At 39.9% G+C, this 57,671-nt stretch carries 48 protein-coding genes, 1 tRNA gene and 2 pseudogenes (1 of these 51 running past the window's edge); 20 read left to right on the plus strand and 31 right to left on the minus strand.

From position 1 onward, the window contains the following. Nucleotides 1–368: 368 nt before the first annotated feature. The 8 genes from EAL44_RS02015 to valS all read right to left on the minus strand — a co-directional run bounded on the left by EAL44_RS02015 (nt 369) and on the right by valS (nt 8,003). Nucleotides 369–1,160, minus strand: coding sequence for an NYN domain-containing protein (locus tag EAL44_RS02015; RefSeq protein ID WP_121074175.1), 792 nt, complete (start codon nt 1,158–1,160; stop codon nt 369–371). Nucleotides 1,161–1,756: 596 nt separating this feature from the next. Beyond that, nucleotides 1,757–2,113: a 50S ribosomal protein L19 gene (rplS, locus tag EAL44_RS02020; protein ID WP_000797719.1), complete on the minus strand. Its 357-nt coding sequence runs from the start codon at nt 2,111–2,113 to the stop codon at nt 1,757–1,759. A gap of 21 nt (nt 2,114–2,134) precedes the next feature. Next, complete coding sequence (gene trmD / locus EAL44_RS02025) at nt 2,135–2,824, minus strand: tRNA (guanosine(37)-N1)-methyltransferase TrmD (protein WP_000672899.1); 690 nt, start codon at nt 2,822–2,824, stop codon at nt 2,135–2,137. Then, nucleotides 2,825–3,379, minus strand: coding sequence for a ribosome maturation factor RimM (gene rimM, locus EAL44_RS02030; RefSeq protein WP_121074178.1), 555 nt, complete (start codon nt 3,377–3,379; stop codon nt 2,825–2,827). Then, a complete protein-coding gene (locus tag EAL44_RS02035) occupies nt 3,380–3,703 on the minus strand; it encodes a KH domain-containing protein (protein ID WP_101005606.1) in 324 nt (107 codons plus the stop codon). Nucleotides 3,704–3,719: 16 nt separating this feature from the next. Continuing rightward, complete coding sequence (rpsP, locus tag EAL44_RS02040; protein ID WP_000216132.1) at nt 3,720–3,950, minus strand: 30S ribosomal protein S16; 231 nt, start codon at nt 3,948–3,950, stop codon at nt 3,720–3,722. 73 nt (nt 3,951–4,023) lie between these two features. Further along, nucleotides 4,024–5,370, minus strand: a complete 1,347-nt coding sequence (ffh, locus tag EAL44_RS02045) for a signal recognition particle protein (protein WP_000484780.1) — start codon at nt 5,368–5,370, stop codon at nt 4,024–4,026. A 14-nt stretch (nt 5,371–5,384) separates the two neighbouring features. After that, nucleotides 5,385–8,003 (minus strand): valine--tRNA ligase, encoded by a 2,619-nt coding sequence (gene valS / locus EAL44_RS02050; protein WP_121074181.1) that lies wholly within the window; start codon nt 8,001–8,003, stop codon nt 5,385–5,387. A gap of 137 nt (nt 8,004–8,140) precedes the next feature. Between valS and fliW the strand changes: the two genes are divergently transcribed. The 6 genes and pseudogenes from fliW to fic all read left to right on the plus strand — a co-directional run bounded on the left by fliW (nt 8,141) and on the right by fic (nt 16,834). Next, nucleotides 8,141–8,548 carry a flagellar assembly protein FliW gene (gene fliW, locus EAL44_RS02055; protein WP_001105859.1) on the plus strand — a complete coding sequence of 136 codons (408 nt, stop codon included), beginning with the start codon at nt 8,141–8,143 and terminating at the stop codon, nt 8,546–8,548. Between the two features lie 11 nt (nt 8,549–8,559). Next, nucleotides 8,560–9,621: an undecaprenyldiphospho-muramoylpentapeptide beta-N-acetylglucosaminyltransferase gene (gene murG, locus EAL44_RS02060; protein WP_121074184.1), complete on the plus strand. Its 1,062-nt coding sequence runs from the start codon at nt 8,560–8,562 to the stop codon at nt 9,619–9,621. A gap of 108 nt (nt 9,622–9,729) precedes the next feature. Next, nucleotides 9,730–11,823, plus strand: a complete 2,094-nt coding sequence (hopI, locus tag EAL44_RS02065; RefSeq protein ID WP_121074187.1) for a Hop family outer membrane protein HopI — start codon at nt 9,730–9,732, stop codon at nt 11,821–11,823. A gap of 22 nt (nt 11,824–11,845) precedes the next feature. Next, on the plus strand, nt 11,846–15,484 hold the full coding sequence (gene hopL, locus EAL44_RS02070) for a Hop family outer membrane protein HopL (protein WP_121074190.1): 3,639 nt from the start codon (nt 11,846–11,848) through the stop codon (nt 15,482–15,484). Between the two features lie 12 nt (nt 15,485–15,496). Continuing rightward, nucleotides 15,497–16,295: pseudogene (gene proC, locus EAL44_RS02075) on the plus strand (pyrroline-5-carboxylate reductase). A gap of 5 nt (nt 16,296–16,300) precedes the next feature. After that, nucleotides 16,301–16,834 carry a protein adenylyltransferase Fic gene (gene fic, locus EAL44_RS02080; RefSeq protein WP_003016818.1) on the plus strand — a complete coding sequence of 178 codons (534 nt, stop codon included), beginning with the start codon at nt 16,301–16,303 and terminating at the stop codon, nt 16,832–16,834. An 89-nt stretch (nt 16,835–16,923) separates the two neighbouring features. Here the strand turns inward: fic and ybeY are convergent, their stop codons facing one another. The 3 genes from ybeY to EAL44_RS02095 all read right to left on the minus strand — a co-directional run bounded on the left by ybeY (nt 16,924) and on the right by EAL44_RS02095 (nt 18,565). After that, nucleotides 16,924–17,346: an rRNA maturation RNase YbeY gene (ybeY, locus tag EAL44_RS02085; RefSeq protein WP_121074196.1), complete on the minus strand. Its 423-nt coding sequence runs from the start codon at nt 17,344–17,346 to the stop codon at nt 16,924–16,926. A gap of 53 nt (nt 17,347–17,399) precedes the next feature. Beyond that, nucleotides 17,400–17,894: a flavodoxin gene (locus EAL44_RS02090; protein WP_120913241.1), complete on the minus strand. Its 495-nt coding sequence runs from the start codon at nt 17,892–17,894 to the stop codon at nt 17,400–17,402. Nucleotides 17,895–17,983: 89 nt separating this feature from the next. After that, nucleotides 17,984–18,565: a DedA family protein gene (locus EAL44_RS02095; protein WP_121074199.1), complete on the minus strand. Its 582-nt coding sequence runs from the start codon at nt 18,563–18,565 to the stop codon at nt 17,984–17,986. 121 nt (nt 18,566–18,686) lie between these two features. Here EAL44_RS02095 and ccoS point away from each other — a divergent pair, with 121 nt between their 5' ends. Next, nucleotides 18,687–18,878: a cbb3-type cytochrome oxidase assembly protein CcoS gene (gene ccoS / locus EAL44_RS02100; protein WP_001090949.1), complete on the plus strand. Its 192-nt coding sequence runs from the start codon at nt 18,687–18,689 to the stop codon at nt 18,876–18,878. Between the two features lie 25 nt (nt 18,879–18,903). After that, nucleotides 18,904–19,878 carry an NAD(P)-binding domain-containing protein gene (locus tag EAL44_RS02105; RefSeq protein WP_121074202.1) on the plus strand — a complete coding sequence of 325 codons (975 nt, stop codon included), beginning with the start codon at nt 18,904–18,906 and terminating at the stop codon, nt 19,876–19,878. A gap of 6 nt (nt 19,879–19,884) precedes the next feature. On the opposite strand, the gene EAL44_RS02110 is transcribed toward EAL44_RS02105, so the two are convergent. Beyond that, nucleotides 19,885–21,045: an HP1165 family MFS efflux transporter gene (locus tag EAL44_RS02110; protein WP_121074205.1), complete on the minus strand. Its 1,161-nt coding sequence runs from the start codon at nt 21,043–21,045 to the stop codon at nt 19,885–19,887. Between the two features lie 63 nt (nt 21,046–21,108). Here EAL44_RS02110 and pgi point away from each other — a divergent pair, with 63 nt between their 5' ends. Both pgi and hofH read left to right on the plus strand, forming a co-directional pair. Beyond that, nucleotides 21,109–22,746: a glucose-6-phosphate isomerase gene (gene pgi / locus EAL44_RS02115; RefSeq protein ID WP_120860211.1), complete on the plus strand. Its 1,638-nt coding sequence runs from the start codon at nt 21,109–21,111 to the stop codon at nt 22,744–22,746. A gap of 307 nt (nt 22,747–23,053) precedes the next feature. Continuing rightward, nucleotides 23,054–24,469, plus strand: coding sequence for an outer membrane beta-barrel protein HofH (gene hofH, locus EAL44_RS02120; RefSeq protein ID WP_121074208.1), 1,416 nt, complete (start codon nt 23,054–23,056; stop codon nt 24,467–24,469). Between the two features lie 311 nt (nt 24,470–24,780). Here the strand turns inward: hofH and EAL44_RS02125 are convergent, their stop codons facing one another. After that, nucleotides 24,781–26,844, minus strand: coding sequence for a carbon starvation CstA family protein (locus EAL44_RS02125; protein ID WP_121074211.1), 2,064 nt, complete (start codon nt 26,842–26,844; stop codon nt 24,781–24,783). A gap of 208 nt (nt 26,845–27,052) precedes the next feature. On the opposite strand from EAL44_RS02125, the gene EAL44_RS02130 reads away from it, so the two are divergent. The 5 genes from EAL44_RS02130 (at nt 27,053) to EAL44_RS02150 (ending at nt 30,654) form a co-directional block, all read left to right on the plus strand. Next, nucleotides 27,053–27,706: an amino acid ABC transporter permease gene (locus EAL44_RS02130; protein ID WP_121074214.1), complete on the plus strand. Its 654-nt coding sequence runs from the start codon at nt 27,053–27,055 to the stop codon at nt 27,704–27,706. Between the two features lies 1 nt (nt 27,707). Next, nucleotides 27,708–28,379: an amino acid ABC transporter permease gene (locus tag EAL44_RS02135; protein ID WP_121074217.1), complete on the plus strand. Its 672-nt coding sequence runs from the start codon at nt 27,708–27,710 to the stop codon at nt 28,377–28,379. Between the two features lies 1 nt (nt 28,380). Continuing rightward, on the plus strand, nt 28,381–29,127 hold the full coding sequence (locus EAL44_RS02140; protein WP_121074220.1) for an amino acid ABC transporter ATP-binding protein: 747 nt from the start codon (nt 28,381–28,383) through the stop codon (nt 29,125–29,127). Nucleotides 29,128–29,175: 48 nt separating this feature from the next. Next, nucleotides 29,176–30,009, plus strand: a complete 834-nt coding sequence (locus tag EAL44_RS02145) for a transporter substrate-binding domain-containing protein (RefSeq protein WP_078250885.1) — start codon at nt 29,176–29,178, stop codon at nt 30,007–30,009. 93 nt (nt 30,010–30,102) lie between these two features. After that, on the plus strand, nt 30,103–30,654 hold the full coding sequence (locus tag EAL44_RS02150) for a hypothetical protein (protein ID WP_121074223.1): 552 nt from the start codon (nt 30,103–30,105) through the stop codon (nt 30,652–30,654). Nucleotides 30,655–30,927: 273 nt separating this feature from the next. Here the strand turns inward: EAL44_RS02150 and EAL44_RS02155 are convergent, their stop codons facing one another. The 8 genes and pseudogenes from EAL44_RS02155 to EAL44_RS02190 form a co-directional block, all read right to left on the minus strand. Continuing rightward, entirely contained in the window at nt 30,928–32,151 is a 1,224-nt protein-coding gene (locus EAL44_RS02155) for a sugar MFS transporter (RefSeq protein ID WP_121074226.1), read from the minus strand. 128 nt (nt 32,152–32,279) lie between these two features. Beyond that, a complete protein-coding gene (locus tag EAL44_RS02160) occupies nt 32,280–33,587 on the minus strand; it encodes an NCS2 family permease (RefSeq protein ID WP_121074228.1) in 1,308 nt (435 codons plus the stop codon). A gap of 469 nt (nt 33,588–34,056) precedes the next feature. Further along, the gene (sabA, locus tag EAL44_RS02165; RefSeq protein WP_121074231.1) at nt 34,057–35,961 is read right to left on the minus strand and encodes a Hop family adhesin SabA/HopD; all 1,905 of its coding nucleotides are present in this window, start codon (nt 35,959–35,961) and stop codon (nt 34,057–34,059) included. 168 nt (nt 35,962–36,129) lie between these two features. After that, nucleotides 36,130–36,312, minus strand: a pseudogene (locus EAL44_RS07945) (hypothetical protein); the annotation flags it as partial. Nucleotides 36,313–36,431: 119 nt separating this feature from the next. Beyond that, nucleotides 36,432–37,133, minus strand: coding sequence for a purine-nucleoside phosphorylase (gene deoD, locus EAL44_RS02175; protein ID WP_121074237.1), 702 nt, complete (start codon nt 37,131–37,133; stop codon nt 36,432–36,434). Continuing rightward, a complete protein-coding gene (locus EAL44_RS02180) occupies nt 37,130–38,371 on the minus strand; it encodes a phosphopentomutase (protein ID WP_121074240.1) in 1,242 nt (413 codons plus the stop codon). The genes deoD and EAL44_RS02180 overlap by 4 nt, the downstream gene beginning before the upstream one ends. Nucleotides 38,372–38,382: 11 nt before the next feature. Next, a complete protein-coding gene (locus tag EAL44_RS02185) occupies nt 38,383–39,639 on the minus strand; it encodes a NupC/NupG family nucleoside CNT transporter (RefSeq protein WP_121074534.1) in 1,257 nt (418 codons plus the stop codon). A 101-nt stretch (nt 39,640–39,740) separates the two neighbouring features. Continuing rightward, nucleotides 39,741–39,818: transfer RNA gene (locus tag EAL44_RS02190), tRNA-Met, on the minus strand. Between the two features lie 222 nt (nt 39,819–40,040). Between EAL44_RS02190 and EAL44_RS02195 the strand changes: the two genes are divergently transcribed. Beyond that, a complete protein-coding gene (locus tag EAL44_RS02195; RefSeq protein ID WP_340137413.1) occupies nt 40,041–41,291 on the plus strand; it encodes an MFS transporter in 1,251 nt (416 codons plus the stop codon). Nucleotides 41,292–41,310: 19 nt separating this feature from the next. Then, the gene (locus tag EAL44_RS02200) at nt 41,311–42,072 is read left to right on the plus strand and encodes a tRNA 2-thiocytidine(32) synthetase TtcA (protein ID WP_000312855.1); all 762 of its coding nucleotides are present in this window, start codon (nt 41,311–41,313) and stop codon (nt 42,070–42,072) included. Between the two features lie 8 nt (nt 42,073–42,080). On the opposite strand, the gene EAL44_RS02205 is transcribed toward EAL44_RS02200, so the two are convergent. The 3 genes from EAL44_RS02205 to EAL44_RS02215 all read right to left on the minus strand — a co-directional run bounded on the left by EAL44_RS02205 (nt 42,081) and on the right by EAL44_RS02215 (nt 45,981). Next, entirely contained in the window at nt 42,081–43,232 is a 1,152-nt protein-coding gene (locus EAL44_RS02205) for a cation:proton antiporter (protein ID WP_121074246.1), read from the minus strand. A 25-nt stretch (nt 43,233–43,257) separates the two neighbouring features. Beyond that, nucleotides 43,258–44,637, minus strand: coding sequence for an HP1184 family multidrug efflux MATE transporter (locus tag EAL44_RS02210; protein ID WP_121074249.1), 1,380 nt, complete (start codon nt 44,635–44,637; stop codon nt 43,258–43,260). A gap of 168 nt (nt 44,638–44,805) precedes the next feature. Further along, nucleotides 44,806–45,981: a sugar transporter gene (locus EAL44_RS02215; RefSeq protein ID WP_121074252.1), complete on the minus strand. Its 1,176-nt coding sequence runs from the start codon at nt 45,979–45,981 to the stop codon at nt 44,806–44,808. Between the two features lie 271 nt (nt 45,982–46,252). On the opposite strand from EAL44_RS02215, the gene EAL44_RS02220 reads away from it, so the two are divergent. Together EAL44_RS02220 and EAL44_RS02225 are read left to right on the plus strand one after the other, a co-directional pair. After that, a complete protein-coding gene (locus tag EAL44_RS02220) occupies nt 46,253–46,996 on the plus strand; it encodes a carbonic anhydrase (protein WP_121074255.1) in 744 nt (247 codons plus the stop codon). 278 nt (nt 46,997–47,274) lie between these two features. Then, on the plus strand, nt 47,275–49,032 hold the full coding sequence (locus tag EAL44_RS02225; RefSeq protein ID WP_121074258.1) for a hypothetical protein: 1,758 nt from the start codon (nt 47,275–47,277) through the stop codon (nt 49,030–49,032). A gap of 188 nt (nt 49,033–49,220) precedes the next feature. Here EAL44_RS02225 and asd read toward each other — a convergent pair whose 3' ends face one another. Together asd and hisS are read right to left on the minus strand one after the other, a co-directional pair. Further along, a complete protein-coding gene (asd, locus tag EAL44_RS02230) occupies nt 49,221–50,261 on the minus strand; it encodes an aspartate-semialdehyde dehydrogenase (protein WP_121074261.1) in 1,041 nt (346 codons plus the stop codon). Then, nucleotides 50,248–51,576, minus strand: coding sequence for a histidine--tRNA ligase (gene hisS, locus EAL44_RS02235; RefSeq protein WP_121074264.1), 1,329 nt, complete (start codon nt 51,574–51,576; stop codon nt 50,248–50,250). Before hisS ends, asd begins: the two co-directional genes overlap by 14 nt. Nucleotides 51,577–51,637: 61 nt before the next feature. Here hisS and waaF point away from each other — a divergent pair, with 61 nt between their 5' ends. Continuing rightward, on the plus strand, nt 51,638–52,687 hold the full coding sequence (waaF, locus tag EAL44_RS02240) for a lipopolysaccharide heptosyltransferase II (protein WP_121074267.1): 1,050 nt from the start codon (nt 51,638–51,640) through the stop codon (nt 52,685–52,687). A 189-nt stretch (nt 52,688–52,876) separates the two neighbouring features. Here waaF and EAL44_RS07830 read toward each other — a convergent pair whose 3' ends face one another. From EAL44_RS07830 to EAL44_RS02260, 5 genes are all read right to left on the minus strand, one after another. Then, a complete protein-coding gene (locus tag EAL44_RS07830) occupies nt 52,877–53,041 on the minus strand; it encodes a hypothetical protein (RefSeq protein WP_000744175.1) in 165 nt (54 codons plus the stop codon). Between the two features lie 547 nt (nt 53,042–53,588). Then, a complete protein-coding gene (gene fusA / locus EAL44_RS02245; protein ID WP_121074270.1) occupies nt 53,589–55,667 on the minus strand; it encodes an elongation factor G in 2,079 nt (692 codons plus the stop codon). An 11-nt stretch (nt 55,668–55,678) separates the two neighbouring features. After that, nucleotides 55,679–56,146: a 30S ribosomal protein S7 gene (gene rpsG, locus EAL44_RS02250; protein ID WP_001254357.1), complete on the minus strand. Its 468-nt coding sequence runs from the start codon at nt 56,144–56,146 to the stop codon at nt 55,679–55,681. A gap of 15 nt (nt 56,147–56,161) precedes the next feature. After that, the gene (gene rpsL, locus EAL44_RS02255; RefSeq protein ID WP_001142321.1) at nt 56,162–56,569 is read right to left on the minus strand and encodes a 30S ribosomal protein S12; all 408 of its coding nucleotides are present in this window, start codon (nt 56,567–56,569) and stop codon (nt 56,162–56,164) included. Between the two features lie 88 nt (nt 56,570–56,657). After that, on the minus strand, nt 56,658–57,671 hold the 3' portion of the coding sequence (locus EAL44_RS02260; protein ID WP_121074273.1) for a DNA-directed RNA polymerase subunit beta/beta'. 7,659 nt of this gene lie beyond the right edge of the window; the window shows 1,014 of its 8,673 coding nt (coding positions 7,660–8,673); its start codon lies beyond the right edge, outside the window; the stop codon is at nt 56,658–56,660.

Here is a 57,671-nt window from a genome sequence, read left to right on the forward strand (position 1 = left end):
TTGCTTAGTTTTCAAAGATCGTTTGCTTAATCAGCTATCCTTGCAGATTGCAAAGCGGCTTTTTAAAAGCCCTTGCTGAAACAAGGAAATGAAAGTATAGTCATAGAAAGCTTAAGGTTTGCTTAAACTATAAAAATTTTTGACAAAGTAGGTTAAAATTTTAAAACGATTGGGTTTTGAGAAATCTAAATACCGCCAAAAACACGCACGCATTCCCCATAAAACCACTATTAAGCGCTAATTTATCTCCGTTTTCAAAAATCACTCCATAATAGAGAGCAAAAAATGAAATCATGGATTAGAAAAATCCGCTTAAGCTAACCCTTTTAAAATGGGTGCTTTTTTGTCCCCTTGGTGGGGGAAATGCGTTAGTTCTTCTTAAAGAGTTGGTCTTTAAATGGGTTGTTAAAAGGCTCGTTGGGGGAAAAGTTCTTTTTCTTGGGGGTGTACTGATTTTTTGGCAAGTTATCTACAATTTCAGCGACACTGCGTTCTCTCACATTGCAAGACTTCTTCAAGTCTGAAGGGACAGAATTGGGGCTTTCTTGAATGTTGGCGATGAAGACTTCAAAGCCTTTCTCCCAAGCGGCTTCTAACACAGGCACAAAATCAGTATCCCTGCTGAACAGCAAAATACACCCTCCTTGTTTGGTGCAATACAGCTTGGTAATATCGTGCGCCAACAGCGCATCAACTTGTTTTTGACGCAACTTTAAGTAAGGTATGAAAATCTTGGCTTCTAGACCATTATAGACTTCTTTGTCTTCGAACTTATATACGAATTTGAACTTTACCCGCCCGACTCGTAATTTCACTTGATTTTGTTGGGCGATCGCATGGTTGAAAGATTGGATAATCCCTGATTTATTCACTCTTTCCTCATAATCTTTGGGATTCTTCTCTTTATACTCCTCAAGTTCTTCGTTTTTATTGCCCTTGATTCTAGGTTCAACTTCTGTGAAAGGCTCAGATACATAAAAATAGATCCGCTTCAATTCTTCTTCAGGCTCCAAAAACGAACAGATTAGCGCTAAGAGTTGATCGGGATTGTTGAAATTAAAATTAGGCTCTTTTAAACGCTCATCCGTTTCTTGGATTGCTTTCAAATCGGCGAGAAGATTTTCCCAATCCACAAAAATCGTGGTTTCAATTTTTTCCATGTATTCTCCCAAAATACGAACTTTGCCATAAGTTTTGAGTATAGCATGGGGATTTAAACATGCCTTGTTTTTTAAAGGAAATAAAGGTTCTGTTCTCATCAAACAGACATTCAAAGCCTTAATTAATTTCTTTCATTTTTTAAAAACTTTATAGTGAAACTTTCTTGAGAATATAGGGGGATATTTCGCACTTTAATATTCTTTCAAACCCTTTAAATCCCCCTTAACCTGATCGCTTTTTTAAGGAGTTATCGTTCAATTTGTGTCAAGTTTTTTGTATTTTGATGGTAAAAAACGCTTTTTAACCTTTTTTAAAATTTGACAACCAACGCCTCATTAAAAAACAGAGCTAAAAATTCAGTTTAACAGATAGCAAGCCAAAAAAGAAGCGATAAAGCCCTACCTTGATCTCAATTTAAAGAAAGCTTTAAAAAGTTGGTAGTAAAACCAATAAGGGATTAAAAAAAACTCTTTTTCAAGCCAATCCAATCCATTTAAAAAGTTTTACGCTAATTTTAAGAGAAGCGGTTAAAAAACGGATTTTAAACCTTAAAGAGCGTTTTACCAACCGGCATGATTGATAAAAAGCCTTAAAGTTAATGGCGGACTTCTTTAATCCTTGCTGCCTTACCTCTCCTATCGCGCAAATAGTAGAGCTTCGCGCGGCGTACCCTACCCACGCGCAACACCTCAACGCTCGCCAAACTTTCGCTATAAAAAGGGAAAATTTTCTCCACGCCGATATTGTTAGCCCCTATTTTACGCACGCAAAAAGTCTTATCCACGCCATTGCCTCTAATCGCAATGCACACGCCTTCAAAATACTGAGTTCGTGTTTTTTCGCCTTCTTTAATGGTAATACCCAATCTCAAAGTATCGCCGGCCTTAAATACTGGCATGGTCTTGTCTTTTAATTGAGCGTCTTCAAACTGCTGAATGTAGCGGTTTTTCATGTGTTTTCCTTAATGTCAATTTCATGATTTGTGCTGTTTGAATAAATCAAGGCGGTAGAATTTTGTCCTTAATTTTGACAAATCAAGTTTTAGTTGCTTGATTTTAGCATGATTTCCTTTAGAATATTCTAAAGGTGCAGGGATTTTATTGATTTCTTTAGATTTAAAAACAGCGTTAGCGAAATTAGGGGCTTCCAAATAATGGTTTTCAAAGCTCTCATTTTCTAAAGATTGGGCGTTACCCAAAACCCCTTGAATGTGGCGAGCGATACTATCTATCAAGCACAACGCCCCAAGCTCGCCCCCTGTTAAAATAAAATCGCCTATACAAAAAACCTCATCAGCGCTCAATTCAATAGATCGTTCATCAAAGCCCTCATAACGCCCGCACACCAAAACGACATGCTTTTTTTGAGCCAAACGCATCGCGTCTATTTGCTTGAAAGGCTTGCCCACCGCGCTTAAAAAAATCGTGTGTTTAGGGTTTTTAACAGAATGGAGCGCGTTTTCTATCATCTCAGGGTCTAAAATTTGCCCCGCACCCCCACCAATGAGCGTGTGATCCGCTTTTTGATATTTATTAGCGCTAAAATCTCTAAGGTTTAACACTTCCAATTCAAAAAGGTTTTTTTCTAACGCTCTTTTTAAAATAGAATCTTCAAAATAAGGCAAGATGAGTTGCGGGAAAAGGGTTAAAACGCTGAATTTCACTCAACTATTCTCTAAAAGCGTTTTAGCGTTATGGGTGGTTATTTTTTTGTCTTGCAAAAGGATTTCTTGGATATAAAAATCCCTATAAGGGATTAAAAAAATCTTAGCCAAACCTTTTTCAACCAAGTTCAGCGTGGTTTCAACCATGAAATAATCTATTTGAGAAATCCTTTGGATTTCTATGACTTTTCCTAAAATCTCGTTTCCTTCCACCACGCTAAGCCCTACTAAATCGCAATAAAAAAACTCGCCCTCTTTTAAAACGCAGAGCTTCTTGCTCTCTTCTTCACTCATAAAAAGCCCTAAATTAGTCAGCTCTTTAGCCTTTTCGGGCGTGTGGATAGTTTCTAAAAATAACAGGTTTTTGGCATACTCATAAGAATGGATTGTATATTCTTTAAAAGAAGAAGCGCAAGAGAAAGCATTCAAGGGAGCGACGCTCACCTTAACGCCTTTTTTTAAACACTCTGGAAAATCGCTCTCTAAATGAAGCTTTAACCCCCCATTAAGCCCCACGCTTTTACCAATTCTGCCCACTAAAAGCATAGAAACCATTCAAGGCGTTTGATCGCTATTTTTACTGGCAAAAACAACGATTTTATAAGAAAACCCGTCTTTGGCTTTCACACCAGAAACAAACGCCTTAATCGCGCTCACCATTTTGCCCTCTTTACCAATCACATGCCCCATGTCTGATGGGTGGGTATAAATAGTGATTTGTTTGATTTTATCTTCTAAAAGCGTGTGCTCTACGCTCAAAGCTTGCGGGAAAGAAACAACCTTTTTTAAATATTTCTCTAAAAAAGTTGCCACGCAATACGAATAGTCCTTACAATCAGCTTGAGAAAAAGGCGTGTTCAAAGGATCTAATTCGCGCATTTAGTCTCACAAAACCTTAGGCTTTTTGAGAAAGTTTTTCCACCCTCTCGCTCATTTTAGCCCCCACGCCTTTCCAGTAATTCAAGCGTTCCTTATCAATTTTAACATCTTTAGGCTCGCTTAAAGGGTTGTAATACCCAATGGATTCAATCCAGCCTCCATCTCTTCTTTTCCTAGAATCGGTTACCACCACTCTGTAAAAAGGCTTTTTCTTTCTCCCGATGCGAGTGAGTCTAATGACTGTCATTACAAAAATCTCCTAAAATATTCGTATTAAATTTGAGATTATACAACAAAAGCGCCTAAAACATGCTTAAAAGTTAGCGCATTTTAGGGGGCGTTTGATTTTTAGCCTGACTCATTAGATTCATCAAATCGCTAATACCCTTTTTATTGGTTAAGCGTTTCGCCATTTTGCTCGCTTGATCAAAGCGTTTGATGATGCGATTGATTTCAGACACTTCTAAGCCGCTCCCTAAAGCGATCCTTTTTCTTCGGCTACCGTTTAAAATCTCGGGGTTTTCTCGCTCTTTTTTGGTCATGGAATTGACCATGGCCTTGATTTTTTTCACTTCTAAAGAACTTTCTAAATCCGTGTCTTTTAGCGCGCTTGCCATATTCCCTAAACCTGGAATCATAGAGATCAGAGAACTCATAGAGCCTAATTTTTTCACTTTTTCAATTTGGTTTAAAAAATCGTTGAAAGTGAATTGCCCTTTTTTGAGCTTTTTGCTTAAGTCTTTGGCTTCATTAGGGTTTAAAACGCTGGCGGTTTTTTCAGCGAGCGAGATAATATCTCCAGCCCCCATCAAACGCCCCACAATCCTTTCAGGCACAAACACGTCTAAATCAGGGATTTTTTCCCCGCTCCCAATAAAACGCAAGGGTAAGCCCAATTGGTAAGTGATACCTAAGGCGATACCCCCTTTAGAATCGCTATCAAATTTGCTTAACACCACCCCGCTCACGCCTATTTCTTCATTAAAGGTGTTTGCGCTTTTGACCCCATCTTGCCCGCTCAACGCGTCTGCGACATACAGCACTTCATGGGGGTTTAAGACTTCTTTAACTTCCTTTAATTCTTGCATAAGCTCTTTATCAATAGCTAAACGCCCCGCGCTATCCACGAGTAAAACATCAAATTGCGCTTCTTTAGCCCTTTTTAAAGCGTTGTTGGCGATTTCTTTCACGCTTTTATTTTCTTCATGAAAAACTTCCACGCCCACCTGTTCACCCAAAACCTTTAATTGCTCCACCGCTGCTAAGCGTTGCAAATCGCATGCGCATAAAAGCACTTTTTTATTTTTGGTTTTTAAATAATGAGCGAGTTTAGCGGTGGTGGTTGTCTTACCGCTCCCTTGCAAACCTGCCATTAAAACCACGGTGGGGGGCGTTTGAGCGAAAGTAAAACCACTGCTCCCTTTAGCGCTTAAGATTTCTAACAAACTCTTTTCTAAAGCGTCTAAAAATTGCTGCTTACCGATGCCGCTGAGTTTAGTCTGGCTTTCCACTTTTTTGAGCAATTCTCTAGCCACTTTATGATGCACATCATTTTTTAAAAGCGTTTTTTTCAATTCGTCTAACGCTCTGTCTAGCGCTTTTTCATCATCTTGAAAGCGGATTTTATTGAGCGCGTTTTTAAACCCATCGCTTAATGCTTGAAACATTTTCTATCCTTTGATTATGGTTGTTCTAACAAATCCAATTCTTGCTTGATCTTACCCTCTTTTTCTAAAAGCGTTTTTAAACTCTCTTTGGCTTTTTCTAGCACGCTTTTAGGGGCGTTTTTGACAAAATTTTCATTGTGCAAATTGAGTTTTAATTTTTCTTTTTCCAGTTTTTCCAACTGCTTTTTTAAACGAGCAATGAGCGGGCTTAGATCAAGATTTTCTAAATTTGCATAAGTTTGGCAAAATTCCCCCACATCGCTCACGCTTTTTAAAGGCTTATAAGTTATCACGCTGACTTTTTCCAACCTTGCTAATTTTTGGGCGTAAGTTTGCAAACGCTCTGTGTTTTCTATTTTCTCCCTTAATCCCACGCTCGCTTCTTTTAAAACAATCGGTGGGGTTTCTAGCATGATTTTTAAACGCCTTAAAGACACGATGCAATCTTTAATCACTTCAAATTCATGCTCTAATGGCTCATCTCGCGCCAAATCTTTAGGGTAAGGCATGACCATAATGGAGCATGTATTTTCTAGCTCCGTGTTACTGAGCTTGTGGTATAAAGACTCGCTGATAAAGGGCATGAAAGGGTGCAAGAGTTTTAAAGTCTCTTTTAACACGCTCCCTAATTCGTCTATCGCTTCATTTTCCACTTTAGAAAATTCAATGAACCAATCGCAAAATTCCCCCCACAAAAAGCGGTATAACAAAGTCGTAGCGTCATTAAAACGATAATTATCTAAAGCGTTACGAACCTCTTTAGTAACAAGATTCAAGCGCGATTTCGCATAACGCCCCAAAGGCGTTTGGTATTCGTTCAAACGCTCTCTATCTTTGAAAGATTCTTGTTTGAGTTTCAAATAACTCACCGCATTGAAAATCTTGTTGGCAAAATTCTTGTTGTTTTCTAAATGCGTAGTGGAAAGCTTAATGTCCCTACCCGTAGCGCACAAATTGGCTAAAGTGAAACGCAAACTATCCGCGCCGTATTTTTCTATCATCTCTAAAGGATCTATCACATTACCTTTAGATTTGCTCATTTTTTCACCCTTTTCGTCCCTAACCAAGGCGTGCAAGTAAATGTCTTTAAAGGGCAATTCGCCTAAAAGCGACTCGCTACAAAAGAGCATTCTGGCCACCCAAAAAAAGAGGATGTCAAACCCGGTAATGAGCGTGGTGTTAGGGTAGAAATCTTTCAAATCGTTTTCATTAAACAAACCGCTTTTTTCTTGCCCCCACCCCAGAGTAGAGAACGCCCATAGCCCTGAACTAAACCATGTGTCTAGCACATCTTTATCCTGCTCTAGTGTTTCACTCTTGCAAGTAGGGCAATTTAAGGGAGCATCTAGGCTTACGAACTGGTGGTTATTCTCGCAAGTAAACACCGGTATTTGATGCCCCCAAAACAATTGCCTGCTGATACACCAAGGGCGTAATTCCCTCATCCAAGCGTTATAATTATTGATCCAATTAGAGGGGTAAAATCGCGCTAAACCTTGTTGGATTTTTTCAATAGAACTTTGAGCGATTTCAGGCTTGACAAACCATTGCTTAGACACATAAGGCTCTACCACATTATGACAACGATAGCAATGCCCCACTTGATGCGTGTGCTCTTCTATCTTTTCCAATAAGGCGTTTTCTTTTAATTTTTCTACGACCTTGTCTCTGGCTTTTAATCGCTCTAAATTTTCAAACTCCCCGCAATGCGCGTTTAAAATCCCCTTTTCATCAAAGATTTTAATCATCTCCAAATGGTGGCGTTTGCCCACTTCATAATCGTTAAAATCATGCCCAGGGGTAACTTTCACACACCCTGTGCCAAACTCCATTTCCACATGTTCATCAGCGATAATAGGGATTGTGCGATTGATTAAAGGCAAGATCGCTTTTTGCCCCACTAAATGCTTGTACCTCTCATCATTAGGATTGATCATAAGCGCGCTATCGCCAAACAAAGTTTCAGGGCGTGTGGTAGCCACCACCAAATAATCTTTTTGATTTTCTAAATAATATCTAATATAATACAACGCCCCCTTACGCTCTTCATACTCCACTTCAATATCGCTCAACGCCCCATCTTTAGTGCACCAATTCACCATGTAATTATCTTGAACGATGAGACCTTTTTCATACCATTTCAAAAACGCCAATTTAACCGCTCTTTGCAAGCCCTTATCCATCGTGAAACGAGTCCTAGAAAAAGCCGCACTCACGCCCAAATGCTTCATTTGCTCTAAAATCGCTCCCCCGCTCTTTTCTTTCCACTCCCACACTTTTTTAATGAACTCTTCACGCCCTAAATCTTCTTTTTTAATCCCTTGATTTAAAAGTTGCTTTTCTACAACATTTTGCGTCGCAATGCCGGCGTGATCCAACCCTGGCTGATACAAAGTCTTATACCCGTCCATGCGTTTATAACGCGCTAAAATATCTTGCAAGCTTAAAGTCAAAGCATGCCCTATGTGTAAGATGCCGGTCACATTAGGAGGGGGCATCATCAAGCAAAATCGTTTGCCTTTTTCTTGGATTTTTTCATTGCCATCAATTTCAAAATACCCCCTATGAGAGCAAATTTCATAAATCTTTTTTTCTATCTCTTTTGGTTGGTAGGTGGTGGGTTCTTGTTTCATTATTGTTATTATCCTAAAATAGAGCGTTCTTTCAAAAATGGTTGGTTTTTGGAACGCCTTTTGCTTTTACGCTTTTAATTGTTGCGTATTTTTTTAAAATTATACAACAAAGCATTTAAATTAAAAAGGATAGTCTAGTGAATTACTTTTTAAAAGCCCCTATTTTAGGGTTTGAGCATATCAATGAAGTGCGTTTGGAAAAAATTGATTCCTTATTCAGCCGATTGGTTAGTCAAACGAACTCGCCCATGGCGTTGGATATGGTCTTAGTGAATCCTTATTGTTTGAGGGAATACAGCTTTGTGATACCCAAATACATAGAATTACTGCTAGAATTAGATTCTCATTCCAAAGTTGAGGTGTATTGCGTGGTCGTGTTGCAAAAAAATTTAGAAGATTCTATGGTTAATTTCTTAGCCCCCTTAGTGTTTAATTCCAAAAATGGCTTTGGCGCTCAAGTGGCGCTTTCTATGATGGATTACCCGGATTTTGGCTTTAGAGATCCTTTGAAAAGCTTTGTGGTTAAAGAAAGAGAACGAGCTTAAGGGTTTTTAGCATGAAATTCGCTCTTACAGGGGGAGGCACAGGGGGGCATCTCTCTATCGCTAAAGCCTTAGCCATAGAATTAGAAAAGCAAGGCATAGAGGCTATTTATTTAGGCTCCACTTATGGGCAGGATAGAGAATGGTTTGAAAACAGCCCCCTGTTTAGCGAACGCTATTTTTTCAACACGCAAGGCGTGGTCAATAAAAGCTTCTTTAAAAAAATAGGCTCTTTATTCTTGCAAGTTAAAGCCGCTTTCAAAGCCAAAGAGATTTTAAAAAAACACCAGATCACGCACACCATTAGCGTGGGAGGGTTTAGCGCAGGGCCGGCGAGTTTTGCAAGCTTGCTTGATCACATACCCCTTTATATCCATGAGCAAAATGCGATCAAAGGCTCTCTTAACCGCTACCTTTCCCCTAAAGCTAAGGCGGTGTTTTCAAGCTATGCGTTTAAAGATAAGGGAAATCATGTTTTAACCTCCTATCCCGTGCAAAACGCTTTTTTTGATTTCGCCAGGACTCGCACTGAAATCAAGCATATTTTATTTTTAGGCGGTTCGCAAGGGGCAAAAGCGATCAACGAATTTGCCCTATTAAACGCTCCTAAACTCACCAAACAAGGGATTAAAATCACGCATATTTGTGGCTCAGACGCTCATGAAAGAATGCGTTTTTTTTACCAGGAATTAGGGCTGTTGGACAAGATAGAATTGTTCGCTTTCCACAACAACATCATAGAAGTCATGCGCAAGGCGGATTTGTGCGTGAGCCGAGCGGGTGCTAGCAGCGTGTGGGAATTGTGCGCTAATGGCTTACCCACGATTTTTATCCCATACCCTTTTGCGAGCAATAACCACCAGTATTACAATGTCTTAGAATTTGAAAAAGAAAACTTGTGCTATATCGTGCCTCAAAATGAATTGCTACCCAAAAAGCTCTTTGAAGTGATTAGAAAGCTCAACCAAAAAGACGATCAAGGCAATAAAAACCTCACCACTATCAGCGCCAAATTGCAACAAAAAATCGCTAAAGACGGCGCAAAAACCATTATTGAAACGATTTTGAACGCTTAAAATAGCCCATTTTAATCAACAATTAAGCGACTAACCATTAAACTTAAGCGATCAATAAGATAAAATTTAGGATAGCTCAAATCTTTATAAAAAGAAAAGGATAACCCCTTGCAAAACTTTATTTTTAATAAAAAATGGCTTATCTCTTCTAGCCTACTCCCCTTATTTTTTCTTAATCCTTTAGCGGCAGAAGATGATGGGTTTTTTATGGGGGTGAGTTATCAAACTTCTCTAGCCGTTCAAAGGGTGGATAACTCAGGGCTTAACGCCAGTCAAGACGCATCCACCTATATCCGCCAAAACGCTATCGCTCTAGAATCTGCGGCGGTGCCTTTAGCCTATTATTTAGAAGCGATGGGCCAACAAACAAGGGTTTTAATGCAAATGCTCTGCCCTGATCCTTCTAAAAGATGCTTGCTCTATGCGGGGGGCTATCCTAAAGAAAATAATGGCGATACAGGCAACAACCCCCCAAGAGGCAATGTCAATGCCACCTTTGATATGCAATCTCTAGTCAACAATTTAGAGAAGCTCACCCAACTCATCGGTGAGACTTTAATCCGTAACCCTGAAAATCTTTCTAACGCCAAAGTCTTTAATGTCAAATTTGGCAATCAAAGCACTGTTATTGCCTTACCTGAGGGTCTAGCCAATGTCATGAACGCTTTACACAATGATATTACCAACGCTTTAACCACGCTCTGGTATAACCAAACCTTAACGAATAAATCTTTTAGCACCCCTAATGGCAGTCCTGTGAGTTTTAGCCCTGAAGTCTTGCAACACCTTTTACAAGACGGCTTAGCCACCTCAAATAATGGCACTCAAACCATTTGCAGCACTCAAAACCAATGCACCGCTACTAACGAGGCTAATTCTATCGCTCAAAACGCCCAAAACATCTTCCAGGCTTTGATGCAAGCAGGGATTTTAGGGGGATTAGCCAATGAAAAGCAATTTGGCTTCACTTACAATAAAGCCCCTAATGGCAGTAATTCCCAACAAGGCTACCAAAGCTTTAGCGGCCCGGGTTATTACACTAAAAACGGCGCTAATGGAACTACGCAAGCGCCCTTAAAAGAATTACCCGCTGGAGCGACAGTAGGATCAGGCAATGGCCAATACACCTACCACCCCAGTTCAGCGGTCTATTATTTAGCCGATAGCATCATCGCTAATGGCATCACCGCTTCTATGATTTTTTCAGGCATGCAAGTTTTTGCCAACAAGGCCGCTAAACTCACAGGCACTTCAAGCTATAGCCAGATGCAAGACGCGATCAACTATGGGGAAAGCCTGCTCAATAACACCCAAGCGTATGGGGATTTCATCACCAATTGGGTCGCTCCCTATTTGGATTTAAATAATAAAGGTTTGAATTTCTTGCCTAGCTATGGAGGAAAAGCTAATACCAATAATGCACAAAATACTTTAACCCCACAACAAGCCCAACAAGAACAAAAAGTGATCATGAACCAGCTAGAACAAGCCACAAACGCCCCCACTCCTGCACAAATTGACAAGATCTTAGCCAACCCCTATTCCCCCACGGCAAAAACTTTAATGGCTTATGGGCTTTATCGCTCTAAAGCAGTGATTGGTGGGGTGATTGATGAAATGCAAACTAAAGTGAATCAAGTCTATCAAATGGGCTTTGCTAGGAATTTTTTGGAGCATAACTCTAATTCTAATAACATGAACGGCTTTGGCGTGAAAATGGGCTATAAGCAATTCTTTGGCAAAAAACGCATGTTTGGGCTTAGGTATTATGGCTTTTATGATTTTGGTTACGCGCAATTTGGATCAAACCCTTCTTTAGTGAAAGCCACGCTCTCTAGCTATGGAGCAGGCACAGATTTTCTTTATAATGTTTTTACCCGAAAAAGAGGGACTGAAGCGATAGATATAGGTTTTTTTGCCGGCATTCAATTTGCAGGGCAAACCTGGAAAACGAATTTTTTAGATCAAGTGGATGGCAACCATCTTAAGCCTAAGGACACTTCTTTCCAATTCCTTTTTGATTTAGGCATAAGGACTAATTTTTCCAAGATCGCTAAGCAAAGAAGGTCTCGTTTTTCTCAAGGGGTAGAATTTGGCCTTAAAATACCGGTGCTTTATCACACCTATTACCAATCAGAAGGCGTTACAGCGAAGTATAGAAGAGCTTTTAGTTTTTATGTAGGCTACAACATAGGCTTTTGATTAAACAAAATAAGGGAAAAATATGACAAAAAAAGCTAAAAAATTTATACCACTCTTTTTAATTGGCTCCCTCTTAGCTGAAGACAATGGCTGGTATATGTCTGTAGGCTATCAAATCGGCGGCACGCAACAATTCATCAACAACAAACAACTTTTAGAAAATCAAAACATCATCAACAGCGTAACCCAAAGCGCGATCAATATTGCAGGGCCTACTACCGGTTTAATCACTTTAAGCTCTCAAAGCGTTATTGACGCTTTAGGCTATGGCGTGAGTAACACCGTGGGCAACCAATTAGAGGGCATTTCTAATATCCTAAATCAAATTGGCAAAAGAAAAGACTTTTATTCTAGCCGTCAAATCTCTAGCATTTCCCAGCAAATCATAGGGCTTAAAGGAAGCTCTGACCCCTTAAAAGCCCATTCTTCGCAAATCACAGCCAAACTCCTTTCCAACACTCAAGGCGCTTTTAATGAAGGCATCGCGCTAAGCTCTAGCATCATTAGCTCTATCAATAGCCTTAATCCTAGCAACAACACCAAAGAAGTCAAAGCCCAGCTCCAAAACACCGCGCAATCCATGACAGCATTATTGCAAGAAATTGAAAACAGCATCACTAAAACCACTAGCACCACTTATGTGCAATCCTTACTCACCAATCTAACCAGTGCGGTGAATGCCTCTAGCAACAATACCGCTTACGTGAGTGCTCTTGTTAACGCTTTAAACACTTTAGGGGTAGGGGTTTTCCCCACCACAACCTCAACGCATGTGGTGTTAAACCCACCGGGACAAGTCGTATTCTATCCAGCTAATTCCATTTTAGGCTCTACTTCTTCAAACAGCAATAACCAACAACAATATAACAACACCCTTTTAATGAACACCTTACAAGGGACATTGAGCGCTAATAATCAAAATAACCCCAATGGTTGCACTAATCAAGTCCAGTGTTTGGAGCAATTTATCCAAAATTTAAACCCTTTAGCCGCAACCCCCACCTCAAATAACCAAGCCAACCAGCAAGTCCAAGCCATTGCCCAAAAACTCCAAAGCGTCGCTATCAACACTCTAGACAACAATGCGATCAACAACACCACCTATAATTTAAACAATTTGCACAACGCTTTGAATTTCCAAGCCTATGAAAGCACGATAGAACAATACAATAACGCTTTAAAACAAATTTCTTGGATCAGTTTTAGCGAGCCTAAAAACTTGCTCAAAAACACTTCTAACAATTACCAAATCGGCACCGTTACCAACGCTCAAGGGCAAAATATCAGCGCCTATGATTGCATGAGCGCTACCGGGAGTATTACTAGCAGCGCTTCTAGCGGGATTTCATGCTCAGCCACAAGCTCCACAAATAGCGCAAGCAGCTTTGACAATTCTTTAGTCGCTACCTCCAAAATCCAAACCATCAACGGCAAAGAGCAGATCGGCGTGAATTCTTTCAACCTTGTCTCTCAAGTGTGGAGCGTCTATAACTCTTTAAAAACTTCAGAGACCAATTTGCAAAACAACGCCAAAATATTATGCACTAATGGATCGCCATCCGGGACAAGCTCATGCGGCAACTCTGGGGGTTTGAGTATCAGTGGGAACTCCCAATTGCAAAACATTTTAAGCTCTACTAATGGGACTACCACTCAAGCTAAAAGCAACGCTCCCAAACTGAAAGCGATGGTGGTTGTGAATAATGAAGAAGAAGCTAAAACGACTAATTTAGCTCAAAGCGGCGGGACGGCCACACAATCTCCTAACAGCACGGTGATGGGAGCTTTAAACACCGTGTTGCAAAATGTCAGCAATTTCCAACAAAGCATTCAAAGCGCTTTTCAAAACCAAGAAAGTAATATCCAAAATTGGGCGAATGCGATTTATAACACTACTGGGAATCAATCGCAAAATTTAACTACTAGCAATAACCAAGATTTACGCATCCAATTGAGAGCGAATTTTTATCAGCTCATCAATACCATTAACCAGCAAGTGCCTACAGACATGAGCGCTTTAATCAATCAAAGCCAGCAAACCCAGCAAACAAGTGGGGCAGCAAACAATAATAACGCATGCGCGAGCGGAACGAATGGGAGCGGTGGCAATTGGTGCTATCAGCAGTGGTCCGATTCTAAGGCTTATTACAGCGGGTTGCAAAGCGCTTTAGGATACACAACAAGCGCAACAACTCAAAGTGGGAGCAATGGCGGGAACAGCATCACCTACAATGTCCAACAAATCACGCTCACTAGCGGTGGGTTGCTCAATCAAATCATCACAAATCTTAAGGGCGTTAATGGGGGCAATGGTGCGAGTGGCGGAAGCAGCGGGAATGGCACTAGTCAAATCAACACAGCCTACCAGATGCTCACAGACGCCAGTGATGGGAAATTAGGGACTTATACTAATAACGCCTACCAAACATGCACCAATGGAGCGAATGGAAATAGCAGTAATTGCTACACCCCTAGCAAAAGCGCCACCACCACAACCGACAGCAATTTACAAAAAGTCTATAATGACGCTCAAAAAATAGCCAACATCATCGCCAGCTCTGGGAATAATAAAGGCGTTGAAAACGGCTTAAAACAATTCTTTGAAGCTTTAAAAAGTAATAGCAGCAGTCTCAGTAATTTGTGTAATGGTAGTAGTGGTAGTGGTGCTACTTGCACCGGTGGGCTTATCAACCTTTTAGGGGCAATCCCCACAAATGGGGTGAGCGATACGAACAATTTAATTAATCTGCTCACCGAATTTATTAAAACCGCCGGGTTTATCCAAAATAATGATACTAATGTATCTACTAGTCTTACAAGCGCTTTTCAAGCGATCACGAGCGCTATTTCTCAAGGGTTTCAAGCCTTACAAAACGATATTAGCCCTAATGCGATTTTAACCCTGCTTCAAGAAATCACTTCTAACACCACCACCATTCAGTCATTCTCGCAAACCTTACGGCAGCTTTTAGGGGATAAAACCTTCTTTATGGTGCAACAAAAGCTCATTGATGCGATGATTAACGCCAGAAATCAGGTTCAAAACGCGCAAAATCAAGCCAACAGCTACGGCTCTCAGCCCATTTTAAGCCAGTATGCGGCCGCTAAAAGCACCCAACACGGCATGAGCAACGGCTTAGGGGTTGGCATAGGCTATAAATACTTCTTTGGTAAGGCTAGGAAATTGGGCCTTAGGCATTATTTTTTCTTTGATTACGGCTTTAGTGAAATCGGCGTAGCCAATCAAAGCGTGAAAGCGAATATCTTTGCTTATGGGGTAGGCACGGATTTTTTATGGAACTTGTTCAGGAGGACTTACAACACTAAAGCGTTGAATTTTGGGCTATTTGCTGGGGTCCAACTGGGCGGCGCGACTTGGCTTAGCTCTTTAAGGCAACAAATCATTGACAATTGGGGGAACGCCAATGACATCCATTCAACGAATTTTCAAGTGGCGCTGAATTTTGGGGTGCGCACCAACTTTGCGGAGTTCAAGCGTTTCGCTAAGAAATTCCACAATCAAGGGGTTATCAGCCAAAAGAGCGTGGAATTTGGGATTAAAGTGCCTCTCATCAATCAAGCGTATTTGAGAAGTGCTGGGGCCGATGTGAGCTATAGGAGACTTTATACTTTCTATATCAATTACATCATGGGGTTTTAAAAAAGGCGTTTCATGGAAATCTTACAATTCATCGGCTATGGGAATATGGCTCAAGCGATTTTAGAAGGCTCTCATGAAATTTTATCCAAGCGTTTTATTTTAGAAATCACCGGAAGAAACCCTGAAAAAATCGCCCCCTTTTTACAAGAAAAAAACATTCAAGCCCACATCGTGCCTTACAAAAACGCTATTAATGTGCATGAAAAATTCGTGTTTTTACTTTTTAAGCCTTATAACCTTAAGGATTTCAATTATCAAGGGCAAGCCAAAAGCGTTTTGAGCGCTTTAGCTGGCGTGGGTTTTGAAGCTTTAAGCAATGCGATTAATTCTTTACATTACTTAAAATGCATGCCTAACATTGCGAGCAAATTCGCCCTATCTTCTACGGCGGTGTGCGAAAAATCGGTTGCGCCTTCAATAAGCGAGAAAGCTTTGAGTATTATTGAGAGTTTTGGGAATTGCGTGCGAGTGGGCAATGAAGAGCAGGTGGATGCCAGTATAGCGACCAATGGGAGCGCGCTCGCTTTTTTAAGCTTGGTAGCGAGCGGTTTGAAAGACGCCGGTATTAGAGAGGGTTTGAACGCTAGAGATTCTTTAGAATTGGTAAAAATGAGTTTTAAAGGCTTTGCCAAGCTGTTAGAAAAAGAACGCCCTGAGATGATCATAGAGCAAATTTGCACCCCTAAAGGCGCAACGATTGAAGGCTTGAGCGTTTTAGAAAAAAAGGGGATTAGGGGAGCGTTCATCAAAGCATGCCGCAAGAGCGTAAAAAAAAATACGCCCCCTAAAAAATTGCACTCTTAAAAAATAAGCGCGATGCATTTAGACAGGCAGAGTTTAGAAAAAGCCAAGCATTTGATCCAAAGCGGTCTGATTGATACCATAGAAGTAGGCACAATCAAGGGCTTGCAAGAAATCCATCGGTTTTTGTTTGAAGGGCTGTATGAGTTTGCCGGGAAAATCAGGGATAAAAATATTTCTAAAGGGAATTTCAGGTTCGCTAATTGCTTGTATTTGGATTTGATTTTACCCAGAATTGAGGGCATGCCGCAAAATAATTTCAATCAAATCATAGAAAAATATGTGGAAATGAATATCGCCCACCCTTTTTTGGAGGGTAATGGCAGAGCGACTAGGATATGGCTTGATTTATTGCTTAAAAAGGAATTGAAAAAAATTGTGCTTTGGGATAGGATTGATAAAGCCGCTTATTTGAGCGCTATGGAGAGAAGCCCTGTGAATGATTTGGAAATCAAAACGCTTTTAAAAAAGCATTTGAGTTCTAATATTAACGATCCCTTAACTTTCATTAAAGGCATCACGCAGTCGTATTATTATGAAGGGCTTTGAAAAACACCAAAAAGCATTTTTGCAAATCTTAAAAATACCACTTCTTAAAAATTAAAAGCTTTATTTGTCAGCATTAAAGCAATCTAAAACTAATCTTGTGCCCGTTCAATCAAACTCAAAGGCAAGCCAAAAGCTTTAATGAGTTCGCCCTCTTTTTGGCGTTGTTCGCCCTTATCTTTTTCATGGTCATAGCCTAGCAAGTGCAACACCCCATGAATGAATAAAAGAGCGATCTCATTTTCTAAGCTATGCCCTAATTTCAGGGCGTTTTCTTGAGCTAATGACGCATTAATCACCACGCTCCCTAAAGGGGCGTGCGGGATCGCTTCTAAAGGGAAGCTCAAAACATCGGTAGCGTAATCGCAGTTCCTTAAATCCCGATTGATCTCTCGCATGGTTTCATTACTCACTAAAATAAGTTCAATGATTTGAGTGGGGGCTAAAACATTTGCGATTTTTTCTAATAATAAAAAGTCTGATTCTAGTGGGGTTTGGTTGTCTATTTCTAGCATTAAAGATATAAAAAGAAGTTTAAAAAAGCCCTAAAATTTAGGGCTTATAAAGATTAAGCGAAAGAACCTTTAACTTGTTCTACCCATTTTGCAATTCTTTCATCTGTTAAATCGTCTTGATTGTCTTCATCAATCACAAGACCCACGAATTTACCGCCTTCTACCGCTTTAGAAGCTTCAAAATGATAACCATCAGTGGAAGTTTGCCCTACCACTTTGCCGGCTTTCGCTTTTTCATAAATGTGGAAAATGCCTTCTGCAAAAGTTTCGCTGTAAGTGTCTTGATCGCCCAAGCCTACAAGCCCAATGGTTTTATTAGCAAAATCGCTCGCTTCTAGTGTGCCTAAAAAGTCTTCCCAATCCGTTTGCAAATCGCCCGCACCGGCTGTTGGAGCGACTAAAATAACCTTTGTAAAGCCGTTAAATTGCTCTTTAGAAGCTTTAGCCACATCAACCACTTCGGCATTACCAATAGCCTTGCTGATTTTTTCAGCAATGGCTTCAGCGTTCCCGCTGTCTGTCCCAAAAAAGATACCAATTTTTCCCATGTTCTCAATCCTTATTTTAAGATATTAACACACCCACTTTATGCGAATGCTTGTGGGCGTAGTCTAGCGCATTTAATTAAACATCTTGCTTAAAAACCCATTTTGCGCGAATATCGTTTCAACAAAAACCATATTAAAAGCGCTATAAGAACAAAACTTATCACAAAAAACGAAGTGTAATGAGAAAGCCTTTCATACAGCGTTTTCACCCAATCGCTCGCTTGAAAAGAAACGCTCCCCACGATTAACGCCCACAAAAAACTGGAAAAAACGTTAAGCCATAAAAACTTTTTTAAAGGGTATTTGCTAAAACCAATTGCCAAAGGCACAACGCTTTTAATCCCATACAAATATTTATTGACAAAAATCATTAAAAAAGCGTAGCGTTTCACCCACAAACTCGCCAAAGCAAGCTTTCTTCGATGCTTATGAAAATACTTTAAAAACTCTCTTTTTTGATAGCGGGCAAAGACTACAAGAACCCCACTCCCTACCATATTCCCTAAAAAAGCGACTACAATCGTTATTTTTATATCCAAAGCGTGCGTGGTAGCGCTCAAAATAGAAGCGATGACAATCCCCACATACCCACCTCCTAAAGAATATAAAAACAAAATAAGATAACCCCACTCCTTAAAACCCTCTTGAAAACGCAACAACGCTTCTTGCATAAAAATCCTCTTTTTAGTTTTCTCATTTTCATGTTATCCAAACTTATTAACCTGTTGGTGATTTAAACGCTATCTTTTAGTATAATGGTAGGGTTATCCTAATAACCTAAAAGATATAGAGATGAATACAGAAATTTTAACCATCATGTTAGTTGTCTCAGTGCTTATGGGATTGGTAGGCTTAATAGCGTTTTTATGGGGGGTTAAAAGCGGTCAGTTTGACGATGAAAAACGCATGCTTGAAAGCGTGTTGTATGATAGTGCGAGCGATTTGAACGAAGCGATTTTACAAGAAAAACGCCAAAAGAATTAAAAAGAATTAAAATAAAAGGATAGAAATGAGCCAAGAAATTTTAGACGTGTTGATAGTGGGCGCAGGGCCTGGGGGCATTGCCACGGCCGTAGAATGCGAAATAGCCGGCGTTAAAAAGGCGCTTTTATGCGAAAAAACCGAAAGCCATTCAGGCATGTTGGAAAAGTTTTATAAAGCCGGTAAAAGGATTGATAAAGATTATAAAAAGCAAGTCGTAGAGCTTAAAGGGCATATCCCTTTTAAAGACAGCTTTAAAGAAGAAACTTTAGAGAATTTCACTAACCTTTTAAAAGAGCATCACATCACGCCAAGCTATAAAACCGATATTGAGAGCGTGAAAAAAGAAGGCGAATTGTTCAAAATCACCACCACTTCTAACACAACCTATCATGCTAAATTCGTGGTGGTTGCGATTGGGAAAATGGGCCAACCAAACCGCCCCACTGCTTATAAAATCCCTGTCGCGCTCTCCAAACAAGTGGTTTTTAGCATCAATGATTGTAAGGAAAATGAAAAAACCCTTGTGATCGGCGGAGGCAACTCAGCGGTGGAATACGCCATTGCTTTGTGTAAAACCACCCCAACCACCCTCAATTACCGCAAAAAAGAATTCAGCCGTATCAATGAAGACAACGCTAAAAACTTGCAAGAAGTCCTAGACAACAACACGCTTAAAAGCAAGCTTGGAGTGGATATTGAAAGCCTAGAAGAAGATGGCACTCAAATTAAGGTTAATTTCACCGATAACATGAGCGAGAGTTTTGATCGCTTGCTGTATGCGATCGGTGGCTCTACGCCTTTAGAGTTTTTTAAACGCTGTTCTTTAGAATTAGATCCTAGCACGAATATCCCTGTGGTGAAGGAAAATTTAGAGAGCAACAATATCCCTAATTTGTTCATCGTGGGCGATATTTTATTCAAATCAGGAGCGAGCATCGCTACCGCACTAAACCATGGCTATGATGTCGCGCAAGAAATCGCTAAAAGGTTGCGCTCTTAAAGCCGCTCACTCATCAAACGGCTTAGCCTTATACAAAAAGAAAAAGAGGATGAGAAGCGTTAGGGCAAAATGCATGGTGATGATAGTTAGGGGCGAGAAGTAACGCAGTTCCAAACTGCTCAAGGATAAAACTAGCACAGAGACCACGCGCACACAGCTTGATAAAAGCGATGAGAGCGATGAAATGTTGTTTTTAGAAACGAATTTGGAAAATTGATACCCCAAGCAATAACTCATGTAAGTGAAAAACGCCACCATGAGCGCATACACCCCTATGAACAAATAAGGGATATTCATAAGCAATAAGGGGCTAACGCCTAGTAACACCAAAAGCGAACTCAAGGCGATTTTTTGGCTGTAATTTTTGGCTTTTAAAAAATGAATGAGAATGGAAATCACTTGAAAAGCGATATAAAACACAAAAAGGTATTGCTCTTTAACGCCTTGTTTTAGAAAATACGCTTGCCACATTTGAAAATGGCTCATAAAAAAGATGGGCGTAATCAAATGCCCCACTAACAAAATTTTAAGCTTGGGGTTGTCTCTAAGCTCTTTAAGACTGCCTTTGACTTGCTCTTTAAGGAGTTTCAGGCTTTTTTGGCTTTTAAAATCCGCTTCTTTTTCTTTAAAATAAATCACGATCGTTAGCGCGCAGAGCATGATTAAAAAAATCCCCACGATATACAGCATCGCATGGACTTTGAGATACAAAAACGATCCCAAAGAACTCCCTATAATCATGCCTAAATAAGCGATTTGATTGTTTTTGGCTAAAAACTTGGACAAATCCTTTTGATTTTCTTTAATGTCTGTGATGAGTGAAGCTTCAATCGTGCCGCTAGAGCATGCGCTATACAAACCATACAACCCCCATGCTAAAAGCATGAGGATAAAACTATCAAAAAACAGCACAAACGAAAAACTAGCGATTAAAAAGGCATTAGAAACAAGGAATAAATTCTTCCGGCTCATCAAATCCGCTAAAACACCGCTTGGGTATTCAGCCACCAACACGCAAAAGCTAAAAAAGGTTTGCACGAGCAAGATTTCACTCAAACTAAGCCCTTTAGAAAGCAACAAGGGGGTTAAAATCGCATGGGGCAAGCTTTGAGCGATGATTAAGAGAAAATTCGCCCCATAGTAAGCTAAAATGTTTTTTCTTAACATTTGAAAATTATAATTAAAACTAGCTTATAATACAGCGTTATATCTTTTAATTAAGGGGTATTGATGCTAACCCAATTAAAAACTTATCCAAAATTACTCAAACATTATGAAGAAATTAAAGAAATGCACATGCGCGACTGGTTTTCTAAAGACAAAGAGCGAGCGAGTCGCTATTTCGTGCAATTGGAAAGCTTGAGCCTGGATTATTCCAAAAACCGCTTGAACGACACCACCTTAAAACTTCTTTTTGAATTGGCGAAGGATTGTTCTTTAAAAGAAAAGATTGAAGCGATGTTTAAGGGCGAAAAAATCAACACCACCGAAAAAAGGGCCGTTTTACACACCGCCTTAAGGAGCTTGAACGACACGGAAATTTTACTAGACAACATGGAAGTGTTAAAAAGTGTTCGGAGCGTTTTAAAACGCATGCGAGCCTTTAGCGATAGCGTGAGGAGCGGTAAAAGATTAGGCTATACCAATCAAGTGATCACTGATATTGTCAATATCGGTATTGGGGGGTCAGATTTGGGCGCTTTAATGGTTTGCACCGCTCTAAAACGCTACGGCCACCCGAGATTAAAAATGCATTTTGTGTCTAATGTGGATGGCACGCAGATTTTAGACGTTTTGGAAAAAATCAATCCGGCCAGCACGCTTTTTATCGTGGCTTCTAAGACTTTTTCCACTCAAGAAACCTTAACCAACGCCCTAACCGCTAGAAAATGGTTTGTAGAAAGGAGTGGCGATGAAAAGCATATCGCTAAGCACTTTGTAGCGGTATCCACCAATAAAGAAGCCGTGCAACAATTTGGCATTGACGAGCATAACATGTTTGAATTTTGGGATTTTGTAGGGGGGCGCTATAGTTTGTGGTCGGCTATTGGCTTATCCATTATGATCTATTTAGGGAAGAAAAATTTTAACGCTCTTTTGAAAGGAGCATATTTGATGGATGAGCATTTTAGAAACGCCCCTTTTGAAAGCAATTTGCCCGTTTTAATGGGGCTAATTGGCGTGTGGTATATCAATTTTTTCCAATCCAAAAGCCATTTAATCGCTCCTTATGATCAGTATTTAAGGCATTTCCCTAAATTCATCCAGCAATTGGATATGGAAAGCAATGGCAAACGCATCAGCAAAAAAGGCGAAATCATCCCCTATGACACATGCCCTGTTGTTTGGGGCGATATGGGCATTAACGCTCAGCACGCCTTTTTCCAGCTCTTGCATCAAGGCACGCATTTAATCCCCATTGATTTTATCGCTTCCTTAGATAAAAAGCCTAACGCTAAAGGCCACCATGAGATTTTATTCAGCAATGTTTTAGCGCAAGCGCAAGCTTTTATGAAAGGCAAAAGCTATGAAGAAGCGCTTGGGGAATTGCTCTTTAAAGGCTTAGACAAAGATGAAGCCAAAGACTTGGCCCACCACAGGGTGTTTTTTGGCAACCGCCCCTCTAATATCCTTTTATTAGAAAAGATTTCACCAAGCAATATTGGGGCATTGGTGGCCCTTTATGAGCATAAAGTCTTTGTGCAAGGGGTCATTTGGGATATTAACAGCTTTGATCAATGGGGCGTGGAGCTTGGGAAAGAGTTAGCTGTGCCGATTTTACAAGAATTAGAGGGGCATAAAAGCAACGCTTATTTTGACAGCTCCACTAAGCACTTGATAGAATTGTATAAGAATTACAACCAATAGGCTTTGTTTTATTGACAAGATAAAACCTAAAAACAATAAAACAAGGCTTAACCCCCATTCTCAAGCACTCCATTCAAAATAATCCGTTAATCATAACGGATTTTAGCGCCATATATTAGCCATTTGAATTTAAAGAGAGTAAATTTTCCACAAATTAATCGTTTTTAGCTTTTAAAAGCTTAACTTTCTCATCATATGCATTATTTTACATATTATAATTATTTCAAAGCTAAGAATAATAAAAACTAAAGAATAGATTTATCTTTAAAAGCATTTGCATTTATCAATCTCATTTTAGGAGGCATGCATGAAAAAGGCAAGTCAGGTTTTATTCTTTGGGGCATTTTTAAGCTCTTCTTTACAAGGTTTTGAAGCTAAGCTCAACGGCTTTGTGAATCAATCCAGCACTATCGGTTTTAACCAGCATAAAATCAATAAAGAAAGAGGCATCTACCCTATGCAGCAATTCGCAACGATTGCGGGCTATTTAGGGCTTGGTTTTAGCCTGTTACCCAAAAAGGTTTCAGACCATGTTCTAAAAGGCAAAATAGGGGGCATGGTCGGATCTATTTTCTATGACGGCACAAAGAAGTTTGAATACGGCTCTGTAGCTTACAACCTCTTTGGTTATTATGATGGGTTTATGGGGGGTTATACGAATATCTTACAGACCGATAGTCTTGAAACACAGAACATGAAACACAATAAAAATGTCCGCAATTATGTCTTTAGCGATGCGTATTTAGAATACGCTTATAAGAATTATTTTGAAATAAAAGCCGGACGCTATTTATCCACTATGCCTTATAAAAGCGGTCAAACGCAAGGCTTTCAAGTTTCTGGGCAATACAAGCATGCGCGTTTGACTTGGTTTAGCTCTTTTGGGAGGGCGTTCGCTTACGGTTCGTTTTTAATGGATTGGTTTGCCGCACGGACCACTTATAGCGGGGGCTTTACCAAAAACGATAAGGGAGGTTATGATAGCCATGGGCAAAAGGTGCTTTATGGCACGCATGCGGTGCAACTCACCTACAAACCTCATCGTTTCCTCATAGAAGGCTTTTATTACCTTTCGCCTCAAATCTTTAACGCTCCAGGCGTTAAGATTGGTTGGGACTCTAACCCCAATTTTAGCGGCACAGGCTTTCGCTCTGATACAGCTGTCATAGGGTTTTTCCCCATTTACTACCCTTGGATGATCGTTAAATCCAATGGAAGCCCGGTCTATAGATACGACACGCCTGCCACTCAAAACGGGCAAAACCTCATCATCCGCCAACGCTTTGACATCAATAATTACAATGTTTCAATCGCCTTTTATAAAGTTTTTCAAAACGCTAATGGTTGGATAGGCAACATGGGGAATCCAAGCGGTGTGATCATGGGGAGTAACAGCGTGTATGCGGGTTTTACAGGCACAGCCCTTAAAAGAGACGCCGCTACCATTTTCCTTTCTTGTGGCGGCACTCATTTTGCCAAAAAATTCACATGGAAATTCGCCACGCAATATTCCAATTCAGTAGTCTCTTGGGAAGCGAGAGCGATGATCTCTTTAGGTTATAAATTCACTGAATATTTGAGCGGCAGCGTGGATCTTGCGTATTATGGCGTGCATACTAACAAAGGCTTTAAACCGGGTGAAAACGGGCCTGTGCCTAAAAACTTCCCCGCCCTTTATTCTGACAGGAGCGCGTTATACACGGCTCTAGTAGCATCATTTTGATGCTGTCTCCTACGATATGATAGGCATCATTTTGATGCTGTCTCCTACGATATGATAGACGCTTTTTAACGCTGTTCCTCTAATCTCTATATATAAAATTTCTTTTCAAGCAAAAGCCCTTTTTAAATCATACCCATTAAGCAAAATATCCATTATCTTCATCATCTTTAAAATTGAGCTTTTAAAAAAGCAAACGATAGCTTTTTAAAAACCAGAGCAGAAATCCCAAACATCTTTAGTGTTTGCATGCTTCACGAACAGGGTCAAACTTTTTTTATGGATTTAAAGGGGGGTTAAAACCCCTTTTTTATTCAAGCGGCTTTGATATAGGGCGTTTCAGCCAGTGGCGGGTAAATTTGATTTTTAAAATAAGCGTTTGAGCAAATCCTAACGCTCACAATTAACACTAACAACGCCACAAGCATGAAAAACACGCACAAAATCGCATCAATCGCATGGTTAAAAAAGGATTTTTGGAGCGTTTTGAGCGCTTTTTCATCGGTAGTGAGTGCGATTTTTTCTTTGATGATTTGCATTTGCGCCACATGCGAAACGTTATTAAGCACGCTATCATCACTCTTTGGCATTACTTTTAAAATACCGCTATAAAAAGTGATAAATAAAATCAAAACTGCCGGCAAGGCGCTTATCATCGCCCCCTTAAAACGCCCCATTTTAAACAACACCACCGTAACCAACAACAACGCCATGCCCGCTAACATCTGATTGCTCACGCCAAATAAAGGCCATAGCGTATAAATCCCCCCTTTAGGGTCAATCGTGCCTTGATACAAGAAATACCCCCACCCTGCCACGCACAAAAGAGTGGCAAAAATCCCGGCCTTATAAGAGCTAAGATTACCCAAAGGCTTATAAACATTACCGAGCAAATCTTGGATCATGAAACGAGCGGTTCGTGTGCCTGCATCCACAGCAGTTAAAATAAACAAAGCTTCAAACAAAATCGCAAAATGGTACCAAAACGCCATCACGCTTGGATCCCCTAAAATGTGATACACAATCATCGCTAAACCGATCGCAAAAGTGGGCGCCCCACCGGTGCGGCTCAAAATGGAGCTTTCGCCGATGTTTTTAGTCATCTCACTAATTTCTTCAGCGCTGATACTAAACCCCCATGAGCTAATCACTGAAGCCGCATCAGCTATATCTTTACCGATGCTCACTTCTGGGGAATTGATAGCGAAATAAAGCCCTGGGTGTAAAATCCCTGCGCACACCAACGCCATAAGAGCCACAACGCTCTCCATCACCATAGATCCATAGCCTACTAGCCTAGCGTCGCTTTCTTTAGCGAGCATTTTAGGGGTCGTGCCTGAAGAAATTAAAGCATGAAAGCCGCTGATCGTCCCGCAAGCCACCGTGATAAACAAGAAAGGGAACACGCTTCCTGCAAACACAGGCCCGCTGCCATCTACAAAGGGCGTGATTTTAGGGATTTGTAAGGGCGGAGCGACAAAAATAATGGCCACAACCAACACCCCTATAACGCCAATTTTTAAAAAAGTGCTTAAATAATCTCGTGGAGCGAGTAAAAACCATACCGGTAAAATAGAAGCCACAAAACCATAACCCATGATCATCCACGCTAAAGAGCTGGCTTCAAAGGTGAAGATTGACGCTAATTTAGGATCTAAAGAAATATATTTGCCCGCATAAATCGCTATAATCAACAAAATAAAGCCGATAACAGAAACTTCTAAAATCTTATGCGGCCTGAAAAACCGCATGTAAAGCCCCATAAGAATCGCAATGGGAATAGTCATTGCGATCGTAAAAAAGCCCCAAGGCGAATGCGCTAAAGCCTTCACCACCACCATCGCTAAAATCGCAATGATGATGAGCATGATCCCTAAAATGCCAAGACTTGCGATCATGCCTACAAATTGACCCATTTCAAGCTTGATCATTTCGCCTAAAGACTTGCCATCGCGCCTAATGGAAGCAAAAAGCACCACAAAATCATGCACGCAACCCCCTAAAACCGAGCCTATCAAAATCCATAAGATAGAGGGCAAGTAACCCATTTGAGCGGCTAGTATCGGGCCTACTAAAGGGCCAGCCCCAGCAATAGCGGCGAAATGATGCCCAAAGGTGATGGCTTTATCGGTTGGCACAAAATCCTTGCCGTCATTCCTTACGCATGCGGGCGTGGCTCTGTTATCATCTAGCTTTAACACCCGATAAGCGATAAAATGGCTATAAAAACGATAGCCTATGCTATAAATACAAGCGCTCGCTACTACAAGCCATAGCGTGTTAATGCTCTCACCCTTGTGTAAGGCTAACACCCCTAAACAGATCGCCCCTAAAATAGCGACAAAAACCCAAGCCAAAGAAACTAAACTTTTTTGCATGTCCTCTCCATTTAATGATTGTTTAACCATTGTTGTTAATTTCAGCCAGTTTTTTATTATAATCCAAATTTTCTTTGAATAGTGGAAAAATGGCTCATAAACTTCCCGCATAAAGGCTTGGGTTTTCCAAACTTCTAACAATTGGGGTGAATAAGAGTCGTTTTAAACATGATGCTTTAAAGCGTCATTAATTTTAAGGTATAGCGTTATGGCATTAGATTGGGATTTTATGTTTCACTCCATCCCTGCGTTTCTTAAGGGGTTAAAACTCACGCTTTATATTTCTTTCTTTGGGATTTTGCTCTCTCTTTTGGTGGGGTTTTTGTGCGCGATCATTTTGTATTTTAAAACACGCTTTCTCTCTCCTATCATCTATATCTATGGCGAAATCGCCAGGAACACGCCCCTACTCATCCAGCTTTTCTTTTTGTATTACGGGTTGAATGAAATCGGTTTGAGCGCTTTAGAGTGCGCGATTTTAGCGTTAGGGTTTTTGGGTGGGGGGTATATGAGTCAAAGTTTTTTGCTTGGGTTTAAGAGCTTGGCTTCCATTCAAAAAGAAAGCGCTTTGAGTTTAGGGTTTAGCCCTTTGAAAATGATGTATTATATTATTCTGCCTCAAAGTTTAAGTGTTTCTATGCCTTCTATAGGGGCGAATGTGATTTTTTTACTCAAAGAAACTTCTGTGGTGGGCGCGATAGCCCTAACCGATATTATGTTTGTAGCGAAAGATTTTATTGGCATTTATTACAAAACGACTGAAAGCCTTTTGATGTTAAGCCTCACTTATTTGATCGCTTTACTCCCTTTAAGCGTTTTGTTTGTGATCTTAGAGCGTTTTTTTAAAAAGAAAGTGGCTTAAAATGGGGGTTTTATTAGAGTTAGACAACCTTAAGCGTTTGTTAGAAGGGTTTGAGATCACTCTTTTAATCGCTCTTAGCTCTGCGGTTATTTCAATCATTGTTGGAATGCTTTTGGGGAGCTTGATGGCGTTTGGTTCTAAAATAGTGGTTTTAGCGTGCCGTGTGTATTTAGAAAGCATTCGCATTATCCCACTTTTAGCATGGCTGTTTATCGTGTATTTTGGGTTAGCGAGCTTGTTTGATTTGCACATTAGCGCGGTTTTGGCGAGCATCATTGTTTTTAGCTTGTGGGGGGGCGCTGAAATGATGGATTTGACTAGAGGGGTTTTAACTTCTGTGAGTAAGCATCAAGTAGAAAGCGCTCTAGCCTTAGGCTTAGATTCAAAAAAGGTGATTTTTAATATTATTTTCCCTCAAAGCTTTTTGTCTTTATTGCCCTCAAGCCTTAATTTATTCACGCGCATGATTAAAACCACAGCCTTAGTCTCTCTCATTGGAGCGATTGATTTGTTAAAAGTGGGCCAGCAAATCATAGAGCTTAACCTCTTACGCATGCCTAATGCGAGCTTTGTGGTTTATGGCATTATCTTAATGTTTTATTTTAGTTTATGCTATAGTTTGAGCCTGTATAGTTCCTATTTAGAAAAAAAATTCCAATACATTAGAGGGTAAAATGAGCGTGATTTTAGAAACCAAAGGGTTAAAAAAAACCTATCAAAACCATTTGGTTTTAGACGGCATCAATTTCACTTTAAATAAGGGTGAAGTGGCAGTGATTTTAGGGCCTAGCGGGTGCGGGAAAAGCACTTTTTTAAAGTGTTTAAACGGGCTTGAAAAGATTGATGAGGGTGAAATCCTTTTTGAAAACACTAACCTTAATACACCAACCACTAACTGGAATCAAATGCGCCAAAAAATAGGCATGGTGTTTCAAAATTATGAATTGTTCCCGCATTTAAATGTGTTAGATAATATCTTACTCGCCCCCTTAAAAGTGCAAAAACGATCCAAAGATGAGGTCATTTCTCAAGCCGTAGAGCTTTTAAAACGAGTGGGTTTGGAGCATAAACAACAAGCTTACCCTAAAGAATTGAGCGGCGGGCAAAAACAGCGAGTAGCGATCGTGCGTTCTTTATGCATGCGGCCAAAAATCATGCTCTTTGATGAAGTAACCGCCTCTTTAGACCCTGAAATGGTTAAAGAAGTTTTAGAAGTGATTTTAGAATTGGCCACAATGGGCATGAGCATGGTGATTGTAACGCATGAAATGAAATTCGCGCAAAAAATCGCTCATAAAATCGTGTTTTTTGATAGCGGTAAGATCGCTGAAGAAAACAGCGCTAAAGAATTTTTTAACCACCCGAAATCTCAAAGAGCGCAAAAATTTTTAGAAACTTTCCATTTTTTAGGGAGCTGTTAAATAAAGTTTGCTAAAAAGATGATTTTAATTTCAAAAAAAGGTGTTTTTATGAAAACGAACGGGCTTTTTAAAATGTGGGGGCTATTTTTAGTTTTAATCGCTTTAGTCTTTAGTGCATGTTCTGATAGCCATAAAGAAAAAAAGGACGCTTTAGAAGTCATTAAACAAAGAGGGGTTTTAAAAGTGGGGGTTTTTAGCGATAAACCTCCTTTTGGCTCTGTGGATTCTAAAGGGAAATATCAAGGCTATGATGTAGTCATTGCTAAACGCATGGCCCTTGATTTATTGGGCGATGAAAATAAAATTGAGTTTATTCCTGTAGAAGCTTCAGCCAGGGTGGAATTTTTAAAAGCCAATAAAGTGGATATTATCATGGCTAATTTCACGCGCACTAAAGAAAGAGAAAAAGTCGTGGATTTCGCTAAGCCGTATATGAAAGTCGCTTTGGGGGTGATTTCTAAAGATGGGGTCATTAAAAATATAGAAGAGTTGAAAGATAAAGAGTTGATTGTGAATAAAGGCACGACAGCGGATTTTTATTTCACTAAAAATTACCCCAACATCAAACTTTTGAAATTTGAACAAAACACAGAGACTTTTTTAGCCCTTTTAAACAATAAGGCTACCGCTCTAGCCCATGACAACACTTTATTGCTCGCTTGGATAAAACAGCACCCTGAGTTTAAATTAGGCATTACAAGCCTTGGCGATAAGGATGTGATCGCTCCAGCGATTAAAAAGGGCAACCCTAAGCTTTTAGAATGGTTGAACAACGAAATTGATTCCCTCATTTCTAGCGACTTTTTAAAAGAAGCTTACAAGGAAACTTTAGAGCCTGTTTATGGCGATGAAATCAAACCGGAAGAAATTATTTTTGAATGATTTCTTTAGGCTTTGATTTCTTGACAGGGTGCGTTTTTGTTGGTAGGATTATGGGATTTTAACTTTATCATTTTATATTGAAAGGATTTTTTGATGAATTATTTTTATAAGCGTTGTTTGAAATTCTCACTGGTTGGGCTGCTAGGGCTTTTGAGCGTTCAGCTTGACGCTAGGAGTTTTGTTGATGGGGATTTAGACATTCAAAAATTCAGCTATGAAGATTCTCTGCTTAAAAAGGGAGACCCTAATGGCGTGCATAAGGTTCAGGTGCGAGATTATAAGGGCAAAATGCAAGAGGCTGAGATCCACTCAGAAATACGCATTGCGGTTAAACCGGGGGTTAAAAAAGAAGTTAAAAAAGGCAAAATTTATAGCGCTCAAATCAATGATGGCATGTGCTATGCTTTTAGAATGCTCCAAACCGGCGATAATACCACAGGCCTTGATTCTAAAGAGTTCCCTAAGCAAAGTCGTGAAAAAAAGGGCCGAGTGATCACTTTAATCGGTAAAGATGAAGTGCCTTATCTTATCTTAGAAACCGATTGCCAAGTGGGTGATATTGCAAAGATCTCTTTGGTGGGTAATTTTGATGGCACCGGGTTTCTTACGGAATATAAATTCAAAGACGCTAAACCCATTTACTAGTCTTTATTCTTCGCTTCATTCTTAAAATCTCTTAATCTTTTGTAATTAGGAGATTTTTTTATTCATTAGCAGTGTTTTTGATTGCATCTTAAAAATTTTAAAAACCCTGTTTGTGTTTTTGCCTCAAGTTGTTAAAAAAGCTCTGTCCTCATCAAATACTGATAAATAAAACCTTTTATAGAGCGCTTGCTTGATTAAAGTCAAGTTCTTTATTACTGATTTTTAAAACAAGATAAAAGAAAGGAAAGAAGAAAGAAACCCCCCCCCTTTTTTTTAGGAGTTTTCTTCTTGCTTATACCCTTTAAGCGCAAAGAAGAGGATATAAAAATAGCACAATAACGGCACACCATAAGCGTAGAGCAAATTTGATTCGGTTGCTGTTAGCATGTCTGTAACCACGCCTTGAATGGGGGGGATTAACGCTCCTCCCACAATCGCCATGCTAATCACCCCAGAAGCCTTAGAAGTGAGATGCCCTAAATTGAGCGTAGCCAAAGAAAAGATGGTAGGGAACATGATAGAGTTGAAAAAGCCCACAAAAGTCAGAGCGAATAAAGCGATCTTGCCTCCAATGAGAATAGCCAAAGCGATAAGCACGATAGAACTTAAGGCGTTGAAAGCCAGGTATTTATTAGGGGCAATTTTATTCATCAAAACACTGCCTAAGAAACGGCCCACCATCGCGCCTCCCCAATAATACACCAAGTAATGTGCGCTTGCTTGAGGGTCTAAATTCAAAAGCTTTTCAAAGCTTAACACCAAGAATGAGCCAATCGCCACTTCTCCCCCCACATAAAAAAAGATCCCCAAAGCCCCAAAAACAAAGTGTTTGTGCGAAAACAGGCTTTTTTGCGTCGTTTCTTTAGGCATTTCTTTTTCCACATCAGGCAATTTCAAAAGATACATGATGAGTGCTAAAAGAAGCGAAAACGTCGCCAAGCCCAAATAAGGCATTTGAACGCTTTTAGCGTCCGCTAGTTTGTCTATCAAACTTGCATTATCGCTCATTTTAGTCGTGCTAAAAATCAACAAGCTCCCAAAAATAGGCCCTAAAGTCGTGCCAAGCGAATTGAACGCCTGGACTAAAACCAGGTTTCTGGCTTCTTTACCTTTAGAAAGCAAGGTTACAAAGGGATTACCAGCGGTTTGTAAGCACACAATCCCGCTCGCTAAAATAAACAACGCTCCTAAAAAAAACCCGTAGGAGCCAAAATGCGCCGCCGGATAAAACAACGCGCACCCGCTCGCTGTGATCACAAAACCAAGCACCACGCCAAAAGGGTAGCCGATTTTACTGATCACATTCCCAAAAACTCCTCCCATGATGAAATACGCCCCGAAAAAGCAAAATTGAATGAGTGAAGCTTCAAAATAGGTCAAGTCAAAAATGGGCTTTAAATGCGGGATTAAAATGTCGTTTAAAACCGTGATAAAACCCATTAGAAAGAATAGCGCTGTCAAACTCCCCAGCACCAGAGTGTTAGAAGTTTTTTGCATACCTTCTCCTTTTTTATTGAGTTGATATAATAATAATGATATTACAATTATTTTAAGATAATAATCTGTCTAAATAAAGAAAAAGAGGCATGAAATGGGTAAAAAATGCAAAGCCCCTTAAAAAGAGCTTAACGAAAGATAAATACAGAAACAGAAATGATGCAGAGAATGATGATGCCTGAATTGAGCGCTTTGAAGTCTTTTTGAACCAATTTGATGATACTATAAGACAAAAAGCCAAAGGCTAAGCCATCGGCAATGGAGAAGGTTAAAGGCATCATCACCACGGTTAAAAAAGTGGAAACGCTAATGGCCATGTCTTTAAAATTCACCCCCTCTAACACGCTAAACATCAAAACCCCTACTACCACTAGCACCGGATAAATCGCATTGCTGGGAATGGCTTTTAAAAGAGGCAAGCAAAAGAGCGTTAAAACAAAAAATAATCCGGTAAAAACCGCTGTAAGCCCTGTGCGGCCCCCCTCTTCAACCCCACTCGCGCTCTCTATAAAAGCCGTCGTGGTAGAAACGCCCACCACCGCACTCCCTAAAGAAGCCACCGCATCCGCTTCCAAAGTCTTTTCCAATTCCTTGTTTTTTTCTTCATCATTGAAAAAATCAGTCTTGTGGCCAATCCCTGCAAGCGTGCCTAAAGAATCAAACAAATCGGTTACAAAAAAAGTGATGATGACTGGCACTAACGCTAAAGTGAAAGCCCCACTCGCATCAAAAAAAATGCCTTTAAAGTCTAATTGAAAGGCGATAGGACTAATGCTAGCGGGCATGGAAAAAAACTCGCTAGGGTAAGGGGCTAGCTTAAAAACCCATGCGAGAATGGAGGTGATTAAGACCGCTATAATGAAAGAACCCTTGATTTTGAGCGTGTAGAGCGCAAAAGTTACAATGATCCCAAAAACCCCCAATAACACATGCGGATCGCTAAAATCGCCTAAGGTTACAAGCGTAGCCTTATGGGTAACGACGATATGCATTTCTTTAAGACCAATAAATGCGATAAAAGCCCCTATCCCCGCGCTCACCGCACGCCTTAAATCGCTAGGAATGCTTCGCATGACCCAACTTCTAAATTTAGTGAAAGACAAAATCACAAAAATCGCTCCCGAGAGCGCTACGATGCCTAAAGCGCTCTGCCAGGGGAGTTTTAGCCCTTGAACCAATCCAAAGCTAAAATAAGCTGATAGCCCTAAGCCCACGCTCATAGCGATGGGGGTGTTTGCCCATAACCCGTTAAACACGCTCGATAAGATAGTGATAATGGCAGTCGCGCTCAAAAGGGCTTCATAAGGCATGTTGGCTTGAGAAAGGATAAGAGCGTTTAAGGGCACGATGTAAATCATGGTGATAAAAGTCGTTAAACCCGCTCTAAACTCGGTGGCAATGTTCGTGTTGTGTTCTTTAAGCTTGAAAAACCCCATGTTAGATAACTCCTTACTATTTGGTATAGATTAATTTAATAAGGGGCTTTGGGGTCATGCTAGCGCTATTTTATTTTAAATTGCCTTAAGATGCTTGATTGTGTTGTTTCAATCAAAAGAAGTGAGTAAAAAACCCTTTTTTTTAAAAACTCCGCTAAAAAATAATCGTTTTAACGAAAATCGCAAAAAAGCTCATCTTGTAAGGTAATTTTAATCTTTAGTGGTTTTTGAGAGCGTTTTTTTAAATTTGAAAAGATTGCTGTAAAACAAACGCCCCCATAAGCGTGATTATGGGGATAAATTCTAAAAAGGAGTTTGCCATGGAAAACTAAAACGAAAAATTAAAAATGGCGGAGACATTATACCTTAAAATTTCTTTTTTTAGGTTTAATGACTATTTTTTGAAAATTTTTAGCTTTAGAGATTTTTTAGAAGTTTGACCCCCCCTTTTTTTTTAAAAAGAGAGTTTTTAATAAGCAAACACATAATTGAGATACACGCTATAAAGCCTCCTATATTCTAGTTTGGTGTCTAGAAAAGAATAGTAATTCGTGTTAATGGTAGGGATTTTCACGCCCAATTCCATGCCATGTTGAGCCGCATGATGACTATCTTTTTTCTTAGGCCTAGCGAGATTGGTTCTCAAGCCCAAATTGAATAAAAATTGGAAATTAGCCGTATTCACTTTAGCGCTATAGACATTGCTGATGGTTTTTAAATTCACGAATTGAGAATTAAGCCATGAAGTCCCTGCTAAGGCGATACCTCCAAAAACGCCCACTGAAATCTGGTTATTCTTGCCTAAGAAATTGGTGTTTTTATCATTGATGAAATTAAACAATAAATCGCTACCCACCCCATAAGTCCAAACGTCAGAAGCCGAGTTAAAGAAATTGGATTTGATATAGGCGTGGTTGTAATCAAAGAAACCATAATACCTTAACCCCCATCTTTTCTTTTCTCCAAAAAATTGTTTATAACCCACTTGCACCCCAAGCCCGTTCATCGCCCCGTTATTAGTTTGAGAGCTAATAATACCCACTCGTTTGAAAGGGTTATGGCCGAGTTCTTGAACAATGGCGTTGGCTAGGGTTTGCGCTTGATTGATTTGAGGCGTTTGGCTAGAAAAAGAAGCGTTGCTATTTTCTAGCGAAGCTAGAGTTTCTTTCACGCCCGCGCAGCCTTTCCCCCAAGTGGTATTAGAAACGCTCTCGCTTGAAGCATTTGCGCTGCATTCTTCTATATAGTTTTTAAGAACTCCTGTAGAAATTCTATTGAAATCGCTCCCCACTTGATTGGCCAGTTTTAAAACCGCTGCTTGAGATTGAGCGTTTTTGAGCATGCTTTGAGCCAAAGCAACACTATTAGGAGAGTTAAGGTTAAAGTTATTGGGTTGCGCGATGCTTTTTAGTGGGGCAGTATTAATTTGTTGGGTTTCTTGAACGATGTTTTGAGCGTTACTGATCATGTCTGAAATAGCACTAAATTCCGTGCCAAAAACGCTACACGAATTTTGGTTAGCGCTTGTTTGCCATGAAGGGGTGTTTGCGTTATTAGTTCCACCATTACCATTACTAGACTTCCCTTTCAGCATCGGGCAATTGTCTTGGAGGGTGTTGATGATTGTTTGCGCTTGGGTTAAAAGATTTTGCGCATCGTTAATATAAGTATCAGTTATGCTAACTGTAGCATCAGCAGCATTGTTATTGTTATTATTGACATTAATGTTTTGAGCGTTGGTTGCTGTTTTAATGGTTACTTCCACCGTTTTTTTTGTATTGCTTAAAGCAGGGAGACCTTGTTTCAAAGCGGCTTGGATAATTTGATACGCTTTATTGAGCGTTGCAAATTGTTCAATGGAAAGATGAGAATTTTTGCCCGCTTTAAGAGTCCCTAAACCATTACTACCGCAAGTGATCGAATTTGAATTTTGTCCTGGTTGGTTGTAAAAAGTTTCTGTGGTGTTGTGATTGGGTTTATCCGTATAGCCTCCGCATATAACCGCATAGGCTATGCTATTCCATAACCCCACCGTGGATTGGAGCGCTAAAAGCGTGGCTTGATAGGCGGGGGAATTGTCTGTTGTATCAATCAAACTTTGCGCGCTTTTGTTTAAATTACCAATCGCTTGATTGATCGCTGTTGCGCTGTTTGCGTTAATCGCTTCTGGATTGGAGTGGCTGTGATTAGCTAAAAGCTTGTTCAAGTTTTCATAAGCGTCTGAAAGTTTTTGTACCTTGTCGGCGTTTTTCACTTTTTGAACCGCTTCACCGATTTGATAGCCCACGCTTAAAAAAACGCCGTTGTCTTCAGCATGGAGCAATGACGCCGCAAGAGTTAGAGAAAGCAGAATCGTTTTTTTCGTTTTTTTCATAAAATGTTCCTTAAAGTAATGTTTTATTGCAAAAATGTATCAAAATGAGAATTTATTTACAATGCGTTTAATTTTACCATAAATTTATTGGATTTCAAAAAAGTTTTAGGGTGTTTTGATGCGCTCAATCAAGCTTGTAAGAGTGTTTTTAATTTAATTGGGATTTGGTTTTAGAAAGATTGTTGTAAAATAAACGCCCCCATAAGTGCAATTATGGGGATAATTTTTAATGGGAGTTTGCCATGAAAACAGAAAATGGTAAAAACTCTTGGAAAACATTATACCTTGAAATTTCGTTTTTGGGGTGTAAAGTTGTTGTTTTATTGAAGCGGTAGTTTTGTAAAACGAAATTTCTGTAAAACGATAGCTTTAGTTTTTCCAAAGTTCCCTTAAGGCTTTTAGCTTTAAGGGTTTTCCTTAAAAGTTTATCCTTAACTTATGGGGGCAAAAAATAAAATTCAAAAAGATTGTTAGCCCATCATCTCTAAAGCCAGAGTGATCATGTTATCAAAGCTCTCTATTCTTTCTTTAGGGCTTAAGGCTTCTTTAGTGATTAAGTGATCTGAGACTGAGCATAAGCATAAAGCTTTAGCGTTCAATTCCATCGCCGTGGCGTATAACCCTGCCGCTTCCATTTCAATAGCCAAGTGGTTGTATTGGGCCATTAAATCAAAAGCATGCGTTTCAAAAGAATAGAAAAAATCGCTTGAAAAAACATTGCCTATTTTCAAATCAATACCCAAACGCTTTGCTGTTTGATACGCTCTTAAACTCAATTCAAAATCAGGCGTTGCGCTCAAATCGTGGTTTAAAAAACGCACCCGATTGGTTTTAGAATCCGTTGAAGCTCCAGTGGCCATGATAATGTCTTTCAGGCCAACTTTTGGGCTAATCGCCCCGCAAGTGCCAATCCTTAAAAGCTCTTTAACTTGATAGGTTTTAATAAGCTCCGTTACATAAATCGTGCATGAAGCAATGCCCATGCCATGCCCCATTAAAGAAATCCCCTTACCCTTATACTTCCCGCTAAAGCCTAGCATGTTACGCACATTCGTGATCTCTTTAGCATCTTGTAAAAAATTTTTCGCAATGTAGCTCACCCTTAAGGGATCGCCGCATAAAAGGCATTGAGAATAAAAATCGCCAATTTTAGCATTGATGTGAGGGGTCATGGTTGTCCTTTAAATTTTAATAAGTTTTTGCCATAATCTAGGGGGCTTAATCCCAAAAAGTGAGCGATACTTTGCCCAATATCCGCAAACGACTCGCTCTTGCCTAAAAAGGCTGGTTGCAAATCTTTGTGATAAAACAAAACAGGAATGTATTCTCGTGTGTGATCGGTGCCTTTAAAGCTGGGATCACACCCATGATCGGCGCAAAGAATGAGCAAATCGTTTTCTTTTAAATTGTCTAAAACCTCTTTTAAGCGCGCATCAAAATACTCTAAAGCGTTAGCATACCCGCTAACATCGCGCCTATGCCCATAATCGCTATCAAAATGCACAAAATTCGTAAAAATCAAGCTGTTGTTTGGGGCGTTTTTGACTCGCTCTAAAGTAACATCGCATAATTCCATTAAACTACCGGCTTTGAACTTTTGAGTGATCCCCACATGAGCGTAAATATCAGCGATTTTTCCAATGCTAATGACTTCGCCCTGCTTTTCTTCAATGAATGTTTCAAAAAGCAATTTTTTATGGGGCTTTATCGCATAGTCTTTGCGATTAGCGGTGCGCTTGAAATTCTCTCTATTCGCACCAATAAAGGGGCGTGCGATCACTCTGGCGATCTTTAAAGGCTCTAATATTTCAAACACTTCTTCACAAAGAGCGTATAAATGATCAAGCCCGAATTTTTCTTCATGTGCAGCGATTTGAAACACCGAATCCGCTGAAGTGTAAAAAATGGGGTATAAAGTTTCTAAATGCTTTTCGCCTAAATCTTTAATGATTTCTGTCCCTGATGCGTGGCAATTCCCTAAATAGCCCTTAATCTTAGTTTTACGCACAATTTCATCTAAAATTTCTTTAGGAAACGAATCATTTTTGTCTTTAAAATACCCCCATTCAAAAAGAACGGGCGCGCCCATCATCTCCCAATGCCCAGAAATCGTATCCTTGGCGCTAGAAAGTTCTTGCGCATAAGCGTAAGCCCCTATTAAATTGGGTTGTGGTTGGAAACCCAAAGGCAATTCATTTGCGGCTTTTAAAGCACTCAACCCTAAACCCAAACTCTCCAAATAAGGCAACTTCAAAACCCCCTTGCGATCGTTAGAATCAGCCAAGTTATTAAAACAAGCCTTAGCGATATTGCCTAAAGTGTTCGCCCCCAAATCGCCAAAATCTTTAGCGTCTTCACTAGCCCCTATACCAAAAGAATCCAATAATAAAACCACCACTCTTTTTTGCATGTTTTGTCCTTTTAATGAGCGTTTAGCCCTATGAATAACCCAGCGATAGTCGCGCTCATGAAATTAGAAAGCGTGCCTACAAGCACCGCTTTTAAAGCAAGCCTTATAATGAGATCCTTCTTTTTAGGCACTAAACTGCCAAGCCCCCCAATCAGCATGGCGACTGAGCTTAAGTTAGCAAACCCGCACAACGCAAAAGTGATGATCGCTTTAGTTTTCTCGCTCAAGATTAAAGGAGGGTTATCGCCCAAATAAGGCAATAACTGCATATAGCCCACAAATTCATTGAGTGCGATTTTAATGCCTATGATTTCTCCGGCAATCCCGGCCTGACTCCAAGGAATGCCTAACATAAAGGCTAAGGGTTTTAAGAGCGCGCCTAAAATTAACCCTAAAGACAAATGCTCCATGCCTAAAACCCCCCCTACAACCCCTAAAAGCCCATTAATGAGCGCGAGCATCCCCACAAAGGCTAAAAGCATCGCTCCCACATGCAAGGCTAAATTTAGCCCTGTGCTTGCCCCATTGGCGATAGCTTCTATGGCATTGACATGCTTTTCTACCGAAACATCTGCATGGCTAGAAATGGTTTCGTTTTGCGGGTAAATGATTTTAGCGAACAACAACCCCCCAGGAGCGGACATAAACGATGCGGCGATTAAATAAGGCAAAGGAATGCCCATGCTCGCATACCCGGCTAACACAGGCCCCGCAACGCTAGCCATGCCCACGCACATGACCGCAAAAATCTCTGAATCGCTCATGCTTTTCAAATAAGGTTTAATGACTAAGGGCGCTTCGGTGTGCGCCACAAAAATATTAGCCGCTGCGCTCATGCTTTCTGCTTTAGAAGTGCCTAAGCATTTTTGCAACGCCCCACCGATGAGATTGATAAATAAAGGCATGATTTTTAAATAATATAGAAGTGAAATCAAGCTAGCAAAAAAGATAATGATCGCTAAAACATTGATCGCAAAGACAAACCCCCCTATCCCTTGATCGCCTTTAGCGTTTGGAGCGAGATTGCCAAATAAAAAACGCACCCCCTCATAGCCGTAAGAAATCACGCTTTGTATGCCACTAGCTAAGCCTTGCAGCATTTCCCTACCCAAAGGCACATATAAAGCCAACGCCCCTAAAGCCACTTGGATCACAAAGGCGCTGACAATCGTGCGATAATTTATAGCCCTTTTATTGCTAGAAAACACCCAAGCAATAAGAAAAAGCACCGCCATCCCTACAACACTAAAAAGAGAGCTAAAAATCATCATCAAATCCCTAAAGAAATTAAAAGATGCAAGGTTATTGTAGTTTAGGTTTGCTAAAAAAAAGATTAAATGAATATTAAATGAAGTTTAAATCAAAATCATGGTGTCAAGAGGGGGACTTGAACCCCCGACCTCCGGCTTATGAGACCAGCGCTCTAAACCAGCTGAGCTACCTTGACACAAGCAATTTTATAAAAAATAAAGAATGATATTATACAAAAAATTTTCTTAAAAATCCATTAAAATTAAACTTTGTATTATCAATCCTACTTTCCTAAATTAATGATAAAAATTAGAGATTTTCTTGTAAAATACTACGCATGTTTAAGAAAATTTTTCCATTAGCGTTAGTATCTTCGTTACGGTTTTTAGGGCTTTTTATTGTTTTGCCTGTCATCAGTTTGTATGCGGATAGTTTCCATTCAAGCAGTCCCTTACTCGTGGGGTTGGCTGTGGGCGGAGCGTATCTTACGCAAATTGTTTTTCAAACCCCCATGGGCATTCTTAGCGATAAAATCGGCCGTAAAGTGGTGGTGATGGTGTGCTTGTTGTTATTTTTAGCTGGCTCGTTAGTGTGCTTTATAGCGAATGATATTATTACGCTCGTTATCGGGCGCTTCATTCAAGGCATGGGGGCTTTAGGGGGGGTTGTTAGCGCAATGGTGGCTGATGAAGTGAAAGAAGAAGAGCGCACCAAAGCGATGGCGATCATGGGGGCGTTTATTTTCATTAGCTTCACTATAAGCATGGCTATAGGCCCTGGGGTTGTGGCGTTTTTTGGGGGGGCAAAATGGCTCTTCTTGCTCACGGCGATCTTAACCTTATTGAGTTTATTGATGCTTTTAAAAGTCAAAGACGCCCCTAAAATTTCTTACCAAATCAAAAACATAAAAGCTTACCAACCCAACTCTAAAGCCTTGTATCTTTTGTATCTAAGCTCTTTTTTTGAAAAAGCGTTCATGACGCTTATTTTTGTGCTGATCCCTTTAGCGTTAGTGAATGAATTTCATAAAGATGAAAGTTTTTTAATCTTAGTGTATGTGCCTGGAGCCTTATTAGGGGTTTTAAGCATGGGAATAGCGAGCGTTATGGCTGAAAAATACAATAAGCCTAAGGGAGTGATGCTTTCTGGCGTATTGTTGTTTATTGTGAGCTATTTGTGCTTGTTTTTAGCCGATTCTAGCTTTTTAGGGAAATATTTATGGCTCTTTATTCTTGGGGTGGCGTTTTTCTTTATTGGCTTTGCCACCTTAGAGCCTATCATGCAATCTTTAGCGTCTAAATTCGCCAGAGCAAACGAAAAAGGCAAGGTTTTAGGGCAATTCACCACTTTTGGCTATTTGGGGAGCTTTGTTGGGGGCGTGAGTGGGGGGTTGAGCTACCATCATTTAGGCGTTTCTAACACAAGCTTAATCGTTGTAGCTTTAGGGCTTATTTGGGGTTTATCGCTCTTTTTTCTCAACAACCCTTCCAAGCAAAAAAATGTCTATTTCCCCTTAGACGCTTACAATGAGAAACAATTTGAAACTTTAAAGGACAAAATCATTGAATGGTATGTTAATATTAGCGAAGAAATCATTATTGTGAAATATAATTCCGATCACATTAGCGAAGAAGAAATCATTCACTTAGCGCGAAACTTTAGAAAATAAACATAATCAAGGATCAAAAATGGCCTATGAAATTTCTAAAAAAGTCTTACACATTGTAGGCAAGACAAACGCCACTTACAAACTCATAGAAGAAGGCGATAAAATCTTATTAGGATTGAGTGGGGGCAAGGATTCTATCATGCTCGCTTGTATCTTAGCCAGGATGCAAAAACATGCCCCTTTCAAATTTGATTTTAAAGCGGTTACCGTGCATTATGGCTTGGGCGAAGATTTGAAATGGTTGAGCGATTTGTGCCAAGAGCAAGGCATTGAGCATGAGATCATTTACACCCAAATCGCTGCCACGATCAACGAAAAACGCCGTGAAAAAAGCTCGTTTTGTTCGTTTTGTTCTCGTTTGAGGAGAGGGACTTTGTATTCTAAGGCTTTAGAAGAAGGCTATAATAAAGTCGCTATCGCACACCATTTAGATGATGCGGTGGAGAGCTTTTTTATGAATTTCACTTATAACGGGAGTTTAAGGAGCATGCCCCCCATTTATAGGGCTGAAAACGGCTTGTTGGTGATCCGCCCTTTGATTAAGGTTCGAGAAGCCAGCAGCATTCATTTTGTCACTTCTCAAAATATCCCAGTCGCTCCTGATTGCAATTGCCCAGCCAAACAGCCCACTTCCGATAAGCCTCCTATCGCGCGATTAGCCACTAAAAATTTCTTAAAAGAAATGCAAAACTTGCACCCTCGTTTCTTTGATAGCTTAGAAAATGCGTTTAATAATGTTCAAGCGAACAGCTTTAGCGACGCTAAGTATTTAGACGCTTAAGCTTTTATTTAAGCTTTTTTGTTAAGCATTTTGATCGCAATGGTGAATAACACCCCTTCAAAAATAGCCGCCATGAGCAATGCGTAGTAGGTGTTTTGCGAGATCGCTTGCGCTTTTAAACCCACTGCTGCGGTGGTTACTAAAAAAGTTAAAGGCATAGAAGCCCCTAAGGCGAATGAAAATAAATGCTTAGCTTCTTTAAAGTATTTGCGCCACAATAAGGTTGAAGTGATCAAGTGCAAACTCAACATCGCTATGACAATCAATATCCCTTGGAGGATCAAATGCGGGTTTAAAAACACTAATTTTAAGTCTAAAGTAGAGCCTACATGGATGAAAAATAAAGGCACAAAAAACCCAAAACCCACATCATTGAGCTTGTGGATCAATTCTGATTTGTGAGGGAAGAAAGTAGAAACGACTAACCCCGCCAAAAACGCCCCTAAAACCATTTCTATTTTGAGCCACACCACGATCGCAACCAAGGAAAAAAAGAGCATGAGCGAAAAACGCACATCTTGGTTAAACTGGCTGCTTTTAGGCATCACAAAAAGCTTTAAATGCGGGAACCACCAAAACAAAGTCTTAAAGATTTGAAACGCCACGATGATTAAAATTAAAAAAACAATGAGAATGCCTAAATCTTTAATCAAATCCACGCCCAAACCATGCGAATACACCCCATCCACGACCACCAAACCAAAAATGCTTAACAACTCCCCAATAACGCCCACTTTTAAGACCAGATCAAGCCACAAAATCTCTTTACGATAATCTTTGACTAAAGTCATGATCATGCCCAAACTGATAATAGGGAAAATCACCATAAAAATAGGCTCTAAATTAAGGCTAAAAGTAAGGATGAATGAAAGCGTGTATAAAATCAACAGGTAAGCAAAAATGCGTTTTAAAAGAGAAACCCCTAATTTTTTAAACAAATAAATCTCTACTTCCAAACCGCATAAAAACATTAAAAACAAAAAGCCAATTTCAGACATGATTTCAAAGCCCTTAGTTGGCTCAATAAAACCCACATACGCCCCAACAGACCCAAATAAAATCTCCACGACCGTGATAGGCAAACGAGAGATTCTAGATATATAAGGGGCCATCACAATTAAAAGCATGATGAGCGCGAAAGTGAAAAATTCTGCATGCATGTCTTAATTTTACCTTATTTATTGGTTAAGTTTTCAAAGCGATAGGGTTTTTCTCTTTATAAGTGGTAAAAACCCCTTTTTTGATTTCGTAATAAGTTACCCCTAACGCAGTTAAAAACGCTAAAAATTGTGCGATAGGGTAAGTTACCCAAATGCCATTAACCCCATAGAAATGGCTTAAAATCGGCAATAAAATAACGATAAACCCTAGCGTGTGCGAAAGGGTGATGATAAACGAACTTTTAGTGCGTTGGATGGATTGGAAAAACACCGCGCACAACAAATTCATGCCTAAAAAAACATAGCCCACATAATAAATATTCATCGCTCTTTTAGTCTCTTGCATAAAAAGGGGGTCTTGTTCGCTTGGCTGCAAATAAAGCTTGATTAAAAATTCATCTAAGAAATAATAAGCGCCATAGAAAACAATCCCTATACAAAACGCTGCTTTCAAACCAAAAACAAACACCTCTTTCACGCGCTCTAAATTTCTAGCCCCATAGCTAAAGCTCGCAATCGGTTGGATGCCTTGAGAAATCGCAAATAAAGTCGTAAAAAAGATAATCGCATTATACATAACGATCCCATACATACTCACAAACCTTTCCCCAGCCGTGTGCATGATAGCGGTATTAAACAATAAAATCATAATAGAAGCGCTAAATTCTGCCGTGCTTTGAGGCACACCGCTTTTAGCTGAAGAAATGACTGAAGACAAGGAAAATCGTTTGACGAAATACAATTGCCCTTTTTTGCGCCAAAAATGCTGCATTAAAACTAAAACCCCTATCGCATGCCCTATCACGGTGGCTATCGCGCTGCCTTGAACCCCCACTTCCAACACAAAAATAAACCAATAGTTGAAAAAGATATTCGCTAACGAGCCAACTAGCATCGCTACCATCGCTAAAATGGGGCGTTTGTCATTCACCACAAAAACATCCGCCAAAGGGTGCAAAACCATAAAAACCGCGCCCATTAAAATGATTTCAATGTAGCGTTTGGACATGCTCAATAAAGCGTCATTGCTCCCAAAAAAACGCGCGATAGTTTCGCTAAAAGGCAATAACGCCATGCTCAAAATAAAGGCGCTAAAAGCGACAAAATAAAACACGCTGCTAAACACAAGCCTAGCCCTATGGGTTTTATTTTGACCCAAAAAATACCCCACAATACTCGCTGCCCCAAAACCAAAAAGCAATTCATACGCAATGAGTCCTGGAAAAATAGGCCATGCGATATTGACCGCAGCGATAGCTTCTTTACCCAGTTTCTTGCCCACAAACATGCCATCTATCATAGAGTAAGTGGAAAGTGAGATCATAGAAAAAGCTAAAGGGATAAAGTAATAAAAAAAGAGCTTCCTAATAGAATCTTTATGCAAATCAATCTTTTTTTTGAGCATTTAAACCACACACCGCTTAAAATTTATGACAAATTTTTCTATTTTAACATAAAAAGAGAGGCAATCTGTCCGTTAGCACGGTTGGATTCAAGCCGTATCACTAAATTTTAAAAATGGTTTTTAACGCAAAAGGGATTTCCTTTATTGGGCTAATCCTTTTAACGCTCCTTATGTTTTTTTAAATTTTATCGTAATGAATCTAAGCCAAAAGAGCGCCAACAAACCTAAAGCCCCACCCACAAAGCCAATATACCCTAGCCCTAATTGGTGGATCACAATACTGCCAAACAGCGCTCCTGATCCAATCCCCACATTATAGCTCCCCGAAAAAATTGCGCTCGCGACATCCGTAGCATCTGGGGCGAGCTGTAACACTCTCATTTGCAACGCAATAGTGAGTGAAGTGATCCCCACTCCCCACAAGAAAATTTGCAAAAAGATCACCCACTCTAAATTTTTAAACACAAACAGCAAGAGTTGCGGGCAAATGACTAAAACCATTGCAAAAGCGATGAATTTTCTTGAATTTTTCGCATACAAACGACCGAATAAAAAACTCCCTGCCACGCCCGCTAACCCAAAAACAAACAGCATTAGCGTCGTAATGTCAGGAGAAAACTGGCTGATTTGAATGATAAAAGGCTCAATATAGCTATAAGTGGTGAAATGCCCAGAGATAACCATGATCACAAGCAAATAAATCCCCACTAAAAGCGGGCGTTTCATTAATATAGGGACACTTGCGAGCGTGCCGGCATTTCTACTCGGTAAATGCGGGAGCAATTTCCACATAAGCAGCATTATAAGAGTCGCAACGCCCCCAATCACGCCAAAAGTGGATCGCCAATCCAAAATTTGCCCGATGATCCTCCCAAGCGGCAAACCTAAAATCATCGCTAACGAACTCCCTAATGCCAATAACCCTAAAGCTTGTTGTTTTTTATTTCTTGGCGCGACACGAATGACTAAAGAAGCCGTGATGGACCAAAAAATAGAGTGGGCAAAAGCGATACCCATACGAGAAATGAGTAGCACCCAAAAATCCCATGCTAACGCTGAAAGGATATGGCTGAGAATAAAAAGGGCAAAAAGAAAAAGCAATAAGCGTTTCCTTTCAACTTTAGCGCTAAGCAGCATCAAGGGCAATGAGCCAAGAGACACGATCCATGCATAAAGAGTGATCATCAATCCCACTGTTGCGCTCTCCATTTCAAAACTTTTTGCAATATCTGATAAGAGCGCGACAGGGACAAACTCCGTGGTGTTAAAAATAAACGCCGAAAGCGAAAACACAAAAACCCGCATTAAGGCGAATCTTTGATACGATTGTTTGGTTATCATCATTTAAATCTTAAGGGGTTAAATTTTATTCAATTTGAAATTTTAGAGTATAGGGCAAAAATTTTAACCGCTTGTAAATTAGGGGCTGATTAAGACAAATATTCCCGCTCCATAGGCGCATTAATTTAATAAATTTGTTACCATATAAAACAGAATTTAAAATCATTTCCAACTTTTAACCAATCTATTTTTTGTAACTGCGGTCATTGTTTATTAAGTGCTAGAATTAATTGCTTTTTAATATTTTAGAATTTTAGAACAAAGGATAATTAAAATGAAAAAAACTTTTTTGATCGCTTTAGCGCTAGCCGCTTCTCTTATAGGTGCTGAAAACACCAAATGGGATTATAAAAATAAAGAAAACGGCCCGCACCGTTGGGACAAACTGCACAAAGATTTTGAAGTGTGCAAAAGCGGTAAAAGCCAATCGCCCATCAACATTGAGCATTACTACCACACGCAAGATAAAGCCGATTTGCAATTCAAATACGCCGCTTCCAAACCTAAAGCGGTCTTTTTCACCCACCACACTTTAAAAGCTTCGTTTGAACCGACTAACCACATCAATTATAGAGGGCATGACTATGTGCTGGATAATGTGCATTTCCACGCTCCTATGGAGTTTTTAATCAATAATAAAACTAGGCCTTTGAGCGCGCATTTCGTGCATAAAGACGCTAAAGGGCGTTTGCTAGTGTTGGCGATAGGTTTTGAAGAAGGGAAAGAAAACCCCAACCTTGATCCTATTTTAGAAGGCATTCAAAAGAAACAGAATTTTAAAGAGGTGGCTTTAGACGCTTTCTTACCCAAAACTATCAATTACTACCATTTTAACGGCTCTCTCACCGCTCCTCCTTGCACAGAAGGGGTGGCATGGTTTGTCATAGAAGAGCCTTTGGAAGTCTCTGCCAAACAATTGGCTGAAATCAAAAAACGCATGAAAAATTCGCCTAACCAACGCCCCGTCCAACCTGACTACAACACCGTAATCATTAAAAGCTCAGCTGAGACCCACTAAAATGGAAACTCTCTCTTTATAAAGAGAGAGATAAAAATTATTCTAATAAAACACCGCTAAAAATTGCAACCACACAATCTAAAGTCAATTTGTATTGTCAAAATAGAGACTATCACTCTCTTAAAGAATTAAAGGCGTTTGCTAAAGCATTGATAAAATCTTACATTGACTATAAGGCGTAAAATGGGCTACAATCAATCTTTAGCTAAAGTTAGTAGTTTCTATCGCTCTCTAACTAAAGAGCGGTTAAAATCAATTTACAGCGAAAGGACACAATAATGTTATTGAATTACGATTTTTTAGAATGGGTTGATGATGAGCCTAAAGGACACACTTCCTTGACAGCATCTATTGATAAGGCGTTAGCGGACAAGAAATTAGCTAGACAAAATAAACCTAGCGTAAAGATAAAAGACAACTTATCTTTAAGCGAAACTTTAGATGCCTTTGGTGAGGAACTCTCACGACTTAAAAACCAACAAGACGCACCTATTAAAGCTTCCACGATTGAGAGCGCTAATCTTAATAGCATTGTCAATAAAATCAAAAGCGGACTACCTTTTGGGACTATCTCGGCGTTTAGACCTTTTAAAGAAGCTTTTATTAAAGACTTTACTGAAAAGGAAAGAGAAAAACTAGTTGAAGCTTATAAAAGCGGTTATAAGGTTTCTCAATTAGACAAAGTATCTAAAAAACGGAATGACGACCCTAACCCCATAGACGCTTCTTATCTTGCTGATGCCTTTTTGAGAGAGTATAGGACTATCGCTCTCAAACTATCCACAGCATTAGGTAAGTCTTTTGTTAATAAATTCTTAAATCCTAAAAGTGAAACCACAATGAGAGACCTTATGTCTAGTAAAGAATTTGTTACAAGATACCGCTACACTCAAAAAGACAATATGGAAAGAACACGACAGCTAAAATCACTATTGGATAGTAAGCGAGACTTTTTAGGTTATATTCAAGTAACAGGTTATTGGAAAGAAAGTTTAAAAGACGACCTTATCCCTGATAAAGAGACTAGCTTTTTTGTATTTGTCAATGAACCTAGTAGCACATTTTATTTAAGAAATCATTTGTTATTATGGGCGAGACAATTCAATCAAGCGGCGATTTGTTATTGTGAAAATAGTGTCTATAATAACAAAGACAGATACTATGTGGAATTGGTGTGCACTGAACTCGAAAAATTTGGTAAGGTGTGGGCGAAATTCACTGACATCACATTCTCTGTCCCTAGCAAATTACCAAATTCTCTCACAAGACTAAAAAATCAAGTCTATACATTCTTTGATAAAAACCCTGAAAAAGGCGATTATGGTATAGCTTTTAAAGACATTGTTAAGACACAAATCAAAGCAACTTATATGCCCCACAATATTGGCAACCTTACAGACACATTTGAAAATGAAATTAAAGGATTTATTAAAAGGACACAAAGTAGGGTTCGTGCGTATGGGTATCCAAAGACTTTCAATGTTGATGAAATAGAAAATTGGGAGCAACAAGCAATTAAAACAAGAGAGCAACGAAAATGTGCTATAAGCAAAAGTTACAGACAGAGTTACAACCACAACATTAAAGTCAATAATCTTTTCAAAGCGATGAAACAAGGCAAAAAAGTGAGTAAGACATTGATTGCTAACACCATAGACACCGATGCAGGGTATTGCTTTATCTCAGATTTAGCGACACAACTTGATAGTATCAGCCCTAGACTATCTAAAAGCATCGTAACCGCCATAGAGCAAGCAGAGAGCATTAGACTAACTTATGCGTTAATAGACAGGGTTACCTATAACTCACTCCACAATATCTTAAGTTTCATTTTTGATATTGATAACCCTTTAAGCGACGAAGCGTTAAACGAATTGGTGGTTGAAGTCCCACGAGAAGCGTTAAAGAATGTGAAGTTACCACAAATCAAAAATGTATTGACCGCTCAAATCTTTGATGGCGCTTATCAGTTTAGAGGTAACGACTATAAATACCAATACCAGACATCACCTGAATTGTTGGATATGTTTGAATAGGAAAGTTACTTAATAACGCTAGTGCTATTTCATTAAATACTGACAATTAAAGCCTTAATGTTTTAAAAAGCAGGGTTTTAGTTGCTTCATTTTTAATAAAACTCATTTCCTTAAGGGGATAAGGGTTTTAGAACAATCCTCTCTAACTCTCTAATAACGCTTTTTAAAGAATTACCGCTTGACTAAAACTAAGCGTTCTTAATGTAATGCATGGCGATTTTGAGCGCATTGGTGGCTGCCCCCACTCTTAATTGATCCGCCACGCAAAAGCCGTGCAAAGTTTTCTTATCAAACAAATCCTTCCTCAAGCGCCCTATAAAGATGCTATCCGTGTGGCTCGCTTTTAAGGGCGTGGGGTAGAGATTATGGCTAGGATCATCGCAAACAACCACGCTAGGGGCGTTTTTTAAAACTTCATAGACTTCCTTGAGATCGAATTCTTTTTCAAAAGCGATACTCAAACTCTCGCTATGGCTCCTCAATACCGGCACGCGCACACAAGTCGCGCTAATAGGGAAATCCACGCCCATGATTTTATGGGTTTCATGCACCATTTTCAGCTCTTCTTTCGTGTAGCCATTCTCCTTAAAAGTATCAATATGAGCGATCGCGTTGAAAGCGATCGGATAAGCGAAAGCCCCAGCTTGCAAGACCTGGTTTAGATCGGTATTAGGGTCTTTTTCCAAACATTCTAAAGCGGTTTTTAGCTCATTTTTTAAGCTCTCTATACCCTTATTCCCTGCCCCACTCACGGCTTGATAGGTGCTAACAATCACGCTTTTTATCTTAAAATGAAGGTGTAAGGGGGTTAAGATTTGCGTCATTTGAATGGTGGAGCAATTAGGGTTAGCGATGATATTCAAGGGAGCGTTAAAAATTTCTTTAGCGTTGATTTCAGGCACGACTAAAGGCACATCTTTATGCAATCTAAAAAAGCTCGTGTTATCAATCACTAAGGCCGTTTTTGAAGCGCTTGTAGCAAATTCTTCGCTCACGCTCCCCCCAGCGCTAAAAAAGGCGATGTCTATTCTTTCTTTTTCAAAAACTTCATGCGTGGTTTCTAAAATCTCATAGTCTTTATTGAAAGCTTTGATCTTTTTACCGGCACTCCTAACGCTAGCGAGCGGAACAAATTTTTTAATCGGGAAAAAAGAATTTTCTAAACCCTTAATCAGCTCTTGGCCTACCGCCCCACTAGCCCCGACAATAGCGACATTATAAGTCTTCATCGTTTTCTCCAATGATTTCAAGGGCTTTTAAAAAACTCAAGCAATTCAACTGCATGCCTGAATGCATGTTTTTCAAGCTTAAAGTTTCGCTTTTAAATTCTTCTTCGCCAATGACAGCCACAAACTCATGCCCTTTGTGGTTGGCGTAAGAAAAGGGTTTTTTGATTTTTTGAGCTTCTGGATAGACTTCGCTAAAAATTCCGCTTTGCCTTAAAGACTCCGCTAAGCGGTTGGCGTAAGAAAAATACTCTTCATGCATGCAAGCGATTAAGACTTTAGCCTGGGTGGAACGCTCGTCTAATAATTGCATTTCACTCAAAGCCACAATCAATCTATCAATCCCAATAGAAGCCCCTACCCCTTGTAAATTTTCTTTAGAAAAATTTTTAGTCAAATGATCGTAACGCCCCCCTGAACACACGCTCCCTAAAGACTTCATATCATTAAGCGTGGTTTCATACACAATCCCTGTATAATACCCTAACCCTCTAGCGATAGAAAAATCAATTTTATACAGGTTTTGAGAAATTTGTAAATCCCCTAGCAACTGGTATAGCCTTTCTAAATCCTGTATGCCTTTTTTTAGATTCTCATTATAGTCTTTCAAATAAGCAATTTTTTCAAAAAATTCCGCATGGCTTAAATCGTTTTGTTGGATTTGAACCATTTCTAAAAGCTCTTTAATGGTGTTTGGATTCAAATCGCACTCTTTTTTTAATTCTTCTTCAACCCCATTCAAGCCAATTTTTTCTAATTTATCCACAATGCGCAACACTTCATTCACTTGAGAGATCCCAAAATATTCGCATATCCCATTCAAAATTTTTCTGTGGTTGATAGAAACGCAAAAATCTTCTAAATCCAAAGCTTTTAAGGAAGCGATAATCACTTGAATGATCTCAGCATCGCACACCAAGCTCTCGCTCCCTATAAAATCAAAATCGCATTGCGTAAATTCCCTGTAACGCCCTTTTTGCGCCCTTTCACCCCTAAAGACATTGCCTATGGCGTAGCGTTTAAAGGGCATGCCTAATATTTGGTGGTGCAAAGAAACAAAGCGGGCTAATGGCACGGTCAAATCAAACCTTAAAGCCACATCCCTATCCCCATGGTCTTTAAAACGATAAATTTCTTTTTGAATATCGCTGCTCGCATCAGGTAGTAGCGCTTCAGCGTATTCCAAATGAGGGGTTTCAATCGGCACAAAACCAAAACTTTGAAACACGACTGAAACTTTCGCAAGTAACTGGGCTTTTTGTATCGCATCTTTAGGCAAGCGGTCTTTAAACCCGCTCAACACTTTAGGGGTAATCATTCCATTTCCTTGTATTTGTATGCTAAAATTTTAGCTTAAATTCTTTAAAAAAGGGCTATTGATGAGCGTAAATGCGCCCAAACGCATGCGTATTTTATTGCGTTTGCCTAATTGGTTAGGCGATGGGGTGATGGCAAGCTCGCTTTTTTACACCCTTAAACACCACTACCCTAACGCGTATTTTATCTTAGTGGGCTCAGCCATTACTTGCGAACTTTTCAAAAAAGATGAAAAAATAGAAGCCGTTTTTACAGACGACACCAAAAAATCCTTTTTCAGGCTGCTAGCCACTTACAAACTCGCTCAAAAAATAGGGCGTTGCGATATAGCGATCACCTTAAACAACCATTTTTATTCCGCTTTTTTGCTCTATGCGACAAAAACGCCTATTCGCATCGGTTTTGCTCAATTTTTTCGTTCTTTTTTCCTTAGCCATGCAATAACTCCTGCCCCTAAAGAGTATCATCAAGTGGAAAAGTATTGCTTTTTGTTTTCGCAATTTTTAGAAAAAGAATTGGATAAAAAAAGCGTTTTACCCTTAAAACTAGCCTTTAACCTCCCCACTCACACCCCAAACACCCCTAAAAAAATCGGCTTTAACCCTAGCGCAAGCTATGGGAGCGCTAAAAGATGGCCAGCTTCTTATTACGCTGAAGTTGCGGTTGCTTTGTTAGAAAAAGGGCATGAAATTTATTTTTTTGGGGCTAAAGAAGATACTATCGTTTCTGAAGAAATTTTAAAACTCATCAAAGGCTTGTTAAAAAACCCCTTATTATCCCGTAACGCTTACAATCTGTGCGGGAAAACAAGCATTGAAGAATTGATACAACGCATCGCAATTTTAGATTTATTCATCACTAACGATAGCGGTCCCATGCATGTGGCTGCTAGCGCACAAACCCCCTTAATCGCTCTTTTTGGCCCCACTGATGAAAAAGAGACTCGCCCCTATAAAGCTCAAAAAACGATTGTGTTAAACCACCATTTAAGCTGTGCGCCTTGCAAGAAACGAGTTTGCCCTTTAAAGAACGAAAAAAACCATTTGTGCATGCGATCTATCACGCCCCTTGAAGTCCTTCAAGCTGCTCACACTCTTTTAGAAGAGTCTTAAACGCCTTTTTATACGCTTTTTAAAAAACACAGCCACATTGATAAAACTCTGTGTATAAAAGATTTAAACTTTACTTTTGAAAGCGTGAGAAGAGCGATAAATCCTATCAAGGGTTTTAAAAAATGGTAGGAAATTATAGGATAATATCCAAAAAAGCGTTTTTAAAAACGCTTTTTTGAGTCAAAGCCATTAGGCCACTGAGTTTTTAGGTTTTTTAGCGTCTTTTTTATCTTTGTGAGCCACTAATTGAGAGCTTAACTCAGGTTTTTTAGCGTCTTTTTTATCTTTGTGAGCGTATGCAGAACTCACTGCCAAAACTGATAATAAAACACCTGTCAAGATTTGCTTTTTCATACGAAAACTCCTTGTGATGATCTTAAAAGCGAGAGAATTATATTTCTCAAAAGTAAACGAATAGAAACTAATAAAATTTTCACTAAAGAAATTTGTAGATTGCGTTTTGTTACATCAAAAGCGCATGGGAGCAATCAGTCATTTTTCTTAAAAAATAAAAACGCTCAAAAGCGTTTTTAAGATTGAATATAAAAGAGCTTGTTGTTAGTCAAGCGGAATTTCTTATAGCGTGCTCTTATAGGTATTAGGGGAAAAGTTATTTCAAAATACCCCCTATCCCTTAAAAAATGAGTCTTAAATAAACTTAAGAAAATGAACTTTACTATAAAACAAAGCAACCAAAACCCCATTTTTTAAAAAATTAAAAAGTTTTAATGACTCCTGTTTGACGAGAGAGCCAAAAAACAATTTTATAGCAAACGAAAAAAGGTCATTAAAAGAGATAAAAAGGGATAAAAACACTCAAGAAGTCTTTTTAAACCCAAAAGAGAAAAAGTTTAAATAGTGCCTATAACACCCCCTAAAATAAGAGAGCGTTACAATCAAATCAGCCCTTGCGTTTTTCTACAATTTCCTTAGAGATATTGCTAGGCACTTCGCCATAATGATCAAACTCCATGGAGTAAGTCCCACGCCCTTGAGTGGCTGATCGTAAATCCGTAGAATAGCCAAACATTTCCACCAACGGCACAAAAGCGTTCACGATTTTCAAGCCTAATCTATCGTCCATAGAATTGATTTGCCCTCTTCTTCTATTCAAATCGCCAATCACATCGCCCATGTATTCTTCAGGGACTTCCACTTCCACTTTCATCATAGGCTCTAGTAAAACCGGATTAGCCGCGCGACTCGCTTCTTTAAACGCCATAGATCCAGCGATTTTAAACGCCATTTCCGAAGAATCCACATCATGGTAGCTCCCATCATAAAGGGTAACTTTAAAATCCACCACCGGATAGCCTGCCAAAACGCCATTTTGCATCGCTTCTTGGATACCCTTATCCACCGCAGGGATATATTCTTTAGGGATCACGCCCCCAGAAATTTCATTCACAAATTCATACCCACTGCCAGGCTCTTTAGGCTCAAGCTTGATAAACACATGCCCGTATTGCCCACGGCCACCGCTTTGCTTAGCGTATTTATGCTCTTTGCTCACGCTGGAGCGGATAGTCTCTCTAAAGGCGACTTGTGGCTGACCGATTTCGGCTTCCACCTTAAATTCTCTTTTCAATCTATCCACGATGATTTCTAGGTGCAATTCACCCATACCACCAATAAGGGTTTGCCCGGTTTCTTCTTGAGTCATCACCCTAAAGCTTGGATCTTCTTCAGCGAGCTTGCCTAACGCTACGCCCATTTTTTCTTGGTCTGCTTTCGTTTTAGGCTCCACAGCGATGTGAATGACTGGCTCAGGAAATTCCATCCTCTCTAAAACAACCGCATTTTTTTCATCGCAAAGCGTGTCCCCAGTTAGCGTGTCTTTTAAGCCCACAAACGCACAAATCTCACCCGCATAAACTTCTTTAATATCCTCTCTCTTGTTGGAGTGCATTTTAAGAAGCCTCCCCACGCGCTCTTTTTTGTCTTTGGTGGAGTTATACACATAGCTACCGGACTCTAGCTTGCCGCGATACACGCGCACAAAAGTGAGTTGGCCCACAAAAGGATCCGTCATGATTTTAAACGCCAAACCGGCAAACTCGCCATCATCGCTGGATTTCACAAAAACTTCTTCTTCGGTTTTTGGATCAATCCCTTTAATATCCACAACCTCCGTAGGCGCTGGCAAGTAATCAATGACTGCGTCTAATAAAGTCTGCACGCCTTTATTTTTAAAAGAAGAACCACAAAGCATGGGGACAAGGCTCATGTTCAAACAGCCCGCTTTAATGCCTTTTTTGATTTCTTCAACACTCAATTCTTCACCGCCCAAATACTTTTCCATCAAGGCTTCATCTTGCTCGGCTACGGCTTCTACAAGCTTTTCTCGGTATTGTTTAGCCTTTTCTAACAAATCGCTAGGGATTTCTTCCACATCGTATTTGGCTCCCATGGTTTCATTATTCCAAACAATCGCCTTCATTTGGACTAAATCAATCACGCCAATGAAAGTGTCTTCAGCCCCAATAGGGATATTAATAGGCACAGGATTAGCTTTCAAGCGTTGCTTGATCTGGTTTTCTACATTATAGAAATTCGCCCCAATCCTATCCATTTTATTGACAAAAACAATCCTAGGCACGCCGTATTTATTCGCTTGACGCCACACAGTCTCGCTTTGAGGCTGCACGCCCCCCACCGAGCAAAACACCGAAACCGCACCATCTAGCACGCGCATGGATCGTTCCACTTCAATAGTGAAATCCACATGCCCTGGGGTGTCAATCAAATTGATTTGGTGATCCTTCCAAAAACAAGTTGTTGCCGCAGAAGTGATAGTGATCCCTCTTTCTTTTTCTTGCTCCATCCAATCCATTGTCGCCGCGCCGTCATGCACTTCGCCAATCTTATGGCTCACGCCTGTATAGAATAAAATCCTTTCAGAAGTGGTGGTTTTCCCGGCATCAATGTGAGCGGCGATACCGATATTCCTGATCCTATTTAATGGGGTTTTTCTAGCCATTCTAACTCCAATTACCAGCGGTAGTGCGCGAACGCTTTATTCGCTTCTGCCATTTTATGCACATCTTCTTTTTTCTTAAAAGCCGCACCCTTATCGCTAGCCGCATCCATAAGCTCGTTAGCCAATCTATCCACCATCATTCTTTCATTGCGTTTTCTGGTCGCTTCTAAAATCCAACGGATAGATAGCGACTGCTGGCGGCTCGCCCTCACTTCCACCGGCACTTGATAGGTAGCCCCGCCCACTCTTCTGCTGCGCACTTCCACTAAAGGACGCACTCTTTCTAGGGCTTTTTCAAACACCTCAATCCCTTTTTCACCGCTTTTTTCTTCAATCTTATTAAAAGCTTTGTAGATGATTTTTTCCGCTACGCTTTTCTTGCCGTCGAACATCATCTTGTTGATAAACTTGGTAACCACTTTGTTCCCATAAACAGGATCGCCCAAAACCTCCCTAACGGGTGCTTTTCTTCTTCTCATGTTTTTGTTTTCCTCTTATTTTTTCTTGTTGTCTGTTGCTTTCTTGTCGGTCGCTTTAGCTTTTTTAGTCCCGTATTTAGAGCGTGAAACCGTTCTTTTATTGACCCCTGCAGTGTCTAAAGCGCCACGAACGATGTGGTATTTCACACCGGGTAGATCCTTGACTCTACCCCCACGCACTAACACAATGGAGTGTTCTTGCAAGTTATGCCCTTCACCAGGGATGTAACTGATCACTTCAAATTTACTAGTCAAACGGACCTTAGCGACCTTTCTTAAAGCCGAGTTAGGCTTTTTAGGGGTAGTCGTATAAACCCTAGTACAAACCCCTCTCCTTTGAGGGCATTCCACTAATGCAGGTGATTTCGTTTTTTTAACCACCTTTTTCCTTTCTTTTCTAATCAACTGATTGATAGTAGGCACTATTTTTCCTTATTCTAAAAATTTAAAACTAAAAGTTCTCCCATTTTACCCTAATTTTTCTTTTAAAAATCTTAACCGATTTTTTATATCAAAATTTAGAGTTATCCTCAAGCGCTCTTAACACGATTTTTTTATTCTTATACATGCCTGTTCCCACAGGGATCATCCTCCCCAACACCACATTCTCTTTCAAATCTTCTAAAAAGTCTTTTTTCATCGCAATACTGGCTTCTGTTAAAACTTTAGTCGTTTCTTGGAAAGAGGCCGCTGAAATGATGCTATCGCTCCCAATAGCCGCTCTGGTGATCCCTAAAAGCACCGGTTCAGCAATCGCTGGCTCGCCTTTTAAAGCGATCACACGAGCGTTTTCTTCTTTGAAGAGTTTTTTACTGACTAAATCCCCTTCAATAAACTTGCTATCCCCGCTGTCTAAGATGCGCACTTGCCTTAACATTTGAGACACAATGATTTCAATGTGTTTGTCCGCAATGCTTACCCCCTGTCTGCGATACACTTGTTGGACTTCGCTCACAATGTATTTATAAAGCTCTTTTTCACCGCTGATCCTTAAAATATCATGGCTTGAGATTACTCCATCTGTCATCGCCTCTCCCGCATGCACAAATTCATCAGCATGCACTAGAATTTGCTTGCCTTTATCCACAAAATAATCCATGGAACGGCCATCTTTAGAAGTTACGATGATGTGTTCTTTATTGCGAATGGGTTTGCCAAAACTCACTATCCCATCCACTTCAGAAAGGATCGCCACATCTTTAGGCTTGGGTTTTCTCGCTTCAAAAAGTTCAGAAACCCTTGGGAGACCTCCGGTAATATCCCTGGATTTAACGGTCGCTTTAGGGATCTTCGCTAGCACTTCAGCTTGTTCCACGCTAGAACCATCGCTGATGGCGATAGAAGTTTTTGGCTCTAGGAAATAACGCACTTCTTCGCCATTAGCCCCCTCTAAAAACAAGCTTGGTTTGTACCCGCTTGGGATGTAATCATTCACCACTAAACTGGTGATACCGGTATTTTCGTCTTCTTTTTCAGCGACCGTAACCCCTGCGATAATATCCACAAAACTCACCTTACCCTTAAA

Origin of the sequence: Helicobacter pylori, from assembly GCF_003637685.1 — a bacterium.
In the GTDB taxonomy this organism is placed as follows: domain Bacteria; phylum Campylobacterota; class Campylobacteria; order Campylobacterales; family Helicobacteraceae; genus Helicobacter; species Helicobacter pylori_CJ.

Excerpts from the sequence above, each read along its gene's own strand:
- EAL44_RS02225 (WP_121074258.1), top strand. The coding sequence starts at position 47,275 with ATGTTATTGAATTACGATTTTTTAGAATGGGTTGATGATGAGCCTAAA.
- hofH (WP_121074208.1), top strand. The coding sequence starts at position 23,054 with ATGAAAAAGGCAAGTCAGGTTTTATTCTTTGGGGCATTTTTAAGCTCT.
- EAL44_RS02150 (WP_121074223.1), top strand. The coding sequence starts at position 30,103 with ATGAATTATTTTTATAAGCGTTGTTTGAAATTCTCACTGGTTGGGCTG.
- EAL44_RS02105 (WP_121074202.1), top strand. The coding sequence starts at position 18,904 with ATGAGCCAAGAAATTTTAGACGTGTTGATAGTGGGCGCAGGGCCTGGG.
- murG (WP_121074184.1), top strand. The coding sequence starts at position 8,560 with ATGAAATTCGCTCTTACAGGGGGAGGCACAGGGGGGCATCTCTCTATC.
- EAL44_RS02110 (WP_121074205.1), bottom strand. The coding sequence starts at position 21,045 with ATGTTAAGAAAAAACATTTTAGCTTACTATGGGGCGAATTTTCTCTTA.
- EAL44_RS02130 (WP_121074214.1), top strand. The coding sequence starts at position 27,053 with ATGGCATTAGATTGGGATTTTATGTTTCACTCCATCCCTGCGTTTCTT.
- EAL44_RS02090 (WP_120913241.1), bottom strand. The coding sequence starts at position 17,894 with ATGGGAAAAATTGGTATCTTTTTTGGGACAGACAGCGGGAACGCTGAA.
- EAL44_RS07830 (WP_000744175.1), bottom strand. The coding sequence starts at position 53,041 with ATGAAAAAGCAAATCTTGACAGGTGTTTTATTATCAGTTTTGGCAGTG.
- EAL44_RS02095 (WP_121074199.1), bottom strand. The coding sequence starts at position 18,565 with ATGCAAGAAGCGTTGTTGCGTTTTCAAGAGGGTTTTAAGGAGTGGGGT.
- pgi (WP_120860211.1), top strand. The coding sequence starts at position 21,109 with ATGCTAACCCAATTAAAAACTTATCCAAAATTACTCAAACATTATGAA.
- EAL44_RS02180 (WP_121074240.1), bottom strand. The coding sequence starts at position 38,371 with ATGCAAAAAAGAGTGGTGGTTTTATTATTGGATTCTTTTGGTATAGGG.
- EAL44_RS02155 (WP_121074226.1), bottom strand. The coding sequence starts at position 32,151 with ATGCAAAAAACTTCTAACACTCTGGTGCTGGGGAGTTTGACAGCGCTA.
- fic (WP_003016818.1), top strand. The coding sequence starts at position 16,301 with ATGCATTTAGACAGGCAGAGTTTAGAAAAAGCCAAGCATTTGATCCAA.
- waaF (WP_121074267.1), top strand. The coding sequence starts at position 51,638 with ATGAGCGTAAATGCGCCCAAACGCATGCGTATTTTATTGCGTTTGCCT.
- asd (WP_121074261.1), bottom strand. The coding sequence starts at position 50,261 with ATGAAGACTTATAATGTCGCTATTGTCGGGGCTAGTGGGGCGGTAGGC.
- hopL (WP_121074190.1), top strand. The coding sequence starts at position 11,846 with ATGACAAAAAAAGCTAAAAAATTTATACCACTCTTTTTAATTGGCTCC.
- EAL44_RS02205 (WP_121074246.1), bottom strand. The coding sequence starts at position 43,232 with ATGCATGCAGAATTTTTCACTTTCGCGCTCATCATGCTTTTAATTGTG.
- rplS (WP_000797719.1), bottom strand. The coding sequence starts at position 2,113 with ATGAAAAACCGCTACATTCAGCAGTTTGAAGACGCTCAATTAAAAGAC.
- rpsG (WP_001254357.1), bottom strand. The coding sequence starts at position 56,146 with ATGAGAAGAAGAAAAGCACCCGTTAGGGAGGTTTTGGGCGATCCTGTT.
- hisS (WP_121074264.1), bottom strand. The coding sequence starts at position 51,576 with ATGATTACCCCTAAAGTGTTGAGCGGGTTTAAAGACCGCTTGCCTAAA.
- EAL44_RS02035 (WP_101005606.1), bottom strand. The coding sequence starts at position 3,703 with ATGCGCGAATTAGATCCTTTGAACACGCCTTTTTCTCAAGCTGATTGT.
- EAL44_RS02200 (WP_000312855.1), top strand. The coding sequence starts at position 41,311 with ATGGCCTATGAAATTTCTAAAAAAGTCTTACACATTGTAGGCAAGACA.
- rimM (WP_121074178.1), bottom strand. The coding sequence starts at position 3,379 with ATGGTTTCTATGCTTTTAGTGGGCAGAATTGGTAAAAGCGTGGGGCTT.
- fusA (WP_121074270.1), bottom strand. The coding sequence starts at position 55,667 with ATGGCTAGAAAAACCCCATTAAATAGGATCAGGAATATCGGTATCGCC.
- EAL44_RS02140 (WP_121074220.1), top strand. The coding sequence starts at position 28,381 with ATGAGCGTGATTTTAGAAACCAAAGGGTTAAAAAAAACCTATCAAAAC.
- EAL44_RS02220 (WP_121074255.1), top strand. The coding sequence starts at position 46,253 with ATGAAAAAAACTTTTTTGATCGCTTTAGCGCTAGCCGCTTCTCTTATA.
- EAL44_RS02145 (WP_078250885.1), top strand. The coding sequence starts at position 29,176 with ATGAAAACGAACGGGCTTTTTAAAATGTGGGGGCTATTTTTAGTTTTA.
- valS (WP_121074181.1), bottom strand. The coding sequence starts at position 8,003 with ATGAAACAAGAACCCACCACCTACCAACCAAAAGAGATAGAAAAAAAG.
- sabA (WP_121074231.1), bottom strand. The coding sequence starts at position 35,961 with ATGAAAAAAACGAAAAAAACGATTCTGCTTTCTCTAACTCTTGCGGCG.
- deoD (WP_121074237.1), bottom strand. The coding sequence starts at position 37,133 with ATGACCCCTCACATCAATGCTAAAATTGGCGATTTTTATTCTCAATGC.
- ybeY (WP_121074196.1), bottom strand. The coding sequence starts at position 17,346 with ATGCTAGAAATAGACAACCAAACCCCACTAGAATCAGACTTTTTATTA.
- EAL44_RS02135 (WP_121074217.1), top strand. The coding sequence starts at position 27,708 with ATGGGGGTTTTATTAGAGTTAGACAACCTTAAGCGTTTGTTAGAAGGG.
- EAL44_RS02185 (WP_121074534.1), bottom strand. The coding sequence starts at position 39,639 with ATGATTTTTAGCTCTCTTTTTAGTGTTGTAGGGATGGCGGTGCTTTTT.
- ccoS (WP_001090949.1), top strand. The coding sequence starts at position 18,687 with ATGAATACAGAAATTTTAACCATCATGTTAGTTGTCTCAGTGCTTATG.
- EAL44_RS02015 (WP_121074175.1), bottom strand. The coding sequence starts at position 1,160 with ATGGAAAAAATTGAAACCACGATTTTTGTGGATTGGGAAAATCTTCTC.
- rpsP (WP_000216132.1), bottom strand. The coding sequence starts at position 3,950 with ATGACAGTCATTAGACTCACTCGCATCGGGAGAAAGAAAAAGCCTTTT.
- EAL44_RS02125 (WP_121074211.1), bottom strand. The coding sequence starts at position 26,844 with ATGCAAAAAAGTTTAGTTTCTTTGGCTTGGGTTTTTGTCGCTATTTTA.
- EAL44_RS02210 (WP_121074249.1), bottom strand. The coding sequence starts at position 44,637 with ATGCTCAAAAAAAAGATTGATTTGCATAAAGATTCTATTAGGAAGCTC.
- EAL44_RS02215 (WP_121074252.1), bottom strand. The coding sequence starts at position 45,981 with ATGATGATAACCAAACAATCGTATCAAAGATTCGCCTTAATGCGGGTT.
- ffh (WP_000484780.1), bottom strand. The coding sequence starts at position 5,370 with ATGTTTCAAGCATTAAGCGATGGGTTTAAAAACGCGCTCAATAAAATC.
- EAL44_RS02160 (WP_121074228.1), bottom strand. The coding sequence starts at position 33,587 with ATGGGGTTTTTCAAGCTTAAAGAACACAACACGAACATTGCCACCGAG.